Source organism: Paracoccus sanguinis, assembly GCF_012689545.1.
GTDB classification, from domain to species: domain Bacteria; phylum Pseudomonadota; class Alphaproteobacteria; order Rhodobacterales; family Rhodobacteraceae; genus Paracoccus; species Paracoccus panacisoli.
The window spans coordinates 2905880-2962670 of record NZ_CP051542.1 but is presented as its reverse complement, the minus strand read 5'-3'; the positions used below and the strand labels follow the sequence as shown (position 1 = coordinate 2962670).

Sequence of the window (56791 nt, the reverse complement as noted above, 5' to 3'; positions counted from 1 at the left end):
AGCGACGGGACCGTGGAATGCGCCCATTCGCTCGGCAGCTTCAAGATCGGCACCGACCCGACCTGGGCCTTCGACACCTCGCTGCCCTTCGGGCTCAACACCCGCCAGACCATCGCCTGGCTCTACTACGGCGGCGGGCGCGAGCTGGTGAACGAGTTCGTGGGCAAGTCGAACCTGCGCTCGATCCCGTCGGGCAACACCGGCGCCCAGATGGGCGGCTGGTACCGGAAAGAGATCACCTCGCTCGCCGACCTGCGCGGCCTCAAGCTGCGGATCGCGGGCCTGGGCGGCACCATCCTCCAGCGGCTCGGCGTCGTGCCGCAGCAGATCGCGGGCGGCGACATCTACCCGGCGCTCGAGCGCGGGACCATCGACGCGGCCGAGTTCTCGGGCCCGTTCGACGACGAGAAGCTGGGCTTCCAGAAGGTCGCGCAGCACTACTACTACCCCGGCTGGTGGGAGGGGACGGCGAACGTCGGCCTCTACGTCAACCTCGACAAGTGGAAGGCGCTGCCGGCGCATTACCAGGCCGCGCTCGAGGCGGCGTGCGCCGAGGCGATGACCCATTGCGTGGCCAAGTACGACAACGGCAACCCCGACGCGCTGATGCGGCTGATGGCGCAGGGTGCCCGGGTCCACGCCTTCCCCGACGACGTGCTGGCCGCGGCCTTCGCCGAGTCGCGCAAGCTCTATGACGAGTATGCCGCCTCGAACGAGAGCTTCCGCAAGATCTACGAGAACTGGTCGGCCTACTGGCTCAAGCAGCAGCAGTGGCTGCGTGTGGCCGAGCTGCCCTATGACTTCGTGACCTCGGCCCAGGCCGCCGCGCTGGCGCAGGCGTCGGCCGCGCAGCCGCCGGCCGAAGCGCCCGCTGCTCCCGGTGCGCCCGCCGCCCCGTCCGCGCCTGATGCCGCCGCGGCGCCCGCCGCGCCCGGCGCCCCGGCCAGCAACTGAGACCGTCGGCGGGGGCGTGCGCGTCCCCGCCGCGCCTTCCGGGGGGACCGCGCATGGACAGCGACGAGCAGGAGCGTATCGCCTTCGACCAGCCGGCATTCGCGCGGCTGCTGGGGTTCAAGCTGATCTCGGTCGCGCCCGACGAGGTGGTGGCCGAGATGGCGGTGACGCCCGAGCTCGCCAACCGCAACGGGGTCATGCACGGCGGCGCGATCATGGCGCTGGCCGACAACCTCGGCGGCACCGCGACGATGATCAACCTGCCACCCGGCAAGACCACCACCACGGTCGAGAGCAAGACCAACTTCCTGCGCCCGATCCGCATCGGTGACACCGCGACCGCGCGGGCCGTGCCGCTGCATAAAGGGCGCACGACGATGGTCTGGCAGACGACCATCACCCGACCGGACGGCAAGGCCGCGGCCGTGGTGACGCAGACCCAGCTCGTCATCGAATGGAACGGCTAGCCGGTCAGGCGAGCGGGATCGCGTTCCCCGCCTTGCCCGACTGATAGGCCGCCGAGAGCTCCGCATAGGCATCCGCGATCCGCTGCGCCCGCGCGCGCTGGGCGGGCTGGCGGGCCGGATCGGCGCCCGCGATCACCTCGGCCACCGAGCGGGCGCGCCAATAGGCGTTCTCGCGGCGATAGCCACCCGGGTCGAGCGTGAAGACCTCCTTGAGGATGCGCAGGTCGTGCGGGATGGCGAAGCTGTCGCGACTGTCCTCGTGGGTGAAGAAGTCGAAGAAATTGTCGAACCCCGCCCAGGTGATCGCCGACAGGCACATCGAGCAGGGCTCGTGCGTGGACAGGAAGATGAGCCCGCGCGGATCGGGCGGCTCGGGCAGTTCGTGCAGCGTCTTCAGCAGGTGGACCTCGCCGTGCCAGAGCGGGTTCTCGGTCTCGGCGTTGGTTTCGGCCAGCACCACCGCGCCGTCGGATTTCCGCAGCACCGCGGCACCGAAGATTTTGTTGCCGCGCGCCACGCCCTCGCGCGTCAGCGGCAGAATGTGGATCTCGAGTGCGTCGAGCAGCGCCTCGGCCAGCGCCGTGTCGTCGAGGGGGATGTCGCTGGCGGGCGGGGCGGCGGGCGGGGCGGCGGACGGGGCGCTGGGGGTCATCGGTCATCCCTCTCGTGTGGGTTCAGCCTCAGGGTCACACGGGAGGGTGCGTCGTGGCCACCGCAAAGGCCGGTCGTTCCGCAACGTGGAATGGCGGCGCGCGCCATAGCCGCGCGGTGACTGAACCGTTCCACAATGCGAAACGCGCGGCCGAGGGCCGCGCGTTTGCTCAGTCAAAGGGCTCAGCCGCTCAGCGGGCGCGAAGCTCGCCGGAGACCGGGTCGATCTTTTCCTCAACCTTGGCCCCGGCGGTGGTGTAGTACTCCACCTCCCAATAGCCGTCGTCGTCCCAGCTCACCTCGTCGATATAGGCGAGGTTGGCGCCGGCGCGGGTCTCGATGGCGGTGACGACCTCGGACAGGCGCTTGGCCCCGGCGGGGGGCGGGGTGTCGGCGGCGGCCGCAGCACCGGCGAGCGGCAGGGCGAGGGCGAGGGCCGCAAGGGCGGGCACAAAACGCATGGGACGTCCTTTCCTGGTTGCGCTACCGGAACGCCCTTGCCCGGGGCAAAGGTTCCGTCCCGACGCGCCGCGCCCCGCGTCAGCCCGCCCGGCGCCCCCCCCCCCTGCCGAGGCCCTTGCACGGCGCCCTGCTGCCGCCTATCTTGATCCTCGTTCGGGGCAACCCGGACTATGGACATAAACGCGCAGGTAATAAGCGGATCGGACCCGGGGGCGGTACCCGGCGGCTCCACCATCCATCCCTCGTTGGGGGCGAATGGGGCCGAAACAGGATCGACGAACGTCTAAAGCTGTTTGCTTTGTCTCGGTGAGGTACCACCGTTATCGGTCCGAAAAGTACAGTTGCCAACGACAACCGTGCTCCGGTGGCTCTGGCTGCGTAAGCAGTTCGAGTTATCGAAACCTAAGTCCTTGCGCTTAGCCGCGTAAGGCGGGGCCCCCAGGCGCCTGGCAACAGAAGCCTGGGACTTTCTCCCCCCCCATCGCCAGACCCGTCCGGGCTTCCGCTCGTCCCCCCGCTGTGGCACCAACGCGCCACATCGCAAGGCGGACCTTCATGCTGACCATCCATCACCTGAACGAAAGCCGCTCGCAGCGGGTCATCTGGCTCGCCGAGGAGCTGGGCCTGCCCTACGAGCTGGTCCGCCACCAGCGCGACCCCAAGACGATGCTGGCGCCCGCCTCGCTCAAGGCGCTGCACCCGCTGGGCAAGGCGCCGCTGGTGGTGCACCGCGACCGGGTGCTGGCCGAGACCGGGGCCATCGTCGTGGCGCTCGCCCGCGGCTCGGCGCTGCTGCCCGACGAGGGCACGGACGAGGGCGACGCGGTGCGCTATTGGCTGCATTATGCCGAGGGCTCGGCCATGCCGCCGCTGGTCATGCGGCTGGTGCTGGGCCGCATCCCCGCCTCGGTCCCGTGGCCGCTGCGCCCGGTGGCGCGGGCGATCACGGGCGGGGTCGAGACCGCCTATCTCGGCCCCGAGATGACCCGCCAGCTCGACTGGTGGGAGGCGAGCCTGACCGGCGACGGCTGGTTCGCCGCCGGCCGCTTCACCGCCGCCGACGTGACGATGAGCTTTCCGGTCGAGATGGCGGCCCTGCGCGGCGGGCTGGCAGACCGGCCGGCGACGCGCGGCTGGCTGGACCGCATCCACGCCCGCCCGGCCTATCAGCGCGCACTGGTGGCGGGCGGCCCCTACTCCGGCGCCGGCACCGGCGAGAGGACCGCATGATGACGACCGAGACGCTTGAAACCGGGACCGAGACCGCCGACGCCCTGATCGCCCGCATGGGCGCCGCCGCGCGCGAGGCCGCGGCCGAGCTGGCCGTGGCCAGCCCCGCGCAGAAGGCCGCCGCCCTGACCGGGGCCGCCGCGGCGATCATGGCCGCGCAGGACGACATCCTCGCCGCCAACGCCCACGACCTCGCCCATGCCGAGGACAAGGGCCTCGCGCCCGCCATGATCGACCGGCTGCGGCTCGACCCGGCCCGGATCGCCGCCATCGCTGAGGGGCTGCGTGCGGTCGCCGCCCAGCCCGATCCGGTGGGGCGGGTGCTCGCCGAATGGGACCGGCCCAACGGGCTGCACATCCAGCGCGTGGCGACGCCGCTGGGGGTGCTCGGGGTGATCTACGAAAGCCGCCCGAACGTCACCTCCGATGCGGGCGCGCTGGCGCTCAAGTCCGGCAACGCGGTGATCCTGCGCGGCGGGACGGATTCGCTGCATTCCTCGGCGGCGATCCTCGCGGCCATGGCCGAGGGGTTGCGCGCCGCGGGCCTGCCCGGGACGGCGATCCAGATGGTGCCGACCCGTGACCGCGCCGCGGTGACGGCGATGCTGCGCGCGCAGGGGCTGATCGACGTCATCATCCCGCGCGGCGGCAAGGCGCTGGTCAGCCTCGTGCAATCCGAGGCGCGGGTGCCGGTCTTCGCCCACCTCGAGGGCATCTGCCACGTCTACGCCGACGCCGACGCCGATCTCGACAAGGCGCGCCGGGTGGTGCTGAACGCCAAGACCCGCCGGACCGGCATCTGCGGCGCGGCCGAATGCCTGCTGATCGACCGCGGCTTCTTCGCCCGCCACGGCGACGTGCTGATCCGCGACCTGCTGGAGGCGGGCGTCGAGGTCCGCGCCGAGGGCGAGCTGGCGCAGATCCCCGGCACCACCCCGGCCGCGCCCGACGATTTCGGCCGCGAGTTCCTGGACATGATCATCGCCGCCCGGCTGGTCGACGGCGTCGAGGGCGCCATCGCCCATATCCGCCGGTACGGCAGCCAGCACACCGAGAGCATCCTGACCGAGAACGACGCGACCGCGCAGCGGTTCTTCCAGCGCCTCGACAGCGCGATCCTGATGCGCAACGCCTCGACCCAGTTCGCCGACGGGGGCGAGTTCGGCATGGGGGCCGAGATCGGCATCGCCACCGGCAAGATGCACGCCCGCGGCCCGGTGGGGGCCGAGCAGCTGACGAGCTTCAAGTATCTCGTGACCGGCGACGGGACGGTGCGGGGCTGATCGGGCGCGCCGGGGTCAGAAGCTGATCTCGGCGCCGGTCTCGTCCACCTCCCACGTGACGGGACGGGCGAGTTGCGCGGCCATCCGGCCGAGCAGCGGGAAATGCACCGCCGCCGCCGGGGGCATCGGCTGCATCGGCGCGGCGTCCCCGTCGAGCCAGCGCCACAGGTCGCGGTCGATGCGCATCCGCGTCGCCTCGCCCACCACCCGCCAGCCGGGCGCGGTGCGGCAGATCAGCACCCGCCCGCCCCAGGGCATGGCGCTGTCGAGGCAGAGAAACGACAGCAGCAGCATCCGCGCCTCGGGCCGGGAGAGATCCCCCTGCCCGTTCAGCTCGACCGTGAGCCGTGTGCCCTCGGTCACGTCGCCGAGCAGCTGGGCGATCTCGGGCAGCGCAACGCGCGCATCGGCGGGCGCATGGCCGAAGGCGCTGCGGAAGAACCGCAGCCGCGCCCGCGCTGCCCGCACGCTTTCGGTGATGAGGCTCAGCTCGGGCGAGCGGGCGAGCCCCGACTGGTCGCCCGACATCTCGAGCAGTTCCACCCCGTTGCCGATCGCGCCCAAGGGCGACACGAGGTCGTGGCAGAGCCGGGCGGCGACGAGGCTGGCGAGGTCGGCCTCGGGGACGGTGGCGGCGGTCGCCGCGTTGATGATTGTCGGCGCGGTCATCGTCCGCTAGCCTCTCGGCCCGACGACGAAGGAGCGCCGATGGTCAACGACATCCTCGAGCCCGGAATGCTGGTGCGCCATCCAGGCGCGCCCGAGTGGGGGGTGGGACAGGTCCAGTCGCGGATCGGCGATCGGGTGACGGTCAATTTTCCTGAGGCAGGCAAACAGGTTCTGGACGGTCGGCGGGTGGTGCTGGAATTGGTCATCATTTCAACAGTTACGGATCAATCACGTTAATGTGGACGTGCAACCCTAAGGTGTGTCAAGCGGAAATCCGCCGATCCCCGACGTTGGTCCGGCGGGTTGCCGCGCAACCACAACGGGCAGCTGCGGGGCGCGCGTGGTGACCCGGGCGCCGAATTGGCTTGAAACGCGGCTTGCCACCAGCGAGGCCGACCTGCGCGGGGCGCAGCGCCTGCGCTATCGCGTGTTCGTCGAGGAGCTGGGCGGCGACGGGCCGCTGGTCGATCACGCCGCGCGGCTCGAGCGGGATGACTTGGATCCGGTCGTCGATCACCTGATTCTCGTCGACACCCGCCGCGACCCGGCCGAGGGCGATCACGTCGTCGGCGTCTACCGCCTGCTGCGCGGCGAGGTGGCGGAGGGCTTCGGCCGCTTCTACTGCGACGAGGAATACGATCTCGCCCCGCTGCGCGCCTCGGGGCGGCGGCTGGTCGAGCTGGGGCGGTCCTGCGTGGCCGACGAGTTCCGCGGCGGGATCGGGATGTTCCTGCTGTGGAACGCGCTGGCCGACTATGTGCTCGGCCACGGGATCGAGATCCTGTTCGGCGTCGCGAGCTTTCACGGCACCGACGTCGAGGCGCTCGCCCCGGCGCTGGCGTGGCTGCATCACCACCACCTCGCCCCGCCCGAGCTGCGGGCCACGGCGCGGCCGCCGAATGCCACGCGCATGGACCTGATCCCCGCGGCCGGGCTGGACCGGAAGGCGGCGATGACGGCGATGCCGGCGCTGATCAAGGCCTATCTGCGGCTCGGCGGGGTGGTCGGCGAGGGCGCGTGGATCGACCATGCGTTCAACACCACCGACGTGTTCCTGCTGATGGACACCGCCGCCATGTCGGACCGGCACCGCAGCTTCTATCAGGACCGCCGGCGCGAGGAATGAGGTCGCCCGAGCGCGCCCCCTCCCCCGCCGGCACGGCCTCCCGCGCGCGCCCGGAGCGCGGCACCGATGCGACATGGCGCGGCGCAGCTCCACCGCCGCTGCCCCGGCCCGGGCCGCTCGGCTGGGCGCTGGCCGCGGTGCGGCTGGTCGCGGTGCTGCTGGTGCTGGGGCCGGGGGTCGTGCTGATCCTACCGCTGCGCGCGGTCGAGCGGTTGGTCGCCGGCCCGCGGCGGCCGGTCACCGGGCCGTGGGTGCAGGGCGTCTGCCGGCTGACGCTCTGGTGCCTCGGGATCGGCTGGCGGCGGGTCGGGGCGCCGATGCGCGGCCCCGGCGCAATGGTCGCGAACCACTCGAGCTGGCTCGACATCCTCGTGCTGAACGCCGCGGCGCCGCTGTTCTTCGTGTCCAAGGCCGAGGTCGCGGGCTGGCCCGGGATCAACATCCTGACCCGGGTGACGAACACCCATTTCGTCACCCGCGACCCCCGCCTCGCCCGCCAGCAGGCAGCCGAGTTCGCCGCCCGCACCCAGGCCGGGCACCGGCTGCTGTTCTTCCCCGAGGGCACCTCGACCGACGGGCGGCGGGTGCTGCCGTTCAAGCCGACGCTGTTCCAGGCCTTCCTCGATCCCGACCTGCCGGCGGGGCTGGCGATCCAGCCGGTCAGCGCCGCCTATGCGGCACCGCCGGGGCGCGACCCCGCGTTCTACGGCTGGTGGGGGGACATGGCGCTGGGGCCGCATCTGCTGGCCGTGCTGGCCCAGCCGCGGCAGGGGCACGTGACGGTGACGCTGCACCCGCCGATCCCGGTCGCGGGGCATGACCGCAAGAGCCTCGCCGCGGCCGCCGAGGCGGCGGTGCGCCGCGCGGCCCCGGCCGCCTAGAGCGGCCAGAGCAGCGGGATCATCAGGCAGGCCACCACGCCGGTCACGATGTCGAGCGGGATGCCGAGCCGCATGAAGTCGGTGAACTTGTAGCCCCCCGGCCCGTAAACCATCATGTGCGTCTGATAGCCGATCGGGGTCGCAAAGGCGACCGAGGCCGAGAACATCACCGCCACCACATAGGCCCGCGGATCGTGGTTGAGCTGCTGGGCCAGCTCGATGGCGATGGGGGTCAGGATCACCGCCACGGCGTTGTTCGAGAGCAGCTCTGTCAGGATCAGCCCGAGGAAATACACCGTCACCAGCGTCCAGAACGGCGAATGCCCCGCCAGCAGCGGCGAGATCTGGTCCACGATCAGCTTGACCGCGCCAGTCGAATCGAGCGCCTCGCCGATCGCTAGCATGGCGAAGATCATGGCGAGCAGCCGCGCCTCGACGAAGCCGAAGGCCTCGTCGGGATCGACGCAGCCGCTGATGAGAATGATCGAGGCGGCGAGGAACGACAGCGCCATGATCGGCGCCACGTCGAAGGCGGCCAGCACCACCACGCCCAGAAGGCAGGCGGTGGCGATGGGCGCGTGCTTGCGGCGGAACGGCTTGGTGGTCGGGTGGCTCACGTCCACGAGGTCCATGTCGGCGGCAAGGCGCGCGATGTCCTCGGGCGCGCCCTCGAGGATCAGCGTGTCGCCGACCCGCACCTCGAGGTCGTCGAGCTGGCGGCCGATGTTCTGGTTCCGGCGATGCGCGGCGATGGCGTAGACGCCGTAGCGGCGGCGCAGGCGCAGATCGCCCAGCCGGCGGCCGATCATCCGGGCGCCGGGCGAGATCAGCACCTCGACCGTCTCGGTCTGCACCGAACTCAGCTTGTCGAGCGCGCGCAGGTCCTTGTTCTGCTGCATCTCGAGCAGGTCGGCCATCTCGGACCGGATCACCACCCGGTCGCCGGGCTCGAGCACCACGTTGGCCATGTCGCGGCGCAGCGAGGCGTCGCCGCGCAGGACGTCGATCACCCGCACCGCCTCGCGCTTGAACATCTTCACCTCGTTGACGTTCATCCCGACGATGCCGCTGTCGGCGGGGATGGCGACCTCGGTGAAGTACTTCATCTGCGCCCGGTCGGTCAGGAACGACGCCATCGAGCCGCGGTCGGGCAGGAGCCGCCAGCCGACCAGCGCGATGAAGGCACCCCCGGCGAGGGTCACCGCCATGCCCACCGGGGCGATGTCGAAGATGCCGAACGGCTCCATCCCCTTCGAGCGCACGACCCCGTCCACGAGCAGGTTGGTCGAGGTGCCGATGAGGGTGATCATCCCCCCCATCACGGTGAAATAGCTCAGCGGCATCAACAGCTTCGAGGCCGAGATGCCGGCCCGCTTGGCGACCTGGATGACGATCGGGATCATCACCGCGACCACCGGCGTGTTGTTCATGATCGCCGAGGCGAGGGAGACGAAGACGAACATCGCCGCGATCGTGGCGATGGGCCGCTCTCCTGCCCGGGCCGCGACCATCCGGCTGACCTGGTCGAGCGCCCCGGTCCGAAGCAGGCCGCCCATGATGATAAACATGAAGGCGATGGTCCAGGGCGCGTTGTTCGACAGGACCTCCGTCGCGTCCTTGAGCGGCACCAGGCCCAGGACGAGCATCAGCGCGGCGGTGCCGAGCGCGATGACCTCGGGCGGCTTGTCCTCGCGGATGAAGAGCACGAACATCACGGCGACGATGACCAGCGTGGTGATCGCCGCGGTCTGCCCGCCGAGCGCTATCCCGAACATCGACGCCTCTTGACCTTGGCCCGCGCGCGGGCGGTTCGGCGCAGGGTTGCCTCATGTCGCCCCGGCCCGCAAGCGCGGGGCGCGTGCCCGCGACGCCGGGTCAGCGCGGCGCGTGGCCGCGGCGCCGCGCGGGTGGCAAGGCCGGGCCGCCTCCGGCGGGGATATTTGGGTCCAGCCCGAGGTGGGGGGTGGTGTGCTCAGGGGGGCGGGGGCGCCGCGCACGGTCTGGCGGTCGGCGGGTGCCCGCGGGGGCAGCCGTGCGCCGGACGGGGCGCCGCTCAGGCCGCGGGGGTGGGGCTCAGGCGTCCGCCCTCGCGCACCGGCTCGACCGACTGCGCGAGGCCGGTGCGGTCGTCGGTGACCACCAGCACGCCCGAGAGCGTGGCCTCGCCCTCGGCCGGGACGAAGCGGCCCTGCGCCATGCCGGTCAGGAAGCGCCGCATCGGCTCGTCCTTCTGCATCCCGATGATGCTGTCGTAGTCGCCGCACATACCGGCGTCGGACTGATAGGCCGTGCCGCGCCCGAGCACGGTCGTGTCGGCGGTCGGCACATGGGTGTGGGTGCCGACGACGAGGCTCGCCCGGCCGTCGCACCAGTGGCCCATCGCCATCTTCTCGCTGGTCGCTTCGGCGTGGAAATCCACCACCGCGGCCTGCACCCCGCCGCCGAGGACATGGGTGCGCAGCACCGCATCGACGGCGCTGAACGGGTCGTCGAAGGGCCGCTTCATGAACACCTGCCCGAGCGCCTGGGTCACCAGCACCTTGCGCCCGCGCCGGTCGGCATAGACCCGCGCCCCGCGGCCCGGCGCCTCGCGCGCGAAGTTGAGCGGCCGCAGGATGCGCGGCTCGCTGTCGATGAAGGCCATCATGTCCTTCTGGTCGAAGGCGTGGTCGCCCAGCGTCACCACGTCGGCCCCCGCCTCGAGCAGCAGTTTCGCGTGCGGCGCGGTCAGGCCCATCCCGCCCGAGGCGTTCTCGCCGTTCACGATGGTGAAGTCGGCCCTGAGCCGCGCCTTGAGCGGCTCGAGCCGCTCGGCGATGGCCCGCCGCCCGGCCCGGCCCATGACATCGCCGAGAAACAAGATCCGCATGGAGGCTCGCTAGCCGGTTCCGGCCCGCTTCTCAAGCCCGCGGGCCGCGGGCGGCGCGCGGTGCGTCATCCCCGATGGCGCCTGCCGACGCCGCGGGCTAGAGAGCGGCCATGCGCGCGCCCGACACCCAGACCGACTCGCCCCGGGGCCTGGCACTCGCCATTGCCACCTATCTCATCTGGGGGTTCCTGCCCCTCTACATGCGCGAGATGGCGCATATCCCGGCGACCGAGATCATCGCCCACCGGGTGCTCTGGTCGCTGCCCATCGCGGCGGCGGTGCTGGCGGTCAAGGGCGGGCTCGGGACGGTCGTCGGCACCCTGCGCCAGCCGCGGCTGGTGCGGATGGCGGCGCTGACGGCGGTGCTGATCTCGATCAACTGGCTGATCTACGTCTGGGCGGTGACCCATGACCGGGCGCTGCAGGCGGCGCTCGGCTATTACATCAACCCGCTGTTCTCGATCGCGCTCGGCGCCGCGCTTTTGGGCGAGCGGCTGACGCGGGCGCAGCTTGCGGCCATCTCGCTCGCGGTGATCGCGGTGCTGCTGCTCACGTTCTCGGCCGGCGGGCTGCCGCTGGTGGCGATCGGCCTGACGCTGAGCTGGGGGATCTACGCCTATTGCAAGCGCAGCCTGCCCCTGCCCGCCAACGAGGGGTTCACGGTCGAGGTGCTGATCCTGTCGCTGCCGGCGCTGGCCTATGTGCTGTGGCTCGCGGCGCGCGGCGAAGGGCATTTCGGCGCCAACTGGCACGACACGCTGATGCTGATCGGCAGCGGCGCGATCACCGCCGTGCCGCTGATGCTTTACGCCAACGCGGCCAAGCTGATCCGGCTGTCCACGATCGGGGTGCTGCAGTACATCGCGCCGACGATGGTGTTCCTGACGGCGGTGCTGGTCTTCCACGAGCCGTTCACCGGCGTCAGCCGCATCGCATTCCCGCTGATCTGGGCGGCGCTCGCCATCTACACCGCGACGCTGATCCGGCGCCGGCGGCGCAACGACGGGATGCGCTGACGGCTCAGCCCGGCGGGTCGATCAGGCGCAGCGCCCCGTCCGGCAGCGGGCGCTGCAGGTGGCGCGCCTCGGCCCAGTCGGCCCCCATCCAGGCCTGCCAGTCCGCGGGCGTGGTCAGGATCGCCGGCATCGCCTTGGGGTGCACGGCGGCGACCTCGGCGTTCGGGGCGGTGGTGAGGAAGGCGAAGAGGTCGTCCACCGTCTCGCCGTCCCGGACCTTGCGCAGCGAGCGCCAGCCGCGGGTCTCGATCCCGGCGAAGAACGCCGGCCGGTCGTCGGAGAGGGCGAACCACTGGTTGCCCCGGCCGGCGCCGGATGGCTCGGCAAAGGCGGTCAGCGGCACGAGGCAGCGATGCGCGGGGCCGAGCCATCGGCGCCAGTGGGGGGAGGCGGTGTTGCGGATGTTCGTGACGCCGGGATCGCGGGCGGTGCGCAGATACTGCGGCGGTGACGGCATCCCCCAGCGGGCGAGCGCCAGCGCCAGCCCCCATCCGCCGCGCGGCGAATGATCGGGGCGCGCTGGTCGGGGTAAAAATCCGCAGGGGCGAGGTTCACGCCGCGGTCGTCGAGCCCGGCAAAGAGCTGGCGCATCGCCTCTTGCGGGCGGCGGTGGGTGTAGAGGTTGCACATCCGGCGCGGCCTCCCTGGCCCGGTGCGGGGTGGCGGCATGGTGGGCGGTGAGGGGCTCGAACCCCCGACATCTTCGGTGTAAACGAAGCGCTCTACCAACTGAGCTAACCGCCCGCGCCGCCGCTTATGCGGCGCCAAGCTGGTGCGCGCAAGCGCGCAGGGCGGCGCCCGTTCGGCAAGGGCGATTGCCGGGCGTCGGGAAAGCCCTATGCTTGGCCCTCCAGCCGCCCCGGATGGTTCGCCGATGCCGCCCACGACCACCAGCTACCGCACCATCAAGGCCGACCTCCTGACCCGCATCCAGGCCGGCGAGTTCCCGCCCGGCCCTGCCCGACGAGATCGACCTGGCCGAGCGCTTCGGCGTCGCCCGCACCACCGTGGCCAGTGCGGCGAGGCGGTGTTGCGGATGTTCGTCACCCCGGGATCGCGGGCGGTGCGCAGATACTGCGTGGATGGGTCAAGCTTAGCTAGCGACGTTGAGCGGCAAATTCTGGTGTGCGGGCGCATACGCCGGACCGAAGGCCGTCTTCCAAGCTGAAAACTGCCGAGCGACTGGTATTGACGTCGCGGCGAATAGCCGAATTGCATAAGCGGCTTCGCGAGCGACCGGCCGTTCCTTGATCGATCCATGGCGATCCGCCCGTGAGTCGTGATCGCGAGCCGGAGAGTGTCCCTGACTGACGCCAACGGGGGCGGCCCTGCCCCGTTTTCGCCAGTTCGTTAGCCGAGAGAAATATGCCAGCGGGGGGCGGAACCGGCGTGCCGGCGAAATACTGACCTGCACGCTGTACTGCGGACGAGCCTCAGTGACCGCCGCAGGGTCGTGCAATTCTATCTCAGGACCAGCGGGCAGCCACCCGTTGAACTGACCCTCGCGAGTGACGCACGCGGACGCCGACACTCCAAAGCTGGTTTGATCAACGACCCTGGCAAGCTCACCACGCCAAGAACACCGGCCACGGACCGCTCTTAGCCCCCTTCAAGGATCAGCGTAGTCTCCCTCACCCAGCGCAGATTTGCTGCAACTGCACCCACTCTCCCCCGCTCATCAGCGGCTCTTGCGGCGCGGTGGTGCGGAAGGGGTCGGCCTCGATCAGGGTGAGGACCGTCTCGCCGCTCGGGTCCAGCGAGCGGGCGTAGGGCTGGCTGGAAACGCCGGCGGTCTCCAGCCGGGACAGCAGCGCCTCGTCATCGGGGCGAGGCGCGGGGGCGAGGAGGCGCGCTGCGCCCTGACCGGCGACCGCCGCCTCGGGCAGCGCGCCGGTGACCAGCATCTCGACGGCCGCGCGAAGCCCGGCGGCTTGGATAACCTCGCCGAGCGGATCGAACGCCGCCGCGGCGACGTCGGCGGCGAGGACGTGGCCGGCCGCCACCTCGGGCCCCGGGGCGCCGGCGATCATGTCGTCGCCGATCACCACTATCCGTCCCGGCAGTGCCCGGGCGCCGCGCAGGGTGGCGGGCAGAACGACGATCCGCCCGCCCGGCCCGAGCAGCCGCGCCGACAGACGGTCGAGCACGGCCGCGCCGGCCGCCCGGTCGCAGGGCTGACCGGCGGTCCGGCTCATGTCGGACAAAAGCTCCATCCCGACCGCGGTGCGTTGGGCGGGCGGCGCGATCCGGGCGGCGTGGGCCATGACGGCGCCGGGCAGCCAGATGACCGCCGCCAGCGCCAGTGCCCCGAGGGTGGACCAGATCAATGCGCCGCGCAGCCGTCCGGGGCGTGGGCGGCTGGCGAGGATCGCGGTGTGGACGCGCTCTATCGCTTCGACCATCAGACGGTCGTCGATCTCGACCACCTCGTCCTGCGCGGCGTCGCCGGGGGCGAAGATGGCGGGCATCTGGCCGGGGTTGAGGCGGGTGACGGCGGGCAGTGACCAGTGCGACAGCGGCTCTTCCGAGCGCGGATCGCGCAGGATCAGCGAGGCGTCGCCGAAGGAGACGACGATGTCGCGCAGCCGGGCGCCGGGCGCGGCCCTCCAGACACCCGGCGCCTCGAGCCGCTCGAACTGGGTCAGTGCGGTCACGTTGCGGGCACGCCCCTGCTGCAGATTGACTGAAACGATTGTGGCGATCCTGATCGTCGCGTCCAGTCCCCGCGCGAACGGGGGGCTGCGGCAGACAGCATCGGACGTGCGGCGAGCCCCGACCCCGCGTCTGGCTCACCGCCGCGCGTAGGCGTCGCGGAACCCGGCGCGGCGGACGCGGTCGAGCGCGCGCACCACGGCCTCGCGGCCGGTCAGCGGGCCGACCATGATGAGCTGCGTCTGTCCCTGCAGCGAACGGGCGACGGGGAGGCCGAGGTCGGAGACACGCCGCGCGGTGCGGGCTGCGTTCCCAGCGTCGCGGAAGGCGCCGATCTGGACGTAGCGCGCGCCGGGGGGAATCATCGGCTCGGCCCCATGCCGCACCGCGGTCGTCGTGCGTCGCTCGGTGGCCGCGCGGGGGGATGCCGTGGCCGGTTGGCGCGGCGCTTTCGGCGTGGCGGCGGACCGGGACGGTCTGGCGCCGCGCGCGGCCAGAGGGGGCGCAGAGGCGGCGGTGGCAACCCTCGCCCGGCTTGGTGCGGGCGTCCCGGGGCGGGCTTGTGGCGACAGGCTGACCGACGCAGGGCCGCAGAAGCCGAGCGCGGTGGCGCCGCCGATGCCGGGCTGCGGGGCGGCGGCGGCGCCGGTGAGGGCGCAAAGCCGTGCGTGGCGGCGCGATGGGTCCGGCGCGGTCACGACGCTCGCCTCGCGCACGAGGGCCGAGAGGCCGAGGGGGTCGGCGGGCTTGGCGGGGCCGGGGGAGGGCGCCACCACGGGGCCGCCGTTTTCGGGCGAGCCTTTCGGATCGGTCGCCACGGTGGCGGCCGGGGGTTGGTTGTCCACGGCCGCCACGCTCGGCGCATCGCCCGCCGCCGATGACGCCAGCGGGTGCGGCGCGGCGGGCGGGGTCACCAGTTCGCCCTCGATGAGGTTGGGGACGATGGTTTCCGTCAAGACGCGCTCGATCCGCTGGGCGCGGGGCTCCTCGGGTGGCGCGAAGAGCGTCGGAGGGCGGTCAGGATCGGTGCGGCGGGCCGAGAGCGTGGGCGGATAGCCGCAGATCGCCGAGCCGTCGCGGGCGATGCGCGCGGCCCAGCCCCCACCGGCCCGCACGAAGACGCAGCCTTGCGAATCAATGTATTGCGCCGCGGTGAAGCCGGGGGGCGGGACTTCGGCGGGGGCGCGGTCGGCGAGCTCCTCGGGCGGGATGTCGGGGCTGCGCAGCGGGCCTTCGGGCACGGTCACGACCCGCTCGGCCGCGGGTTCGGCGGCGGCGTGTTCGCCCGCGGCGGGCGCGGCGTCGTGGGCGCCGCCGGCTGCGTGGACGGGCGGGGGCAGCGCCAGCAGGGCCACTGCGGCGAGGACCGCCAGGGCGGAAAAACCGGTGATGCGCATCGCCACTCCCACAGCCGAATCGCCGTTCGGGCAGGATTACGCCCGGCGCGCTAAGGCCGGGTTAACGCAGCCCTATTTCGTGCCGAACATCCGGTCGCCGGCATCGCCCAGGCCCGGCACGATGTAGCCGTGATCGTCGAGCCGCTCGTCCAGCGCGGCAGTCACGATGGGCACGTCGGGATGCGCCTCGGCCATCCGCGCCACCCCTTCGGGAGAGGCCAGAAGGCACAGAAATCTAAGGTTTTTCGCGCCTTGCGCCTTGAGCAGGTCGATGGCGGCGACGGAGGAGTTACCGGTGGCCAGCATCGGGTCCACGACGATCACCATGCGCGCGTCGAGCGCGTTCGGCACCTTGGAATAATACTGCACCGGCTGCAGCGTCTCGGGGTCGCGGTAGAGGCCGATGAAGCCCACGCGGGCGGCGGGAATCAGCTCCAGAATCCCGTCCATCAGCCCGTTCCCGGCCCGCAGGATCGAGATCAGCGCCAGTTTTTTCCCTTCCAGAAGAGGGGCTTGCATGGTGCAGAGCGGGGTCTCGATGGTGGTCGTCGTCAGTTCCAGCTCGCGCGTCACCTCGTAGGCGAGCAGGAGCGAGATTTCGCGCAGCAGGCGGCGGAAGCTGGCGGTCGAGGTCGCCTTGTCGCGCATCAGGGTCAGCTTGTGCTGGACCAGCGGGTGGGTGACGACGGTGATATGTTGGGTGCTCATGGGGGCCTCGGCAGCGGTGTGAAAACGGTCTGATGTTCGTGCAAGGTTCATGCAGCGTTCATGCACAGTTCATGCGAACGATCGGGTCATGGCGCGGGAAGCCGCTGGCGCAGGCGGGCGCGGGTCGCCGCGTCGCAGAAGGCCGCGTCGAGGGCCCAGTGGTTCATCCGCGCGAACTCGGCCTCGCCCCAGCCGAAGGCCCCGGCGAGGCGGTCGTATTCGCGCGTGAGCGTGGTGTCGAAGAACGGCGGGTCGTCGGTCGAGACGGTGACCCGGCAGCCGGCGTCGGCGAGCCGGGCGATGGGGTGGGACGGCCAGTCGGGGTAGAGGCCGAGGGCGATGTTCGAGCCGGGGCAGACTTCGAGCGTGACCTCGCGCTCGGCGAGGTCGCGGACGAGGGCGGCGTCCTCGATGGCGCGGACGCCGTGGCCGAGGCGGGTGACGCCGAGGGAGAGGGCGTCACGCACCGACTGGGGGCCGCGCCACTCGCCGGCGTGGCAGGTGAGGCCGAGCCCGGCCTCGCGGGCGCAGTCGAAGCTCCAGGCGAAATCCTGCGGGTGGCCGACGGTCTCGGCGCCGGCGAGGCCGAAACCGGCGATCCAGCCCTGCCCGCCCTCGCCTGCCGTCTCGGCGGCGCAGCGGGCGGAGGCGCGGGCGCGGTCGGGGCCGAGGTGGCGGATGGGGGTGACGATGCCGCGGCTGGCGATGCCCTGGGCCTCCATCCCCGCGGCGACCTCGGACCAGGCGGCGACGTGCTCGCGCCAGGCGGTCAGGTCGCCGCCGCCGCAGAACGCGGGCGAGACGAAGAGCTCGGCGTAGATCGCGCCCTGCTCGGCGCAGTTTTCCAGCACCACGGCGAGCAGGCGGGCGTAGTCCTCGGGGCCGTCGAGGACGGCGGTGGCGGCCTCGTAGACGCGCAGGAAGTCGGCGAAGTCGGTCCAGCGGTAGCGGCCGTCGGGGGCGAAGATCGGGCCGAGATCGCGGCGTTTCTCGGCGGCGAGGCTGCGGATCAGCGCGGGGGGTGCGGCGCCCTCGAGGTGGAGGTGCAGTTCGATCTTGGGGATCATGGCAGCACGTTGCGGCCATGCGCGGGGGCGGGGATGCCGAGATGGGCCGCGACCGTGGCGCCCACGTCGGCATAGGCGATGAGGCCCGCGGCGTGGGGCGGCGTGCCCCAGCCGAGCACCGGGACGCGCTCGCGCGTGTGGTCGGTGCCGGCCCAGGTCGGGTCGTTGCCGTGGTCGGCGGTGAAGATCGCGAGGTCGCCCGGCCCCAGCGTGGCGAGGAAGCGCGCGGCCACGCCGTCGAACCATTCGAGCGCCGCGCCGTAGCCCGCCACGTCGCGGCGGTGGCCGTAGAGGCTGTCGAACTCGACGAAATTGGCGAAGGTCAGGCTGCCGGGTTCGGCCTCACGCCCGAGGCGGATCAAATGGTCGGCGAGGTCGGCGTCGGACTTGCCCTTGTGCAGCCGCGTGATGCCGCGGTGGCTGAAGATGTCGCCGATCTTGCCGATGGCGTGGGTGGTGCGGCCCGCGCCTTTGGCCAGGTCGAGGATCGTGTCGGCGGGGGGCGCGATGGCGAAATCGCGCCGGTTCGGGGTGCGGTGGAAGGCGCCTTCGGTCCCGGTGAAGGGGCGGGCGATGACCCGGCCCACGCGCATCGCGTGGACGCTGGGGGCGAGCGCCTCGCAGAGGGTGATGAGGCGGTCGAGGCCGAACGCCTCTTCATGCGCAGCGATCTGCACCACGCTGTCGACCGAGGTGTAGGCGATGGGCCAGCCGGTGCGAAGGTGCTCGGCCCCCAGCCGGTCGATGATCTCGGTCCCCGAGGCGTGGCAGTCGCCGAGGATGCCCTCGGTCCCCGCGAGCTGCGCGATGCGGGCCGAGAGCTCGGGGGGGAAGGCGGGGTGCGTGTCGGGGAAGCTGTGCCAGTCCCACGGCACCGGCACGCCGGCCAGTTCCCAGTGGCCCGAGGGGGTGTCCTTGCCCGAGGAGGTCTCGGTCGCCGCGGCCCAGAGGCCCTGCGGGGCGGGGCCGTCCCAGGGCTGGCCGTTGGCGAGCGCGAGGGCGGCGCGCAGGCCGAGCGCGTCGAGCGTCGGCGTGGCGAGGCCACGGTCGCGGAGGATGTGGCCCAGGGTGTTGGCGCCGGTGTCGGGGACGCCGCCCGAGGCGAAGCGGTCGGCGTCGGGGGCGCCGCCGATGCCGACGCTGTCGAGGACGATGAGGAAGGCGCGGGTCATGCGGGGTCTCGTGCGTCGGGTGGGGGGGCTTTGCCCCCGCCGGCCATGGGCCGCCCCCCCCAGGATATTTGGGTCAAGAAGAAGGCGGGGTCGTGCGGGGCCGGCGGCGCGCAGGGGGCGGTCATGTCAGGCGCTCGCGGATCAGCGGGCCGGGGTCGGTCGGGGGGCCGAGCCTGTAGGCCGTCTGGACGGCGGCGATGGCAGCCTCGGCGTCGGCCTCGGAGGCCGCGTGGACGCGGCCGAGGCGAGCGGCGGGCTCGCCCAGGCGGGCGAGGTCGGTCAGGCCCACGGCGGGGTCGATGGGGGCGCCGGCGCGGATGCGGCCGCCGCCCAGCGCGAGGACGGCGTGGCCGAGCGCGGTCGCGTCGATGCGGGCGACATGGGTGCCCTCGCCGCGCAGGCCGGGGATGTCGCGGATCACCGGGGCGGTGGGCAGCGGGGCGGTCAGCACGTCGGCCGGGCCGCCCTGCGCCGCGACCATGCGGGCGAAGCGCTCGGCCGCTTCGCCCGAGGCGAGGGCTTGGGCCACGCGGGCCTCGGCGTCGGGGATCCCGCCGACGCGCAGGCACTCGGCCGCGAGCGCCAGCGAGAGGTCGCGGAGCGGTTCCTCGCCGGGGTCGCCGCGCAGGACGGTGAGGGCGGCGGCGACCTCGACCGCGTTGCCGGCGGCGCGGGCGAGCGGCTGGTCCATGTCGGTGATGAGCGCCACCGTGGGGCAGCCGGCGTCCTTGGCGGTGTCGACCAGCGCGCGGGCCAGGTCGCGGGCGGCCTGCGGGTCGGTCAGGAAGGCGCCCGAGCCGGACTTGACGTCGAGCACCAGCCCGCCAAGCCCGGCCGCCAGTTTCTTCGACAGGATCGAGGGGGTGATGAGGTCGATGGTCTCGACCGCCGCGGCCTCGTCGCGGATGGCGTAGAGGCGGCGGTCGGCGGGGGCGAGGTCGGCCGAGGCCGCGACGATGGCGCAGCCGACGTCCGCGACAACGCGGCGGAAGGCGGCCTCGTCAAGGTCGGTGCGGAAGCCGGGGATCGCCTCGAGCTTGTCGAGCGTGCCGCCGGTGTGGCCGAGGCCGCGGCCCGAGATCATCGGGACATAGGCGCCGCAGGCGGCGACGAGGGGGGCCACGATCAGCGAGGTGACGTCGCCGATGCCGCCGGTCGAGTGCTTGTCGACCGCGGGGCCGGGCAGGTCCCACGCCAGCACTCGGCCGGAATCGCGCATCGCGCGGGTCAGCGCGGCCCGCCCCTCGGGCCCGAGGCCGCGGGTCAGAACCGCCATGGCGAAGGCGCCGGCCTGGGCGTCGCTGACGCTGCCGTCGGCGAGGCCGCGGGCGATGCGGGCCGCGCCCGCCGCGTCGAGGCCGCGCCCGTCGCGCACCGCGGCGATGATCGGGCGCGGGTCGAACATCAGGCGCGGTCCATGTGGCCGGCGGCGAACCGGCCGGGCAGCAGCTCGCCCACGGTGGTGGCCAGCGTCTCGCCGTCGAGCGTGGCAAGAAGCACCGGCGTGCCCTCGCGCGCGAACTCGGCCAGCTTCTGGCGGCAGCCGCCGCAGGGGGGCGTCGGGTGGGGGCTGTCGGCGATCACGCAGATCTCGGTGATCTCGGTCTCGCCCCCCGCCACCATCGCGGCGATGGCGCCGGCCTCGGCGCAGGTGCCCTCGGGGTAGGCGACGTTCTCGACGTTGCAGCCGGCGTAGATGCGACCCGAGGGGGCGCGCAGCGCGGCACCGACCTTGAAGCCGGAATAGGGGGCGTAGGCGGTCTCGCGCACCCGGCGGGCGGCGTCGATGAGGGACATGGGCGGGACTCCTTTGGCCGTGGGGGGCATCATCCCCCTGCCCTGCCCGAGGTGCAAGCGGCGGGTTTCGACTGGCGGAAAGCGCGGGACGGGCGGGTTGTGACGCCACGTCGGCGGGGATAGGACGGCGGAAAGGACCAACCGGGCGGGGATGCGATGGACGAGCGGCGGCAGGACACGGCACGGCAGGCGGCGCTGAACTATCACGAGCTGCCGAAGCCCGGAAAGCTCGAGATCCGGGCGACGAAGCCGCTGGCCAACGGCCGCGACCTGAGCCTTGCCTATTCGCCGGGCGTGGCCGAGGCCTGCCTCGAGATCAAGGCCGATCCCGCCACCGCGGCGCGCTATACGGCGCGAGCGAACCTGGTCGCGGTGGTCTCGAACGGGACGGCGGTGCTGGGGCTTGGCAACATCGGCGCGGCGGCCGCGAAGCCCGTGATGGAGGGCAAGGCGGTCCTCTTCAAGAAATTCGCCAACATCGACTGCTTCGACCTCGAGGTGAACGAGCCCGACCCCGAGAAGCTGGCCGCCATCGTCCGCGCGCTCGAGCCGACCTTCGGGGCGATCAACCTCGAGGACATCAAGGCGCCCGAGTGCTTCATCGTCGAGAAGCTGTGCCGCGAAACGATGAACATCCCGGTGTTTCACGACGACCAGCACGGCACCGCGATCGTCGTGGGCGCCGCCGCCACCAACGCGCTGCGGGTGACGGGGCGGCGGTTCGAGGACATCAAGGTCGTCTCGACCGGCGGCGGGGCGGCGGGGATCGCCTGCCTCAACATGCTGCTGAAGCTGGGGGTGCGGCGCGAGAACGTGTGGCTCGCCGACATCCACGGGGTGGTCTACGAGGGCCGCACCGAGGACATGACCCCGCAGAAGGCGGCCTATGCGCAGCCGACCGACCTGCGCACGCTGGGCGAGGTGATCGACGGCGCGGATCTGTTCCTCGGCCTCTCAGGACCGGGGGTGCTGAAGCCCGAGATGGTGGCGCGGATGGCACCGCGGCCGATCGTCTTCGCGCTGGCCAACCCCACGCCCGAGATCCTGCCCGACGAGGTGCGCGCGGTCTCGCCCGACGCGGTGATCGCCACCGGGCGCAGCGACTATCCCAACCAGGTCAACAACGTCCTGTGCTTTCCCTTCATCTTCCGCGGCGCGCTGGACGTGGGCGCGACCGAGATCAACGACGCGATGCAGCTCGCCTGCATCGAGGGGATCGCGGCGCTGGCGCGCGCCACCACCTCGGCGGAAGCCGCGGCCGCCTATCGCGGCGAGCGGCTGACCTTCGGCCCCGACTACCTGATCCCCAAGCCCTTCGACCCGCGGCTGATGGGCGTTGTCGCCACCGCCGTCGCCCGCGCGGCGATGGAGACCGGCGTCGCCACCCGTCCCCTGCCCGACATCCACGCCTACAAGCGCGCGCTCGACGGGTCGGTGTTCCGCTCGGCGATGATCATGCGGCCGGTGTTCGAGGCGTCGAAACAGGCCACCCGCCGCATCGTCTATGCCGAGGGCGAGGACGAGCGGGTGCTGCGCGCCGCCAACGCGATCCTCGAGGAGGGCGACGACGTGCCGATCCTGATCGGCCGCCCCGAGGTGATCGCGCGCCGCGCCGAACGCGCCGGCCTGCCGATCCGCCCCGAGGTCGATTTCGAGATCGTCAACCCCGAGAGCGACGCCCGCTACCGCGACTATTGGGAGACGTATCACGGACTGATGGCCCGGCGCGGCGTGACCCCCGACATCGCCCGCGCGATCATGCGCACCAACACCACCGCCATCGGCGGGATCATGGTCCACCGCGGCCAGGCCGACAGCCTGATCTGCGGCTGCTTCGGGCAGTATTCGTGGCATCTGAAATACGTCCGCGAGATCCTCGCCCGCGGCGGGCTGCACCCGGTCGGCGCGCTCTCGATGCTGATCCAGGACCAGGGGGCGCTGTTCGTGGCCGACACCCAGGTGCACCACGACCCGACGCCGGAAGAGGTCTACGAGACCGTCGTCGGCTGCGCCCGCCACGTCCGCCGCTTCGGCCTGACGCCGCGGATCGCGCTCTGCAGCCATTCGCAGTTCGGCAACCTCGACACCCCCTCGGGGCGCAAGATGCGCGACGCGATGGACCTGCTGGCCAGCCGCGAGGCGGATTTCAACTACGATGGCGAGATGCACGTGGATGCGGCGCTCGACCCCGCGGTGCGGGCGCGGCTGCTGCCCTCGTCGCGGCTGGGGGACGAGGCGGCGAACGTGCTGGTGTTTGCGGGCACCGACGCGGCCTCGGCGGTCAGGAACGTGCTGAAGACCCGCGCCGGCGGGCTCGAGGTCGGGCCGATCCTGATGGGGATGGGGAACAAGGCGCATATCGTGACGCCCTCGATCACCGCGCGTGGGCTGCTCAATATCTCGGCGCTGGCGGGGACTCCGGTGGCGCATTACGGGTGAGGCCGGGGGCGGGCGGGGATCGTCCCGCTTTCCGTTGCCGGCCAGCGTTCGTTGCCTTGCGGGGCTGGTCCCCGCGGCCCGCTGGGCGCTGACCGGATCGGCCGTTAGGCGAGCAGATCGCCTTCCGGTTCCGGCTTCGGCGGCGGCCTTTTCTCCGAAGTGCATCGGTGCGAGCCGACGAGATCGTGGCCCGGGCGGCGAGACACTCCCCCTACAGTAACGCCTGCCCCACCGCGCGCGACGCGCTCCTAGGGGCAGACGAGGGTCGCCGCCCGAGCCCTTCCAAGGCTCTTCCCACCGCCTGACGGCAACAGCCAGCGGGAGGCGCCCACCCTCGCACTCGCCCGCACACCCCCGGCACGAGGGCAGCGGCAATCCGCCGCCCTTGCGCTCGTCCCCAGAAATATTCTTGTTAGAATTCTGCCGCAGTTGGTCGCGGCACGAGACCGGGGGGAGCGAGTCATATGGGTTATCAGGACGTCTATTCTGCGTGGAAGAACGACCCCGAGGCGTTCTGGATGCAGGCCGCGCAGGGAATCGACTGGATCAAGCCGCCGTCGAAGGCGCTCTTCGATGACCGCGCGCCGCTTTACGAATGGTTCGCGGACGGGGTGCTGAACGCCTGCTGGAACGCGGTCGACCGCCACGTCGAGGCCGGGCGCGGCGATCAGCTTGCCATCATCCACGACAGCCCGATCACCCACTCCTACCGCGGCATCACCTACAAGGACCTGCAGACCCGCGTGGCGAGCCTCGCCGGGGCGCTGCGCGCCAAGGGGATCGAGAAGGGCGACCGGGTCATCATCTACATGCCGATGGTGCCCGAAGCGCTCGAGGCGATGCTGGCCTGCTCGCGCCTCGGCGCCACCCACTCGGTGGTGTTCGGGGGGTTTGCGGCGCACGAGCTGGCGGTCCGGATCGACGACTGCACCCCCAAGGCGATCATCGCGGCCTCCTGCGGGCTCGAGCCGGGGCGGGTGGTGCACTACAAGCCGCTGCTCGACCGGGCCATCGACGAGGCCACCCACAAGCCCGAGTTCTGCGTGATCTTCCAGCGCGAGCAGGAGGTGGCCGAGCTGATCGAGGGCCGCGACGTGGCCTGGCACAGCTTCCAGTTCGGGGTCGAGCCGGCCGAGTGCGTGCCGGTCGAGGGCAACCACCCGCACTACATCCTGTATACCTCGGGCACGACCGGCCAGCCCAAGGGGGTCGTGCGCCACACCGCGGGGCATTGCGTGGCGCTGAACTGGACGATGAAGAACATCTACGGGATCGACCCGGGCGAGGTGTTCTGGGCCGCATCCGACGTGGGCTGGGTCGTCGGTCACAGCTACATCTGCTACGGCCCGCTGCTGCGCGGGGCCACGACCATCGTGTTCGAGGGCAAGCCCGTGGGCACCCCCGATCCGGGGATCTTCGGGCGCATCATCCAGAACCACAAGGTCAAGACCTTCTTCACTGCCCCCACCGCGATCCGCGCCGTCAAGCGCGAGGACCCGGAGTGCACCTTTATCAAGGACTACAGCCTCAAGTCGCTCAAGGCGGTGTTCCTGGCCGGTGAGCGCGGCGACCCCGACACGGTGAAATGGGTCGAGGAGCATCTGGCCGTCCCGGTGATCGACCACTGGTGGCAGACCGAGACCGGCTGGGCGATCGCCGCGAACCCCTTCGGGATCGAGACGCTGCCGGTGAAGCACGGCAGCCCCTCGGTGCCGATGCCGGGCTACGAGGTGGCGATCCTCGACGAGGCCGGCCATCCCGTGGCCCCCGGCACGCTGGGCGCGGTGGCCGTCAAGCTGCCGCTGCCGCCCGGCACGCTGCCGACGCTGTGGAACGCCGAAGAGCGGTTCCGCAAATCCTACCTCACCACCTTCCCCGGTTATTACGAGACGGGCGATGCGGGGATGCTGGACGAGGACGGCTACCTCTACATCATGGCCCGCACCGATGACGTGATCAACGTGGCCGGGCACCGGCTCTCGACCGGCGCGATGGAGGAGGTGCTGTCCTCGCACCCCGCGGTTGCGGAATGCGCGGTGATCGGGGTGGCCGACAGCCTCAAGGGGCAGATGCCGCTCGGGTTCCTGGTGCTCAAGAAGGGCATGGAGGGCGAGGCCGACAAGGTCCGCAAGGACGTGGTCAAGATGGTCCGCGACCGGATCGGCCCGGTGGCCGCGTTCAAGGAATCGATCGTCGTGGACCGGCTGCCGAAGACCCGCTCGGGCAAGATCCTGCGCGCCACGATGGTCAAGATCGCCGACGGCGAGACGTTCAAGATGCCGGCGACGATCGAGGACCCTGCGGTGCTCGACGAGATCCGCTCGGCGCTCAAGGGCGCGGGTCTGGCGCAGGCCTGATCGGGGCCTGCGTCGCGGGCACGGGTGTCGGCGCGGCTTGATGGGCCGCGCCGGGGACATTGCTCGTCTTCCGGGCTGTGGCGAGCGTCGACGGGTATTTGAGCCAGAAAGAAGCTGGGCATGTCACCCGGCGCGGGATCGCGTTGGCCCCGGCTGACGTACGACCGCCGCTGAAGGGCGTCACTGCCCCCCTTGCCTGAACCCCACCCCGGCCCCGCCTTGCCACCCTGCCCCTACCGGCCTACCGAGGCGGGGAGCGGGCCGGGGAGAGGCGCCATGACCACACCGACATCATGGCGGTAGCCACCACCACCGCCGTCATCGCCGCGCTGGCGCCGGCCGGGCTGCTCATCGCGCTCGGCTGGGGGCTGCGGCGGCGGGGGCTGATGCCCGAGGGGTTCTGGGGCCCGGCGGAGTGGCTCAGCTACTACGTCCTGCTGCCCGCGCTCTTCGTCCACGGGCTCGCCACCGCGGACATGAGCGGGGTGCCGGTGGCGCGGATCTTCGCGGTGCTGGTCGGCGCGGTGGTGCTGACCGCGGCGCTGGTGGTCGCGGGCCGACGGCTCGTGGCGGTCGATGACCCGGGCTTCACCTCGGTCTTTCAGGGCGCCGTGCGCTTCAACAACTACGTCGGCGTGATGCTCGCCACCGGGCTTTACGGGGCCGAGGGCACCGCCCTCGCTGCGGTCGCCAACGCCGCCATCGTGCCGACCGTCAACGTGCTGTCGGTGCTGGTCTTCGCCCGCTACGGTGGCGCGCGACGGGGGCTGGGGCGGGGACTGGGTTTGGTGCTGCGGCAGGTGGCGACGAACCCGCTCGTCCTCGCCTGCGCGGTGGGCGGGGCGTTGCAGGCCACCGGGCTCGGGCTGCCGCCGGGGATCGACGGCACGCTGCGGGCGCTGGGACAGGCGGCGCTGCCCATGGGGCTCATGTGCGTCGGCGCGGCGCTGCAACTTGGCACGCTCAGCCGCGACCTCGCGCCGACGCTCGCGGCCTCGGCGGTGAAGTTCGTGCTGCTGCCGGCGATCACCGTCGCGGCCTGTCTCGCCGCCGGTCTGGGCGGTCCGGCGGCGCTGGTGGCGGTGCTGTTCCACAGCCTGCCCACGGCCTCCTCGAGCTATATCCTGTCGCGGCAACTGGGCGGGGACGCGCGGCTGATGGCCTCGATCATCGCGCTGCAGACGCTGCTGGCGGGGCTGGCGATCCCGCTTGCCGCGGCGCTGGCAGCGGCCGTGCTGCCCGTCTGAACAAAGGGCCGCCGCGGGCGATGGACGGCGCAGGGCGCGCGTGGCAGAGCTTGGACTACAGCTGCCCCCCTGCCCGTCCGATAGGCCGCCGATGTCCCTGATCCTGTCCTGCGTCGTCGATCGGGCCCCGAAGTTCCTGACCCAGGCGGTGACGCTTCTCACCTCGCTCAGGGCGGCAGGCTTCGTCGCGGATGCCGAGAACCGCATCCTCGTCCACGTGGTGGACCAGCCTGCCGACGACCCACGCTTCGACCCGCTGCGCCGGCTCGGGGCCGAGATCCACCCGGTCGCCGCCTTCGGCGAGGGGCCGGCGGCGTGGTCGAACAAGCTGCGCCAGCTCGAGACGCCCGAGATCCGCGCGGCCCGCCGGGTGATCCTCTGCGATGCCGACCTGCTGGTGCTGGCCGATCCGCGCGGGTTTTTCGACGAGGCCCCGGTGCGGGCCAAGATCGTGGACCGTGCGAACCCGCCCGCGCCGCTGCTCGCCCAGCTGTGGGCGGCCTCGGGCCGAGCTTTGCCGCCGCTCGTCGCCCCCGCCTTCAACGACGACGAGCGGACCCATCCGCTCAATTGCAACGGCGGGCTCTACCTCCTCCAGCACGGCGCGGCGGACGCGCTGGCCGAGGCGTGGCCACGCTGGACGCGCTGGTGCCTCGGGCAGGCCGGGCTGCTCGGCCGCTTCACCCTGCACGCCGACCAGCTCGGCTTCGCGCTGGCGATGGAGGAGCTGGGGCTCGGCTTCTCGCCGCTGGGGGTCGCGCACAACCTGACCACCAACCTGCCGGTGGAGTCCTATGCCGGGCGGGCTCCGGTCGCCCCGCAGATCATCCACTACCACGACCGCGTGGCTGAGGACGGGTTGCCGAGGGCGATCGGGGTGGACTGGATCGACGCCCCGCTGACGGCCGCCACGGCGCGGCTGCGGGCCGCGGGCGGGGGCACGGCGAACCCGCATGACATCGGCCCCGGCGCGCTGGCCTGGGGGCTGGCCGCGACGCCGACGCCAGAGCTGCTCACGGCGCTTGTGGCGCTAAGCCGCGACCGGCTGAGGTTCTTTCCCGCGACCGTGATCCGCACGCTGGAATACCCGTGGGTCGCGGCGCGGCTGCGCCATACCGGGGGGGCACGGGTGCTCGAGGTCGGGTCGGGCGTCTCGGTGCTGCCGCTGTGGCTGGCCGGGATCGGCGCCTCCGTGACCACCTGCGACCCGCATCCGCTGCACCGCAACCCCGCCGACCGCAGCCGCTGGACCGAGTGGGGGTTTCTCGACTACGGCGCGCTCGACCCCCGCATCATCTCGGTCAACGCGCCGGTCGAGGCGCTGGAGGGCGCCGCCCCCTTCGACGCCGCCTGCTCGGTGAGCGTGGTCGAGCATCTGCCGGCCGAGGTGCGGCGCGCGGCCATCGACCGGATCGCGGCGCTGCTGCGGCCCGGCGGGCTGCTGGTCCTGACCGTCGATCTGGTGCCGGGCAGCGACGCGCTGTGGCCGCTGTCCGAGGGGCGGGTGGTGGACCCCGACGCGCCGCACGGGACGCGCGGCGACCTTGAGGCCGAGCTGGTGGCGGCGGGGTTCGCGCTGCGCGAGGTCACGCTGCGGCGCGCCATCCCGGGCAGCCGCACCGACCTTGCGCTGATCGAGGCGGTGCGGGCCTGACCCCCGCGCCCCGGTTCAGCCGATGTCGGCGCCGAGCCGCCGCATCAGCGGCAGGAAGTCGGGGAAGCTGGTGGCGATCGGGCCGCCGTCATCGACGGTGATCGGCGCGTCGCTGACGAGGCCGAGGACGAGGAAGCTCATAGCGATGCGGTGGTCGAGGTGGGTGGCGACCGTCGCCCCGCCCGGCACCGCCGCGCTGCCGTGAACGGTCAGGCTGTCGGCGGTATCCTCGACCCGGACGCCGTTGGCGCGCAGGCCGTCGGCCATCGCGGCGATGCGGTCGCTTTCCTTGACCCGCAGCTCGGCCACGCCGTGCATGACCGTGGTACCCTCGGCCCGCGCGGCGAGCGCGGCGAGGATCGGGAACTCGTCGATCATGCTCGCCGCCCGCTCGGCCGGCACGGCGACGCCGCGCAAGGGGCCGTGGCGCACGGTCAGGTCGGCGACCGGCTCGCCCCCCTCGAGGCGGTCGTCGGACCAGGTCAGGTCGGCGCCCATCTCGGCCAGGGTGACGTAGAACCCGTCGCGGGTCGGGTTGCGGCTGACCCCCGGCACGGTGATCTCGGACCCCCGCACCAGAAGCGCGGCGGCGACGGGAAAGGCCGCCGAGGACGGGTCGCGCGGCACGGCGACGGGCTGGGCCTCAAGCTCGGGGCGGCCGGTCAGGGTGACGACCCGGCCCTCGTCCGTGACCTCGGTGGTGATCTGCGCGCCGAAGCCCGCCAGCATCCGCTCGGTGTGGTCGCGGGTCGGCTCGGCCTCGATCACCACGGTCTCGCCGGGGGCATTCAGCCCCGCGAGCAGCACCGCCGACTTGATCTGCGCGCTGGCGACGGGGGTGGCGTAGCGGACCGGCAGCGCCTCGGCTGCGCCGCGGATGGTGACCGGCAGCAGCCCGCCCTCACGCGTGGTGATCTGAGCCCCGAACAGGGCCAAGGGATCGGTGATGCGGCGCATCGGCCGGCGCGAGAGGCTCGCGTCGCCGGTGAAGGTGGCGGTGATCGGGGTGGTGGCCATGGCGCCCATGATGAGCCGGACCCCGGTCCCCGAGTTGCCGCAGTCGATCACGCCCGCCGGCTCGGCAAAGCCGCCGACGCCGACGCCGTGGACGAGCCACTCGCCCTCGCCCACGCGGGTCACATCGGCGCCGAAGGCGCGCATGGCGCTGGCGGTGTCGAGCACGTCCTGCCCCTCGAGCAGGCCGGTGATCCGCGTCTCGCCCACCGCCAGCGCGCCGAGGATCAGCGCCCGGTGGCTCACCGACTTGTCGCCGGGCACGAGCGCCGCGCCGGTCAGCGGGCCGCCGCGGCGGGCGGTGAGCGGGTGGGGTTCGGCGGAATGTGACATGAGCGGCCTCCTGACGTTGGCCGACAGCGTTACCGTGCCGGCGGGGGCAATGCCACGCCCCTTCTTTCTTGCCCAAATATCCCCGCCGGAGGCACGCCGCGGAAGCGGCGTTCCCTTGGGGCGTTCCCGTCAGCGGCGGAAGGTCGCGTAATGCGGCACCCGCCCCTCGCGCAGGGCCTTCTGCTCGTAGCGGGTGGAATGCCAGTCGTCCCACGCCACGGGGCCGTCCGAGACGAGGGTGAAGCCGGCCTTCGGCACCTCCTCGAGGGTCTGGCGCATGTAGTCGGGGATGTCGGTCGCCACGCGGAACTCGGCCCCCGGCGCCATGACGCGGTAGAGCGGGACCAGATGCTCGGGCGTCACGAAGCGGCGGCGGTGGTGGCGGGCCTTGGGCCACGGGTCGGGATAGTTGAGGAACGCCCGCGCCACGGACGCGTCGGGCAGCACGTCCATTAGGTCGCGCGCATCGCCCGGGTGGACCGAGACGTTGGAGACGCCCGCCGCGCGGATCTTGCCCAGCAGCATGGCGACGCCGTTGATGAACGGCTCGCAGCCGATGATCCCGATCTCGGGGTAGCGCGCGGCCATCGCCACCATGTGCTCGCCGCCGCCGAAGCCGACCTCGAGCCAGACCGGCCGGTCATCGCCGAAGATCGCGGCGGGGTCGATGGGGGTGCGGGCGGGGTTCTCGTCCAGCGTGATGCCGCGCGGGCGCAGGGTGCCGAGGTCGTCGGCGAGGTAGCCCTTCTGGCTCTGCCGCAGGGTCTTGCCGTGCCGGCGGCCGTAGAAGTTGCGGTGCGGGGGGGTGGGGTCGAAGTCGCTCATGGCCGGGTCCTTCATGGCCAGGTCGCGCGTGGCCGGATCGTTGGTCCGGGGCGATGCCGCGCCGCGGGCGCGAGGTCAAGCGCGATGCGGGCGGGGTCAGCGGTCGTGGTCGTGGGGGTGGTCGTGGTTGTGGTCGTGGGGGTCGGCCCCGGTCCCCGCCTCGGCGCAGCCGGTCTCGGCGGTCTCGGTCTCGATGGTGGCGTGGCGGACGCCGTGGGTGGCGAGCACCCGGCGGGCGGCGACCCGGGCGGCGAAGGGGTCGGTGTCGGGCGCGAGGACGAGGTGCATCTCGGCCGAGACGCGGCGCTCGTCGATCTGCCACAGGTGCAGGTGGTGCAGCCCCTCGACCCCCGGCAGCGCCAGGAGGCCGGCGCGCAGCGCCGCGTCGTCCACGCCGTCGGGCGCGCCCAGCAGCAGCATCCGCAGCACGCCGCCGATCTCGCCGCGGATGTGCCAGAGGATCACCACCGAAATGAGCAGCGTCAGGATCGGGTCGGCGAGCCGCCAGCCAAAGACGAGGATCAGCGCGCCGCCGACCAGCACCGCGACCGACACCGCCGCATCGGCGAGGTTGTGCAGCCAGGCGGCGCGGATGTTGACGCTTTCGCGCGCCAGCCGCGCGGTCAGCCAGGCAGTGCCCAGGTCCACGACCAGCGCCAGCCCTGCCAGCGCCATCACCACCCCGCCCGCGACCGGCGGCGGGTCGGCCAGGCGGCCCGCGGCCTCGACCATCAGCCAGACCGACACCGCGATCAGCGCGAGGTAGTTGACGAAGGCCGCGACGATCTCGGCCCGGCCCCAGCCGAAGGTCATCGACCGGCTCGCGGGCCGGGCGGCGAGGCGGCGGGCGCCGAAGGCCAGCACCAGCGCCAGCGCGTCCGAGAGATTGTGCACCCCGTCCGCCACCAGCGCGACCGAATCGGCGACGAGGCCGCCGCCGATCTGGGCCGCGGTGAGCACGAGGTTGATGACCACCGCCCAGAGGAGCGCGCGGTCCCCGAGGCCCTCGGCGCCGTGGGCGTGCGCGTGGGGGCCGTGCCCGTGGGAGCCGTGCCCTTGATGGGTGTGGTCATGCGGCATGGGGTCGGCCCTCGGGCGGCAGAACGCAGCGCGACCCGCGCGACGTCGGACGGAGCGCGCGGGGCGCCCTCGCGCCCGCCTCCGCCCTGCGCAGGGACGCCGCCCGGCTCAATGCGCCTCGGCCCAGGTCGCGCCGGCGCCGGCGTCCACCACCAGCGGCACGGTCAGGTGCACGGCGGGGGCGGCGGCGCCCTCCATCACCTCGCGCGCGACGGCGATGAGGGGCGCGACGGCGCCCTCGTCGGCCTCGAACACCAATTCGTCGTGGACCTGCAGCAGCATCCGGGCAGGCAGCCCCTCGATCGCGGCGGGCATGCGGATCATCGCCCGGCGGATGATGTCGGCGGCCGTCCCCTGGATCGGCGCGTTGATCGCCGCCCGCCGCGCGCCCGCCGCGGCCGGACCCGAGGAGGAGATGCCCGGCGTATGGATGCGCCGCCCGAAGAGCGTGCGCACGAAGCCCTGCGCCTTCGCCTGCCGGGTGGTCGCGTCCATGTAGGCGCGGATCTCGGGGAAGCGCTCGAAATAGGTGTCGATGAAGGCCTGCGCCTCGGCCCGCGGAATCCGCAGGTTGCGGGCGAGGCCGAAGCCCGAGATGCCGTAGATCACGCCGAAGTTGATCGCCTTGGCCTGGCGCCGGATCATCGGGTCCATACCCTCGACCGGGACGCCGAACATCTGGCTGGCGGTCATGGCGTGGATGTCGATGCCCTCGGCGAAGGCCTGTTTCAGCGCCGGGATGTCGGCGATATGGGCGAGGATGCGCAGCTCGATCTGGGAATAGTCGAGCGAGACCAGCCGCTTGCCCTCGGGCGCAAGGAACGCCTCGCGGATGCGGCGGCCCTCGTCGGTGCGCACGGGGATGTTCTGCAGGTTCGGATCGGTCGAGGCGAGCCGCCCGGTCGAGGCCCCGGCGATGGAATACGAGGTGTGGACCCGCCCCGTCTCGGGGTTCACATAGGTCGGCAGCGCGTCGGTATAGGTCGATTTCAGCTTCGAGAGCGCCCGCCAGTCGAGGATGCGGGCCGGCAGCTCGTGCCCCTCGGCCGCCATGTCCTCGAGCACGTCGGCCGAGGTCGAGAGCGCCCCGGACTTGCCCGCCTTGGTCCCGGTCAGCCCCATCTGGCCGAACAGGATCTCGCCCAGCTGCTTGGGCGAGCCGAGGTTGAACTTGCCGCCGGCGAGCCCGTAGGCCTCGTCCTCGAGCGCCGCCATCTTCTGCGCGAAGGCCCCCGACATCCGTCGCAGATGGGCGGCGTCGATCTCGACCCCCGCCATCTCCATCCCGGCCAGCACCTCGATCATCGGGCGTTCCAGCGTCTCATAGACCGTCGTCACCCCCGCCGCGGGCAGCTGCGGGCGGAAATGCTGCCAGAGGCGCCAGGTGATCTCGGCGTCCTCGGCGGCGTAGCGGGTGGCCGCGTCGATCGGCACCTGGGCAAAGCTGATCTGCGACTTGCCCGAGCCGATCAGCTCCTTGATCGGCTGGCAGCGGTGGCCGATGTAGGTGTCGGCCAGCTCGTCCATGCCGTGATTGTGCAGCGCGGCGTTGAGCGCATAGCTCATCAGCATCGTGTCATCGACGGGCGCCATGCGGATGCCGTGGCGGGCCAGGATCTTCCAGTCGTACTTGGCGTTGTGCAGGATCTTCAGCACCGCCTGATCCTCGAGCATCGGCTTGAGCATGGCCAGCGCCCGGTCCATCGGGATCTGCCCCGCGGCGCGGCTGCCGCCGCCAAAGAGGTCCGCGGCGCCCTCGACATGGCCGAGCGGCACATAGGCCGCGAGCCCCACGTCCGGGCAGAGCGAGATCCCCACCAGATCGGCCTGCATCTCGTCGAGGCTGGTCGTCTCGGTGTCGAGCGCCACCGCGCCCTTCTGCCGGATCGCGGCGATCCAGCGGGCCAGCGTCTCTTCGTCGGTGATGGTGACATAATCGGCGCAGTTGACCGGCGGGAACTCGGGCGCGGCGGGGGACGCCTGCTCGGGCGGCGGGGCGACCGGCTCGGGCGCCTCGGCCTTGAAGCGCTCGGCCACCCGGTTGGTCAGGGTGCGGAACTCCATCCGGTTGAGGAACTCCATCAGCGTCGCGGGGTCGGGGTCGGTGACCTCGAGCGTTGCCATGGCGAAGTCGATGGGGGTCTCGCAGTCGAGCTGCACGAGGCGCTTCGAGACCCTGATCTGCTCGGCATGGTCGATCAGCGTCTGGCGGCGCTTGGGCTGCTTGATCTCGTCCGCGCGGGCCAGCAGCGTCTCGAGGTCGCCATACTCGCCGATGAGCTGGGCGGCGGTCTTGATGCCGATGCCGGGGGCCCCGGGGACGTTGTCGATGCTGTCGCCGGCCAGCGCCTGCACGTCGACCACGCGCTCGGGATAGACGCCGAACTTGGCGAACACCTCGTCGCGGCCGATCCGCTGGTTCTTGATCGGGTCCAGCATCTCGACGCCGTCGCCGACGAGCTGCATCAGGTCCTTGTCCGAGGAGATGATCGTGACCCGACCGCCCAGCGCGCGCGCCTGGCAGGCGAGGGTGGCGATGATGTCGTCGGCCTCGAAATCCGCGATCTCGATGCAGGCGACGTTGAAGGCGCGGGTCGCCTCGCGCGTCAGCGGGAACTGCGGCTTCAGCTCGTCCGGCGGCTCGGGGCGGTTGGCCTTGTAGTCGCTGTAGATCTCGTTGCGGAAGGTCTTGGACGAGTGGTCGAAGATCACCGCCGCATGGGTGGGGGCGTCGGCGCCGCGAGCCTCCTCGATGTATTTCCACAGCATGTTCGAGAAGCCCGCCACCGCACCGATGGGCAGGCCGTCGGACTTGCGGGTCAGCGGCGGCAGCGCGTGGTAGGCGCGGAAGATGAAGGCCGAGCCGTCGATGAGATGCAGGTGGCTGCCCTTGCCGAAGCCCGCGTCGTTGGTACCGGAGGCGTCGTTCATCGCGGGGAGTCCTTGGGGGAGAGGGGAGAGCTGGTGTGGGGCCGTTCTGCCACGCGCCGGGCGGGGGCGCAAACGCCGCGGGGGGTGGGGCTCAGCCGCGGGCGGCGCGCCAGCCGGCGGCCTCGGCCTCGGCGGGTGAGCAGAACCAGCGCTCGCCGGCGGCCGGGTCGATGGCGGTCCGGTCGTACCAGCGCCCGCCCGGCAGATGGTAGATGCGCCCGCCGGTCGAGATGTTGCCCTTGATCGTGCAGTCGCCCGGCCCCTCGGCGGGCGGTGCGGCATGGGTCGTGCGGGCGAGGCGGTAGAGGGCGGGCTCCTCGGCCTCGCCGGCCCACTGGCCGCGGCGGGCGGCGCGGGCCGCGTTTTCGTCGGGCAGATAGTCGGTGGCGTAGCGCAGATAGGCGCGGGCCATGCCGGCGGCGACCATCGCCTGTCCCAGATCGCGGCCCCGCGCCGCGCAGCGCGCGACGATGCGCTCGTGCCGGTCCATGTCGAGCGGCTCGCACGTCACCCGCGCCCGCCCGACCAGCGCGCCCAGCGCCTCGGTCGCCCGCGCACCGCAGGGATAGGCGCGGCCTGCGGCGTCGGTGCAGCGCTGCGCCCGCTCCGGCGCGTCGATCCCGTGCAGGCGGATGATCGCCTCGCCCCCCGGCGTGGCGAGGCCCAGCGTGTCGCCGTCGATGATCCGGGCGGTGCCGGTCAGCGGACCGGCGAGGGCCGGGGTGGCAAGCAGAACGAGGAGCGAACAGACCCTTAACATTCCGTTAAGTTAAGGGTTCGTTTACCGTTTGTTCAAGGTGGGCGTGACGGGTGATCGCCGCGGCGCTCGAAGTGATTGCGAAGCGGTGACGGCCGGGTGTCGCGCAACTGTTACCAGTCCGTAGTGCAGAGCCGTACTTCCCAGCGGCGGCCGATCCCAAGGCAGGCTTCAATGTCTGCGCCACCACGCTATTCCTTGACGACCCCTGTCATCTGCCTGGTGTCCTCCGTGACCTGCTTGATTTTGGCCTGCAGTTGATATCCGTCGGGCTTTGCCGGATTTGGTAGGGCGCCCGGTTGGTCGAGGATGCCGCGAGCGGCAAGCTTCCGCTGCATGACGGTAAGCGTCCGGCCTGACCGCTACCCGTTCCATCGCCATGGGAGCAGATCGTCGACCTTTGTGATCTTGTAGTCGGGGATGCGGGCCAGGGTATCAGCGAGCCAGGCGAGTGGATCGACGGCGTTGAGCTTGGCTGTCCCGATGAGGGTGTAGGCGATGGCGGCGGCCTTTCCGCCTGCTTCCGAGCCGACGAAGAGGTAGTTCTTGCGGCCGAGGGCAACGGCGCGCATGCCGCGTTCGGCGGCGTTGTTGTCGAGTTCGAGAATGCCGTGGTCGAGGTAGGGGCGCAGACGCTGCATGCGGGTCAGGGCGTAGCGGATGGCGGCGGCTAGCGGGGATTTGCCTGAGATCGTGGTGAGTTGCATCGCCAGCCACGCCTCCAGCTCGTCGAAGACGGGGGCGGCATGGGCCTGTCGCAGTTCGGCACGGCGATCAGGCGGAGCGCCACGGGCCTCCTTCTCCACGGCATAGAGCCGGGCGATCCGAGTTATGGCCTCTTGGGCTATCGGAGAGCCCTGGGATCGGTGGATGTCGACGAACTTGCGCCGGACATGGGCCATGCAGGCGACCTCGCGGATGGCGCCTGAGCGGTAGAGGTCTTCAAACCCGGCATAGCCGTCGGCGTGCATCCAGCCGCGATAGCGGGCGAGGTGATCCTTGGGGTGCTGGCCTTTGCGGTCGCCCGAGAAGCGATACCAGGCAGCGGGCGGCGCGGAGCCGCCCCAAGGGCGTTCGTCACGGGCATAAGTCCAGAGCCGGGCGGTGCGGGTCTTGCCGGTGCCCGGGGCGAGCATGCTGACCGGCGTGTCGTCGGCGAAGATCGCCTCGGCCGACAGGACATGGCGACCGATGGCGTCAGCGAGGGGTTCAAGCAAGGCAGTGGATTTGCCGACCCAGTCGGCCAGCGTCGAGCGATCCAGATCGAGCCCCTCACGATCGAAGATCTGGCTCTGGCGATAGAGCGGCAAGTGATCTGCATACTTGCTGACCAGCACATGGGCCAGCAGACCCGGCCCCGGGCGGCCACGCTCGATGGGGCGAGAGGGCAGCGGGGCCTGGACGAACCGTTCGCAGCAGGTGCAGGTCAGGCGCGGCCGGACGATCCGGTTCACGATAAACCGGCTGGGAACATACTCCAACTCCTCGGTGACATCCTCCCCGATCCGGCGCAGACGGCCTCCGCAATCGGCGCAAGCCTCGGCACCGGGGCCGAGTTCGACCTCCATCCGTGGGATATGATCCGGGATCGGGCGGCGCTTGGGTTTGTCCTTCTCCTCGATGTCCGGCAGTCGCATCCGGGCGGTCATCGCGGCAGCAGCGATCTCGCTGCTCTCCAGCGCCAGTTGAAGCTGTTCTGCCGTCTCCGACGATGCCCCGAACCGGTGGGCGCGGTGCCCTGCCAACTGGTGCCGCAGCTTCTCGATCAGGATCGCCTGGGCCTTCACCTCGGCCAAGAGCCGCGCGGTGAAGCTGCGCAGCTCCTCTGGGTCTTCCGGCAGGGCCAGGGTCTGATCGAGCATGCGGGAAGTTTATCCCACGGGATTCCTTGTGGGAATCATTGATTACAGGTCCTGTGGACTATCCCGCCGCCAGAGGCCGCCACGTCCGTTCCGGGGCCCGCCAGTCAATCCCCTCCAGCAGCATCGACAACTGCGCAGGCGTCAGTGCCACCTTCCCCTCCTTGGCCGAGGGCCAGACGAACCGGCCCTTCTCCAGCCGCTTCATGAACATGCAGGCCCCTTGGCCGTCCCACCAGATGACCTTGACCAGATCACCCCGGCGGCCCCGGAAGACAAAAAGATGCCCGCCGAATGGGTTCTGCTTCAGCACAGCCTCGGCCTGCGCCGCCAAGGCTGCAAAGCCCTTGCGCATGTCCGTCACCCCGGCGGCCAACCAGACCCGCGTGTTCGCCGGAACCGGGATCATACCGTGAGCCCCCGGATCAGCCGCGCGAGCGCCCCAGGATCGTAGTTGCCACTGATGCGCATCCGATGCCCGCCCGCGAGCTCGATCTCGATGCAACTGTCGGCGGCAGGTCCTGCCGGGGCAGACCTGGGCTCCGCGACAATCTCTACCGGCAGAAAGCGCGCCTGTTCTGGAAGGGGCGGAGCCGAGGCGGGGTCCGGCGCATAACGGGGATCGCGCAGCCACTTGAAGATCAGGTTCGCGTTTACCGCGTAGCGCCGGGCAACCTGGGCCACGGAAACACCCGGCGCAGCCGTTGACCTGCCACTGAACTTTCATCCAACGGCGACCTGAGCCCGGTTTTTGTTTACGCCTGTTGGCGCGGGTTGAGCAATCGCCCGGCGCGCGGAGCTTTCATCTCGCGCAGCGGGGCGGGCGATTGCGGGGTTCAGGTTCGCGGCAAACCCTACAGGGGTCTGGTAGCCCAAGGCCGAGTGGGGCCTTTCGGTGTTGTAATCCGTGACCCAGGCAGCGATCAGGTCACGGGCATGGGCGATGTTGCGGAACAGGGCCTCGTTCAGAAGCTCGTCCCGCATCCTGCCGTTGAAGCTTTCGACGAACCCGTTCTGCATCGGCTTGCCCGGCGCAATGTAATGCCATTCGACCTTGTGCTCGGCGCACCACTTCAGGATCGCGTTCGATGTCAGCTCTGTCCCGTTATCGCTGACAATCATTCCAGGCCTGCCGCGGCGTTCGATCAGCGCCGTCAGTTCCCGAGCCACGCGGCGGCCCGAAATCGAGGTGTCCGGGATCGCCGCCAGACATTCGCGGGTGACGTCGTCAACCACGTTCAGCACCCGGAAGCGCCGCCCGCAGGCGAACTGGTCATGGACGAAGTCCAGCGACCACCGTGCATTGGCTCGTGTCTCGATCAGGATCGGTGCCCTCGTTCCGAGGGCCTTGCGGCGCGCTTTGCGTTTACGCACGGTTAAGCCCTCTTCTCGGTAAAGCCGATAGATGCGGTTGATCCCGGATGGCTCTCCCTCGCGCCTGAGCAGCACGAACAGCCGCCGGTAGCCGAACCTGCGCCGCTCGTTGGCCAGATCCCGCAACCGCCCGCGCAGCGCCGTGTCCGGCGCTCGCTGGGACTGGTAGCGCACCATCGTCCGGTCCGCCCCGGCAATCTGGCACGCCCGCCGCTCCGACAGCCCGAGATGGGCCTTCAGGTGCGCGACAGCCTCGCGCTTCACGGCGGGCGTTACCACTTTTTTGACAGCAGTTCTTTCATCGCAGCCATGTCGAGCATCTGGTCAGCCAGCAAGCGCTTCAGCCTGGCGTTCTCGTCCTCGAGTGCCTTCAGCCGCTTCGCCTCCGACACCGTCATCCCGCCATACTTCGCCTTCCAAGCGTAAAATGTGCCTTCCGACATGCCGTGCTTGCGGCACAGATCTGCGCACTTCGCGCCGGCATCATGCTCCTGAAGGATACCGATAATCTGTTCCTCGGTCCGTCGTGCCTTCTTCATCTTCGTCCGTCCTCTCGTTGGGCCGGACTCTAGTCACAGATGGAGGAAAAAGCCCGTGGCAGGTCACAGACGCTGTGGGTCAACACCTTCATGGACGGCACCACCCGGCTCTTCGACATCTCGGACCCGCACAAGCCGAAGATGGTCTACGAGAAGGTCATCGGGCCGCAGGTCAACATGGTCTCCCAAAGCTGGGACGGCAAACGCGTCTACTTCACCACCTCGCTGCTCGGGAACTGGGACAAGAAGGCGGGCGACGACGTGCAGTTCCTCAAGGCCTATACCTGGGACGGCAAGGAGCTGGTCGAGGATTTCGCCGTCGACTTCTACGCCGAGGGGATGGGGCGCGCGCACATGATGAACTTCGGCAGCGCCGAGCTGTTCTCGGCCTGAGATGCCGACGCTCGTACCTGGCGCGGCACTGGCCGTGGCGGCGGCGGCGGCGCTCGGGCTCTTCGGCCTCGGGGGCGGCGATCCGCCGCCGGGGTTCGCGGCGCGCTTCGCCACCGGTCCGCCGGCCTATCCGATCCCGCCCGCGGGCAGCTATGTCCTGCCGCCCGCGCGGCCCGCCCCGGACGGCGAACTGCTGGACGAGGCCGGCCGGTCCCACCGGCTGAAGGACCTGCTCGGGGGGCAGGTCACGTTGGTCTCGTTCGTCTATCTTCTCTGCGGCGACGTGAACGGCTGTCCGCTGGCGCTCTCGACGCTCTTCGACATCTGGCACGGGACGGGCGAGGTGCCGCAGCTCAAGGGCAAGGTGCAGCTGATGACGATCAGCTTCGACCCGACGCGTGACACGCCTGAGGCGCTGGCGTCCTTCGCCTACCCGATCCGCCACGACGGCGCGCGGGCGCGCAAGATCGACTGGCGGATCCTCACGGCGCGGGACGCCGGCACCATCGCGCCGATCCTGTCCGGGTTCGGGCAGGTCGTGGATCGGTCCGGCGACCCCGACCGGCTGAACCACCTGCTCAGGATGTTCCTCGTCGATGCCGAGGGGCGGGTGCGCAACATCTACGGGCTCGGCATGATCGACCCGCAGCTGATCATGACCGATGTCGAGACGCTGCTCGCCGAGGCCCGCGCGCGATGAGCGGGCCGCGCGTCCTCGCCACCGCACTCCTCCTCGCGGCCGAGATGGCGGGGGCCGGGATGGCAGGGGCCGAGCCGACGCGGCCGCTCGCCACCCCGACGGTCGTACCGCTGCCGGAACTCGGGTCGGCTGCGGCGCCCGCCGATCCCCCTGCAGCCCCTGCCCCGCCGGCCGATCCCGCCTGCGGCGGCGCGGGCTGGGCGGCGCTGGCCGAGGCCTGCGCAAGATCCGCGCCGCTGGGCCTGCCGCCGGTCCCCCACCCCGAGGGCGAGCCGCCCACCGCGGCGCGGATCGAACTGGGGCGGCAGCTCTTCTTCGACCGGCGGCTCTCGGCGAACGGCACCATGTCCTGCGCCATGTGCCACGTTCCCGAGCAGGGCTTCACGAGCCACGAATTGCGCACCGCCGTGGGGGTCGAGGGGCGCAGCGTCAAGCGCAACGCGCCGACGCTCATCAACGTGGGTTACGTCACCGAGCTGTTCCACGACGGCCGCGACCCGGCTCTCGAGACGCAGTACCTCGGGCCGCTGCTGGCGATGAACGAGATGGCCAACCCCTCGGCCGGGCAGGTCGTGGCCCGCATCGCCGGGATGGAGGAGTATCGGCGGGGCTTCACCGCGGCCTTCGGCGCCCCGCCCAGCATCGACCGGATCGGCGCGGCGCTCGCGGCCTATCAGCGCAGCCTCGTCGCCGGCGGGTCGGCCTTCGACCGGGCCCGCTATGGCGGCGAGGGGGCGGCGCTCGACCCGGCCGCCGCGCGGGGGCTGGCGCTCTTCACCGGCAAGGCGAGGTGCAGCGCCTGCCATGCGATCGGCGCGGACCATGCGCTGCTGAGCGACAACGCCTTCCATGACAACGGCTACGGCTTCATGCGCAAGGCCGAGCGCCAGACCCCCGCCCCCACCGCCCGGGTCGAGGTGATCCCCGGCGTGGTCTATGAGGTCGAGCGCAGCTACATCGCCTCGGTCGGCGGGGTGCGCGAGCCGGACCTCGGCCGCTACGAGGCCACCGGGCGGCCCGAGGACCGCTGGCGCTTCCGCACGCCCTCGCTGCGCAACGTCGCGCTCACCGCCCCCTATATGCACTACGGCGGGTTCGCGACGCTGGACGAGGTGGTGGCGTTCTACGATGGCGGCGGCTTTCCGCACCCTGAACAGGACCCCCGCATCCGCCCCCTCGGCCTGTCGGACGCGGAGCGGGCGGAGGTGGTGGCGTTCCTGCGGTCCCTCACCTCGCCCGCCGTGCCGTGCCTCTCGGGCGAGGCGCGGAGCGCGCGGCCGGGGAACTACTGATTTCGCCAATGTGCCCCCGCTCCCGGCCCCTTGTGCCGCTGAGCGCCCCGCGCATGATGGCGCAGCGCCGCCTGCCGCGGTGCCCGGAGGGGAGGCCTGCAATGGACTGGTTCGAACGGCTCACCGGGTTTCCCGAAACATCGTACGAGGCGACGCGCGCCCAGCTCGAGGTCAGCGACGGCCGGCTGCGGTCGCGCGTCAACGGGCGCAGCTACGGGATCGGCAGGCTCGAGCTGATCTCGCTCGACGCGCTGCGGGCGCACACGCGGGATGTCGCCGTGCCGGGCCGGCTGACGCTCGGGATTGCGCAGGGTGACGTGCGGCGGATGCACGCCGATCCCCGGAACGCGGGGGCGCTCTTCCAGGTCGCGTCGCAGTTCAACCTGCTCGAGATGATCGGCCCCGAGGTGACGCCCGAGGCCGGCGTCGGCCGCTACGAGGCCGACCCCACGCAGGGGCCGGCCTGCGCCGTGGCCGCGGGGGCGGGCACGATCTGGCGCAACTACTTCGTGCCGGTGGACGGTCAGCCGGGCCAGACGCGGGACCGCCAGCTGGACGCGCTGGCGGACCTCGGCGCTGCGCTGGCGCAGGGGCTTGGCCGGCCCGGCGAGCGCCTGTGGCAGATGCGGAACGGCTATGCTCTGCCGTCGCGCGAAAGCCTCGGCCAAATCGACGGTCACCTGCGCAGCCTGCCCGAGGCGGCGCGCGACGCGCTGCGCGGGCGCCTGCGGGTCGGTTGGCACCGTGATGTCGAGGTCACGGACGGTGCCCTGCCGGGACAGACGGTGAGCCAGATCTACTGCTCGGCCCTGCCCATCGCCTACGGCGCCGGGCCGGCCCCGGCGTGGGCCGCGTTCGCGCAGCTGGTGCTCGAGGCGGCCTATGAGGCGACGTTGCGGGCGGGGCTGGTGACGGCCGCGGAAGGCGGGTCGAACCGGGTGCTGCTGACCCGGCTCGGCGGCGGGGCGTTCGGCAACGACGACGCCTGGATCGACGCCGCGATCCTGCGCGCGCTGGCGCTGGTCCGCGATCAGGGGCTGGCGGTCGAGATCGTGAGCTACCGGGCGCCGTCGCCGTCCCTGCGGGCGTTGGTCGCGGCGTTCGACGGGCGCACCTGACACGCGCCGCTGCCAAGTTCCGCAGATTCGGGAAGTCCAGGGCGCAGGCTTTCAGCCGTCGCGGGCAGTCCAATCGTCCAGCAAAGGCGGCCACGACGTCGGCTTGTCGGCGGCGTCCACCGCGACTCAGCTTGACAGAATGGAACAAACGAAGAACATTTGAGACCCGGCGCCCGCCCGGCTCCGGCACTCTGCACCCCTGCCCCTCTGCCGGCCCGAGCAAGGAACCCCGCGTGTCCACCATCGCCCCCGCGCGCGCCGCCCGACCGCTCCGGGCGCCCCCCTCGCCGAGGGGGCCGGATGCCTGACAGCGACACCCCTGCCCCGCGCCGCCTGACCGGCGCGTTCGCCGCAAACCCCCGCGCGCCGTTCGTCGAGCTGGGCGTGACCACGGCCTTCAGCTTCCTGCGCGGCGCCTCGCACGCCGACGAGCTGGCCGCGGCGGCGAGCCTGCTCGGCTATGACGCGCTCGGGGTCGCGGACCTCAACAGCCTTGCCGGCGTGGTGCGGCTGCACGCCGCCGCCCGCACCGCCCGGCTGCGCCCGGTGATCGGGGCGCGGATCGTGCTGGCGGACGGGACCGGGTTTCTCGCCTATCCGACCGACCGGGCGGCCTATGGGCGGCTCTCGGCGCTGATCTCGAAGGGGCGGCGGCACGATCTGGAGGGGGCGTGGCAGGCCAAGGGGGTGTGCGACCTGTCGCTCGACGATCTGGCCGCCCATGCCGAGGGCGTGCAGCTCATCTGGCGGCCCGACCCCGAGCGGCCCGAGGACCTGTCCGTGCTGCCCGCGCTCGCCGCGCGCCTGCCGAGCCTGCGCCACGTCGCGGCAAGCTGGCGCTACAGCGGCGACGACGTGGCGCGGATCAACCGGCTGGACCGGGCGGCGCGGGCGGCGGGGCTGTCGATCCTCGCCACCAACGACGTCCATTACCACGTCCCGGACCGCAGGCCGCTGCAGGACGTGATGACCTGCATCCGCACCGGCACGACCATCGACCAGGCCGGGCTGATCCTCTCGCCCAACGCCGAGCGGCATCTCAAGCCCCCGGCCGAGATGGCGCGCCTCTTCTCACGCTGGCCCCACGCCATCCGCGCCACGCGCGAGGTCGCCGACGCCTGCCGCTTTGCCCTGACCGACCTCAGCTACGACTATCCGCGCCGGACCGCGCCACCGGGCCGCGCGCCGCAGGAATACCTCGAAGAGATCACCTGGGCGGGCGCCGCCGCGCGCTATCCCGCGGGCGTCCCCGAGAAGGTGCGGGCCTCGCTCGACAAGGAACTGCGGGTGATCGCCGGCAAGGACATCGCGCGCTATTTCCTGACCATCCGCGACATCGTGGATTACGCCCGCAGCCGCGGCATCCTGTGCCAGGGCCGCGGCTCGGCGGCCAACAGCGCGGTCTGCTTCGTGCTCGGGATCACCCCCGTCGATCCGGCCCATCACGAGCTGCTGTTCGAGCGCTTCATCAACGCAAAGCGCGACGAGCCCCCCGACATCGACGTCGATTTCGAGCATGAGCGCCGCGAGGAGGTGATCCAGCACATCTACGAGACCTACGGCCGCGACCACGCGGCGCTCTGCGCGACCGTCATCCACTATCGCCCCCGCAGCGCCATCCGCGAGGTCGGCAAGGCGATGGGCCTCTCCGAGGACGTGACGGCGGCCCTCGCCAACACCGTCTGGGGATCGTGGGGCGAGGACCTGGGCCACGCGGGCGAGACCGGGCTCGACCTTACCGACCGGCGGCTGGCGATGACGATCCGGCTGGCCGAGCAGATGATCGGGATGCCGCGCCATCTCAGCCAGCACGTCGGCGGCTTCATCCTGACCGAGGGGTTGCTGACCGAGACCGTCCCGATCGGCAACGGCGCCATGCCCGAGCGCAGCTTCATCGAGTGGGACAAGGACGACATCGACGAGCTGCGCATCCTCAAGGTGGATGTGCTGGCGCTGGGGATGCTGACCTGCATCCGCAAGTGCTTCGACCTGATCGCCGCCCATCACGGCCGGCCGCTCACGCTCGCCACCATCCCGGCGGAAGACCCCGCCGTCTATGCGATGCTGTCGGCCGGCGACAGCGTCGGCGTGTTCCAGGTGGAAAGCCGGGCACAGATGAACATGCTGCCGCGGCTCAAGCCCAAAACCTTCTACGACCTGGTGATCGAGGTCGCCATCGTCCGCCCCGGCCCGATCCAGGGCGACATGGTCCACCCCTACCTGCGCCGCCGCAACGGGCAGGAGCCGGTCGAGTACCCCGCCCCCGCCGGCGGCGACCCGGACGAGCTGCGCAACATCCTCGGCCGTACGCTGGGGGTGCCGATCTTTCAGGAACAGGCGATGAAGATCGCCATGGTCGCGGCCGAGTTCGACCCCGTCGAGGCCGAAGAGCTGCGCAAGGCGATGGCCACCTTCCGCTCGCGCGGAACCATCGAGCAGTTGCAGGACAAGATGATCGGCCGGATGGTCGGGCGCGGCTATGACGAGGCCTTTGCCCGGCGCTGCTTCGACCAGATCAAGGGCTTCGGCGAATACGGCTTCCCGGAAAGCCACGCGGCGGCCTTTGCCCATCTGGTCTATGTGTCGGCGTGGCTCAAGCACCACTACCCCGACGCCTTTGCCGCGGCGCTGCTGAACAGCCAGCCGATGGGGTTCTATGCGCCCGCCCAGATCGTCCGCGACGCGCGCGAACACGGGGTCGAGCTGCGGGCGGCGGATGTGAACTTCTCGGACTGGGACAACACGCTCGAGCCCGCGTCGGGCACCGTGCCGCCCCCGGCCGGGCGCTCCGGTCCGCCCGGGCACGTGGGGGCGAGCGGACAGGCGTTCGCGCTGCGCCTCGGGCTCAGGCAGATCGACGGGCTGGGCCAGGCCGCGGTGCGCCGGCTCACGGCGGCGCGCGACACGCCCTTTGCCGGCGTCGAGGATCTGCGCCGGCGCAGCGGCGTCGATGCCCGCACCCTGCGCCAGCTGGCCGCCGGGGATGCGTTCCGTTCGGCCGGGCTCGACCGCCGCGCGGCTCTGTGGGAGGCGCGGGCGATCAAGGATGCGCCCGACCTGCCGCTCTTTGCCGTGGACGAGGGCGCCGAGCCGCCCGTCACCCTGCCCGAGATGCCGGCGGCCGAGCAGGTGGTGGCCGATTACCAGACCCTGCGGCTGTCCCTGAAGGCGCATCCGCTGCGCTTCCTGCGCCGCAGCCTGGCCGCGCAGGGGCACGTGACCGCCGCGGGGCTCTCCGCCCGCCCGGCCGGCGCGCGGGTCAGGATGGCAGGGCTGGTGCTGATCCGGCAGCGCCCCGGCTCGGCCAAGGGCGTGTGCTTCATCACCCTCGAGGACGAGACGGGCAGCGCGAACCTCGTGCTCTGGCCCAAGGTCTTCGAGCGGTTCCGGCGGGCGGCGATGACTGCGCGGGTGATGGTCGTCGAGGGGCGCCTGCAGCGCAGCGACGGCGTGACCCACATCGTCGCCGAGCATCTGGCCGATCGCAGCGACGTGCTGGCCCGGCTGGCGCGGGTCGAGCGGATCACGCCGCCTGCGGCGCAGGCCCCGGCCCATCCGCGCAACATCCGCGTGCTGCCGGCGTCGCGGGATTTCCACTGAGCGGCATGCTCAGGCGAACACCCCGTGCAGGAACCACCGCGGCGCGCCGCCGCGGCCGTCACCCGCCATCCCCTCGCGGAAGATCCAGAGCCGGCGGCCGTGCTCGTCCTCGATGCGGAAATAGTCGCGCAGCCGCACCCCCGGCCGGTCGCGCCACCACTCGGGCGCGATGCGCTCGGGCCCGGCAAAGCGGGCCGCGCGCAGGATCTGGCGGCGCCAGACGAACTGCGCGGGCGGGCCGTCCGGGACGGCGTAGAGGACGCGGATCTCCTCGGGCGGGTCGAAGAGGCGGATGGGACGCGGCGAGAGGAGCGGCGGGGCGGAGAGGGGCGGAGAGGCCGCCGCCGGGGTGAGGGGGGGAGCGACGGCCGCGAGCGTGGGGGCCGGGCGCACGGGGGACGGGGCGCGGGTGACAGAGCGCAAGGGTGAGACGGGATCGGCCGCCGGGTTCAGCGACCTGCCCGCTGGCAGGCCCGGTTCGGGGCTGGGGTTGCCCTCCGCTCGGGAGGCGGGGCACGGGTCGACCGGGGGAGCGTGGGAAACCGCGTCGGGAGAGGACGCCTGTCGGGGGCCGGTCTGACACGTAGTGTTCTTGCAGGCAGGTGACGGCACCGCGACGGGTTCGACCTTCGGCCGGGGGACCGAACGCAGGCCGCTCGGGCGGGCGAGGGAAGAAACCAAAAAACGTTCCGAACGGGCGTCTGAAGCGTGAACCACCCTGACATCCGTGTTCCCGCTAGCCACGATCATGGGCGAGGAGCCGTCTCGGAAAGCCTTGTTTGCTTCTTCCCCCTTCGCCGGGCTTTCTGCCTCTGGCGCCGTATCGGATGACACCTTCTGTGCCTTGCCGGGAAAGGGTTGAACCACCCCTACGGTGCCCCCCTGAGCCGCCGGCCCTTGCAACAACCGGACTTCGGCCTGCCCATCGTGCGCGATCACCTGAAAGGAGGAGTTTCGGACGGCCTTACAGCCTTCCTCGCCCTTTGCCTGACTTTCTGACTGTCGCACCGCATCGGACGACACCTGCACCTTGCTGGTAAAGGGTTGAACCGCCCCTACAGTTACCCCCTGCGCCGCCGGCCCTAGTGCCAACCGGTCTTCGGCCTGCCCGCCGCGCGCCATGACCTGAAAAGGGAAGCTCCGAACGGCCTCACAGCCTTCCTCGCCCTTCGCCTGACTTTCTGCCTGTCGCGCCGCATCGGATGACACCTGCGCCTTGCCGGGCACGGGTTTAGCAGCCCTGAAGGATACCTCCTGAACCGCAAGCCACCTTGCGATCCTGACTTCAGCCTGACCACCGCGCACCATGGCCCGAGAGGCGCCATCACGGATTGGCTCACAGCCTTCCACGGGTTTCGCCTGTCCCGCTGTCTCTCGCGTCGTGTCGGATGACACCGGCTGGGCCCCGCTTGGTACCACGCGCCGAGCCGCCTCGATGCCCCCCTGCGCCGTCGGCCCTAGGCCGAACCCGGCTTCAGCCTGCCCGCCGCGAACGATCATCAGCGAGGGGCCGCCTCTAGGCACCTCGCAGCCTTCCTCGCGCTTCGCCCTCCCCCTTGTCTCTTGCGCAGTATCGGACGGAGCCTTCTCCACGCCGCCACCCGTCACGGCTTGAGCCTCCCCAACCCGACCGTTCTGCGCCACCAGCCGTGGTGCTCCATCACCGCCCCTCGGCGCGAGCGCCACACTCCCCGCCTTCCTCCCCTTCCCCTCTCCCGCCCCCCCACCAACATCCAGCGCCCCCCCGGGCCCCTCGGCGCGCTCGGGGATGTGGCTTTCGCGGGCGACGGGGCAACTGATCGGGCCGGGGCCGAAGCGCGCCGTCAGCCGGTCCACCAGCCGCGCCAGCTCCAGCGCGTGGTCCGGGCCCTCGGCGTCCAGCCGGGGCTGGGCCGGCTCGAGCGGTTCCGTCGCCAGCGCCGTCAGGGTGATGAGGTCGAAGCCGTAGCCCGGGTCCAGCCGGTCCAGCCGGTCGCCCCAGAGGCGCAACAGATGCGCCGCCTCGCGCGAGGGGGCGGCGCAGCGGGCCACCACGTCGCGGCGTTCGCCGTCCACGCGGAACACCGACAGGCGCAGCCGCCGGCAGCCCTGGTCGCGGGCCGCCATTGCCGCACAGACCTCGGCGGTCAGGCCCGGCAGCCAGTCGCGCGGGTCCATCACCGGTTCGGCCAGCCGGGCCACGGCCTGAAACAGCGGCGGCGGCTCGGGCGCGCCCACCGGCTCGGCCAGCGCGCCGCGCAGCTGGTCCAGCCGGATCAGCGGGTTGTCCTCGCGCGGGGCGCGGTTGAAGCGCCGCATCAGCGACAGCCGCGGGATCGCCGCCAGCGCCGCCACGGTCTTGAGCCCCAGCCGGCCGAGCAGCAGGCAGGTCTCGGCCGAGAGCCGCAGCGCCTCGACCGGCAACGGGTCGAGATCGGCAAGATCGTGGCAGACCGCCCGTTCGGGTCCGAACCGCGCCAGCGCCCAGGCCGCCCCCCAGCAGGGGCCCACCGCCACCCGCGCGGTCAGCCCGGCCGAGGCGAAACGGCCCTGGATGTCGGCCAGCATCGCCGCCTCGCCGCCGAAGAGATGCGCGACGCCGGTGGTGTCGATCACCATCCCCGCGGCGCCGTCGGGGGCCGAAAGCGGGCCCCAGCGCCGTGCCCAGTGGACCAGCCGCGCCAGCGCCGCGGCATCCTCGGCCGGGCGGGCCTCGTCGATCCGCAGCCCGGGGCAGAGCGCCGTGCTGGCCGTCACCAGCGCCCCGCGCCGCACCCCGCCCTGGGCCGCGGCGCGGTTGGCGTCGTGGATCACCTGCCCCTTCGGACCCGGCGCCGAGAGCGCCACGGGCAGGTCAGCGGGCCAGTCGGGATGGGCCCTCTGCCAGCGCTCCATCGCCAGCGAGGGCAGAAAAATCGAGACGATCCGCCGCCCGGTCATGGCGCACCACCCAGGTACCCGGCTGCCCGTCGCGGCAGCGGAAGAGCTCGGCCCGCCAGCGCGGGTCGCCGGGCGCAAAGGGGTCGTCGGGATCGGGCGCCGAGGGCAGGCTGGTGATCCGCCAGCGCTGCCGCGCGGCGCTCGGCTGGGCTGAGGCACGGTGCCGGATCAGCCAGCACACCCGCCCCGCCCGCTCGGCCCTGAGCGCCAGCCGCCGGGTGGCGGTGAAGCTCAGCGCCGGAGGGTCGCCGTGGATCTCGCCCACCACGGCGGCGAGGGGGGCGGAGAGCCCGTCCTCCATCGCCGCCAGCACGTCCACCGGGCGCGAGAGGTCCAACCGCAGCAGCCGCCGCCCCATCCCGGCGAGGCAGGGCACCCCATGCTCGCGCCGCGCCATGCGGTCCTGCGCCCAGAGCACCAGCCCCGGCGGCAGCGCGGCCAGCGCAAAGCCGATCGCCCCGGCATCGACGGGATGGGCCGAGAACGCCTCGGACAGCGTCGGCAGGGTGAGCGCCGGGGCGTGCGGCTGCGTCTGGCCGGAGGCCAGGGCCTCGCCGGTCGGCAGAGCCGGCGGGGACGGAAGCAGCGGCCGCGGCCCGGCCTGCGGGGGAAAGGTGATCGGGATCATGCATGGCAACGGGAACAGATGTTCTTTCTTTGTTCTCGTCCTTGCGGGTCGATTCGTCAACCTTTGCGTGGGAGGGCGGATGAAATTGGAGGGGCGGGCTCAGCGGAAGAAGATCAGCAGCCTGAGCGGCCGGGCCGAGGGAGGGCCCCAGACAGAGGCTTGAACGGAGAAGCTCAGGGCACGCCCACCGTGACGGTCGAGGGCATAGGGAGAGGTGCAAGCGGAGCCGCGGGCGATGCCAGCGGTGAAGTCATGGAGAACGCTAGGAAAGGACGAAAGGCCCGCTGCAAGGCCAAGCGCGCCTTGGCTCCCGCGCGCCCGAAGCTTCTCACCTTCGGGGGCGCCTCCCCCCCGTCTCCCTCACCACAGCGCCGCCACCCCCTTCGCCTGCGCGAGCAACACCCCCGCCTCCTGCGGCAGGATCATCAGCGCCGTCGCCCAGGCATCGGCGCGGGCGCAGCTGTGGGCCAGCACGGTCACCGCGGACACGCCCTGCGCCGGCAACCCGCTGCGCGGGTTCATCGTGTGCGATACCCGCCGCCCGCCGACCTCGACGAAATGCCGATAATCCCCCGACGAGGCGAGCGCGGTGCCCGCGATCTCGATCATCCCGCGGGCGGCGCGGCGGCCGGGCTCGGGGTGCTCGACCGCGACCCCCCAGGGGCGGCCGTCGGGGCGGGTGCCCAGAGCCACCAACTCGCCGTCGAGCCCGAGCAGCGCCTGCCCAACGCCCATCGCCCGCGCCACCTCGGCCATCGCATCGACCGCGTGCCCCTTGGCGATCCCGTCGAGCGTCAGCGTCAGGTCGGCGTGCTTGCGCGCCCGGCCGCGGGCGGGGTCCAGCTCCAGCGCCTGCGCGGTGGCATCCGCCGCGCGCGGCGGGGCCGACATCGCCGCGGGCCGGACCGCGCCGCGGGCGGCGCCGAACCCCCAGGCCGCCGCCAGCCCGCCCATGCCGATGTCGAAGAGCCCGCCCGTCTCGCGCCCCATCTCGAGCGACAGCGCCAGCAGCGACAGCAGCCCCTCCGGCAGCGCCACCCATGCCCCGACCCGGGCGGCGTTGAGGCGGCAGAGGTCGCTGTCCGGGCGCCACAGGCTCGCCTCGGCCTCGACCCGCTCGACCGCGGCGGCGAGCGCGGCGCCGAGGCCGGGGGGCGGGTCGGCCAGCCGCGCGGTCCAGCGGCTGCCCATCGCCGGGCCGGAGAGGGTGACGAGATCAGTAGGTGTCCTCGACATAGCGCCCCTCTGCCTTGAGCGCGGCGACCGACAGCCCCGCGGGCCTCAGCGCCGCGTCGAGTTCGGCCGCCACCGACTGGCCCATCGCCACGCTGCCGCAGACCAGCACCCGCGCGCCGCGGCCGATCTGGTCGCGCAGTCGCGCGGCGTCCTCGCGCAGCCGATGCTGGACGTGGCCGCGCTCGGCGCCCCGGGCGGCGCGGCTGACGGCGGTCCTGAGGCGGGTCAGCCGCCCCTCGGCCTGCCAGCGCCCCAGCTCCTCGGCGTAAAGGAAGTCGGACGCCGGATCGCGCAGCCCGAAGTAGAGCACCCGCTCGGCCCCCGGCGCGGCGCGGCGCAGCAGCCCGGCCATCGGCCCGATGCCGCAGCCGGCCGAGATCATCACCAGCGGCGCAGGCGCGGCGCGGAAGGCGGGGTTGGCGCGGGTGAAGCCGCGCAGGCGGTCGCCCGGCTGCAACCCGTGCAGGAAGGTCGAGCAGACCCCGCCCGGCACCTTGCGCACGCAGATCTCGACAAAGCCGTCGCGGGCCGACGAGGCGAGCGAGTAGAAGCGCGGCGCGCTCGCCCCCGGGGCCATGACCGCCAGCAGGTCGCCGGCCTCGAACCGCGGCCCGCCGAGCCAGCGCGGGCGCACGGCGAAGCGCAGGATCGCGGTCGGGGCCTGCACCGCCTCGCCATAGTCGCGGCGCGAGATCAGCCGCAGCCCGTGCAGCCGCGGCAGCGCCGGGCGATGCTCGGGCGCGATGGGCAGTGCCAGCGCGCGCCCCAGCGCCCGCCCCCAGGCGGCAAAGGCCGCCGGCGACTGCCCGTCGATCCGGTCGAGCGGCAGCAGCGCCGGCCAGCCGCGCGCCTCGAGCGCCGCCGCGACCGTCTCGGCATAGGCGCAGAAGCGGGGGAAGGCGCGGTCGCCGAAGCCCAGGACCGCGACCGGCAGCGGCTTGAGCCCGTCAAGCCGGTCGAGGAACCGCCGCGCCGAGGCCGGCGCTACCCCGTCGCCGTAGGTTGCGGCCATCACGATCAGCGCCCGGGCCCGCGGCATCGGCCCCACGGCGTCCATGTCGCCCACGTGCACCCGCGCCCCCGTCGCGGTCAGCGCCCGGTGCAGGCTCGCGGCGAAGCCCCGGGTCGAGCCGCCCTCGCTGCCGACGAGGATCACCAGCTCGGCCTCGGTCATCGGCGCGTTGCCCGGCACCCGCACCGCGCTGCGGCGGCGCGCAAGCCAGATCGCCGCGCCGGTCCCGGCCAGCACCGGCACCGCCAGCGCCGCGGTCCCGAGGATCAGCCCCAGCGCCCAGAGCCCGTGGCCGGTGTGCAGGCGATAGGCCCACTCCCACACCCGCCCGCCCCAGGTCACCGGGGCGAAGGCCGCGCCCGCGCCCGTCGCGGGCTCGACCAGCGCCACCCCCGCACCGGTCTCGAGCCGCAGCATCTCGCCCGGCCGCGCGGGCAGCGTCAGGCTGCGCAGCTCGGCCAGCGGGCGGTCGAGCGCCGGCATCCGCGCCAGCGCCAGGGGCGCCCCGGCCGCCGCGGTGGCGCGGGGCAGCACCGCGGCGCTGCCGTCCGGGGCAAGGCCGAAGGTCGCGGCCGAAAGCCACGCCCCGGTCAGCGCCGACACCCCGAGCCCGACGAGCGCCACGCGGCCGATGCGCGCGTGCCACCCCTTGGCGCCCCGCGCATGGACCGGGGCCGCCGCCCGCCGCCAGCCGCCGAGCGCGCGCAGCATCAGCCACAGGCCCGACCCCAGCACCAGCGCCATCGCCCCCGCCATGACCCCCACCGCGGCCCGCCCGCCGTCGCCGAGCAGCAGCGAGCGGTGGAACGACTTGACGGCGCGCATGACCGGCCCCTCGGCCATCTCGGGCAGGGTCGCGCCGCTCGCCGGATCGACGGTCAGGACGCGGCGGCCCGCGGTGTCGCGGACCTGCGCGGTCACGACGCCGTTGGCGCTGCGGGTGATCGCCTGGGTGCCGGGCGCGGCGGCGGTGATCGCGGCGGCGGTCTCGGCGATGGTCAGGGACTGGGGGGGCGCGGCGGCGCGCTCGATCGCGGGCTGGACCGAGAGCACGGCGCCCGAGCCCGCGATCAGCGCGAGCAGCAGGCCGAGCACGAGGCCCGGCAGGGAGTGGATGCGGCGAAGCATGGGGGTGTCCTCGAAGGCAGGGCCGTGCGACTGGGACGGCACGGGCAGCGGGGCGGCGGCAACGTAGCCGCCGCCCGCCCGGTTCAGCGGTAGGTCAGGGACTGGACGTAGCCGTTGCCCGGCACGGGCTTGCCGGCGCCGGCCGAGGTCAGCTCGGCCACCACGTCGGCGGGGGCGTCGCCCATGTCCTCGACCGAGCTGTCGATGCGGATCTGGTAGCCCGCGTCAAAGAGCGCGTCGGCCAGATCGACCGTCACGTCGAGCGTGCGGCCGGCCCCGACCGAGGCGCCGGTCACGCCGTCCGGCACCGCGCCGCCGGTCGCCCGGTGCCAGTCGGCCAGGTGCGGCCACCATTTCGACTTGCCGCCGGCGAGCCACAGCGTGCCCTGATAGGCCCCCGCCGCATCGGTGACGTAGATGGCGAGATAGGCGCCCTCGCCGCCATAGTTGGTGAGGGTGGTGGACAGGCTCACCTCGCGCGCGCCGGCGGCGGCAGGGGCGAGGGTGGCGGGGATCAGCGCGGCGAGGCTGAGCGCCAGGGCGGTGGAGTGCTGCATCGTCGGTCTCCTTACTTCACGACGGCGCGGGGGGCGCCGATCAGCGGGTTCTGCGCGGGCGCCGGGCCTGCGGGACGGGCGGGCGCGCCGCAGCGGCCGGCCGCGTCGTCGTCGCAGTCGTCGTCATCATCATCGTCATCGTCGTCGTCATCATCGTCGCCGCGCTCGTCGTCATCGTCGTCGTCCTCGCGGTGGCGGCCGCGCCCGCGGCGGCGGTCGTCATCGGCCAGCCGCAGCCACGCCGGGTCATCGCCCGTGGGCTCGGCGGCGCGCCCCTCGCGGGCTGCAAAGGCCGCCCCTGCGGCGGCGGGAACGGCAAGCCCCGCGACGGCGGCCATCAGCAGCAGGCGGCGGCGGGACAGGGTGGGGTCGGGCATCTGGGCCTCCGGGTCTTCGGGTGGATCGATGCCCCCCGTCTCGCGTCCGGCGCTGACAGCGGCCTGAACGCCCCGGCCCGCGGCGTTCAGGCGGATGTCAGCCGCGGCAGCGCGTGATAAGGCCGGAACGGGACCACGGGGGGCCAGCGATGCGCATCCTTCTCATCGAAGACGACAGCGGCCTCGGCTCGGCGGTGCGCGACCAGCTCGAGGCCGAGGGCCACAGCCCGGACTGGGTGCAGACGCTGGCCGACGCGGGCGACGCGGCGCGGGTGGTGCCCTATGACCTGATCCTGCTCGACCTGATGCTGCCCGACGTATCGGGGCTGACGCTGCTGCGGCGGCTCAGGGCCGAGGGCTCGGCCACCCCGGTCATCATCCTGACCGCCCGCGACCGCATCACCGAGCGGATCGACGGGCTGAACGCGGGGGCCGACGACTATATCGTGAAGCCCTTCGACCTCGCGGAGCTCTCGGCCCGGATCGGCGCGGTGGCGCGGCGCTACAGCGGCAACCCCAACCCGCTGGTCGAGCTGGGGGCGCTGTCGATCGACGTCGCCGCGCGCTCGATCATCGGGCCGGGCGGGCGCATCGACCTTTCGGGCCGTGAATGGGCGATCTTCGAGGCGCTGCTCGCCCGCCCCGGCGCGATCCTGTCAAAGGCGCAGATAGAGGAGCGGCTCTACAGCTTCGACACCGAGGTCGAGAGCAACACCATCGAGGTCTACGTCAGCCGGCTGCGCAAGAAGCTCGGCCCCGCGGCGGTCGAGACGGTGCGCGGCGTCGGCTATCGGCTCGGCCAGCCGTGAGCGCCCTGCCCCCCCGGCCCGTGTCCCGCCGCCCGGCCAGCCTGCGCCGCGATCTCGCGCTGCGGCTGTCGCTGGGGCTGGTTCTGGCGTGGCTCGCCGCGGTGGGGGGCGCGGGGCTGGCGCTCAAGGCGCGCACCGACCGCATCTTCGACAGCGCGCTGCAGGAGACCGCCGAGCGCATCCTGCCGCTCGCCATCCTCGAGATCGAGGCCGACCGCTATCGCCGCGACCACGACCGCGAGGACCGGCGCGCGCGGCGCAGCGACGGCGGGTCCGACCACGACGACGAAGAGGACGAGGACGACGAGGACGACGACCACCGCCCCCGCGTGGTGCCGCGCACCGCGCAGGCGGCGCCGCATGACGAATACCTGACCTACCTGCTGCGCGACCGGGCCGGCGCGGTGCTGGTCCTGTCGCACGACGCCGATCCCGAAGTGTTCCCGCCCGACGCGCCCGAGGGGTTCAGCGCGGCCCGCGACCACCGGCTCTACACCCGCAGCGCCGAGGGCGGGCGCTACACGATCCAGGCCGCCGAGCCACTCGCCGTGCGGCGCAGCGCGATGTTCGCCACGCTGGGGCTGATGCTGCTGCCGCTCGCGGCGCTGATCCCGATCGCGCTGCTGGGGATCTCGTGGCTGGTGCGGCGGGGTCTCGGGCCGCTCGACGGGCTGTCGGCGGCGCTGGGGCGGCGCGGGGCGCAGGACCTGTCGCCTGTCCCCGACACGGGGCTGCCGGCGGAGCTCGAACCGATCCGCGGGCAGGCCAACCGGCTGATGGCGCGGATGGGCGATGCGCTGGCGGCCGAGCGCGACTTCGCCTCGAACGCGGCGCATGAGCTGCGCACGCCCATCGCCGCGACGCTCGCCCACACCCAGCGGCTGGTGGCCGAGGCGCCCGCGGGGCCGCTGCGCGAGCGGGCGATGCGGGTCGAGGGCGAGCTGAAGCGCATGGCGCGGCTGTCCGAGAAGCTCCTGCAGCTCGCCCGCGCCGAGGGCGGCGGCGTGGTCCGCGCGGCGCCCGGCGACGTGGTGCCGATTCTCGCGGCGCTGGCCGACGACATTGCGCGCGACCTGCCCGAGGGGCGGGTGGCGGTGACGCTGCCCGAGGGGGCGGTCGCCTCGCGCCTCGACCCCGACGCCTTCGCGGTGCTGGCGCGCAACCTGATCGAGAATGCCCTGCGGCACGGGGCGCCGGGCACGCCGGTCGCGGTCACGCTGACCCCCGCGGGTGTGCTGCGGGTCGAGAACGACGCCCCTCCGGTCGCGGCCGAGGCGCTCGCCCGCCTCACCCAACGGTTCGAGCGCGGCGGCAGCCGGGCCGACGGCTCGGGGCTGGGGCTGACCATCGCCGCCTCGATCGCGGCGGCCATCGGGTCCGATCTGCGCCTCGCCTCGCCCATTCCGGGCAGCGACCGGGGCTTCCGGGCCGAGGTCGCCGTCGCCGCCGCCTGAATGCCGCCTAGATCGTGCAGGCGACGGCGCGCTGCCAGCGGTCGTGGCGGGCGGCGCGCTCATCCTCGGGCATCAGGGGGCTGAAGCGGCGGTCGAGGGTCCAGACCTTCTGGAACTCGGCGGGCTCGGGGCAGAGCCCCGCGCCGAGCCCGGCCAGATAGGCCGCGCCGAGCGCCGTCGTCTCGGTGATCCGCGGCCGGTCCACCGGCACGCCGAGGATGTCGGCCAGGAACTGCATCGTCCAGTCGCTGCGGGTCATGCCGCCATCGACCCGCAACACCGCGCTTTCGACCGTGGCGCCGTCGGCACGCATTGCCTCGATCAGGTCGCGGGTCTGGTGGCCGACGCTCTGCAGCGCCGCGCGGGCAAGCTCCGCCGGCCCGGTCGAGCGGGTGAGGCCGAAGATCGCGCCGCGCGCGTCGGGCCGCCAGTGCGGCGCGCCGAGGCCGGTGAAGGCGGGGACCAGCACCAGATCCTGCGCGGGGTCGGCGCGCTCGGCCAGCGCCTGCGTCTCGTCGGCGCTGGTGATCACGCCCAGCCCGTCGCGCAGCCACTGGACCACGGCACCGGCGACGAAGATCGACCCCTCAAGCGCATAGGTCGGCCGCCCGTTCAGGCGATAGGCGATGGTGGTGAGCAGCCGGTTCTGCGACCACACCGGCCGGTCGCCGGTGTTGAGCAGCGCAAAGCAGCCGGTGCCATAGGTGGCCTTGGTCATGCCCGGATCGAAGCACGCCTGCCCCACGGTCGCGGCCTGC

Annotated in this window: 48 protein-coding genes, 1 tRNA gene and 1 other RNA gene (2 of these 50 cut by a window edge); 20 read left to right on the top strand and 30 right to left on the bottom strand. The window is 72.3% G+C overall.

The annotated features are described in order from the left end of the window. On the top strand, positions 1–954 hold the 3' portion of the coding sequence (locus HGN31_RS14180; protein ID WP_168783623.1) for a TRAP transporter substrate-binding protein. The gene continues 255 nt to the left of window position 1, outside the view; only the last 954 of its 1209 coding nucleotides appear in the window; its start codon lies off the left edge, out of view; its stop codon occupies positions 952–954. Positions 955–1007: 53 nt separating this feature from the next. Further along, positions 1008–1421: a PaaI family thioesterase gene (locus tag HGN31_RS14175; protein WP_168783622.1), complete on the top strand. Its 414-nt coding sequence runs from the start codon at positions 1008–1010 to the stop codon at positions 1419–1421. 4 nt (positions 1422–1425) lie between these two features. Here the strand turns inward: HGN31_RS14175 and HGN31_RS14170 are convergent, their stop codons facing one another. Beyond that, positions 1426–2073 carry a tRNA-specific adenosine deaminase gene (locus tag HGN31_RS14170; RefSeq protein ID WP_168783621.1) on the bottom strand — a complete coding sequence of 216 codons (648 nt, stop codon included), beginning with the start codon at positions 2071–2073 and terminating at the stop codon, positions 1426–1428. A 190-nt stretch (positions 2074–2263) separates the two neighbouring features. Beyond that, positions 2264–2533: a PepSY domain-containing protein gene (locus tag HGN31_RS14165; protein ID WP_036702569.1), complete on the bottom strand. Its 270-nt coding sequence runs from the start codon at positions 2531–2533 to the stop codon at positions 2264–2266. A 112-nt stretch (positions 2534–2645) separates the two neighbouring features. Between HGN31_RS14165 and ssrA the strand changes: the two genes are divergently transcribed. The 3 genes from ssrA (at position 2646) to HGN31_RS14150 (ending at position 5047) form a co-directional block, all read left to right on the top strand. Then, positions 2646–3002: a transfer-messenger RNA gene (gene ssrA / locus HGN31_RS14160) on the top strand. Between the two features lie 87 nt (positions 3003–3089). Beyond that, positions 3090–3764: a glutathione S-transferase gene (locus tag HGN31_RS14155; protein WP_168783620.1), complete on the top strand. Its 675-nt coding sequence runs from the start codon at positions 3090–3092 to the stop codon at positions 3762–3764. Further along, complete coding sequence (locus tag HGN31_RS14150; protein WP_168783619.1) at positions 3764–5047, top strand: glutamate-5-semialdehyde dehydrogenase; 1284 nt, start codon at positions 3764–3766, stop codon at positions 5045–5047. Before HGN31_RS14155 ends, HGN31_RS14150 begins: the two co-directional genes overlap by 1 nt. 15 nt (positions 5048–5062) lie before the next feature. Here the strand turns inward: HGN31_RS14150 and HGN31_RS14145 are convergent, their stop codons facing one another. Further along, positions 5063–5716: a histidine phosphotransferase family protein gene (locus HGN31_RS14145; RefSeq protein ID WP_168783618.1), complete on the bottom strand. Its 654-nt coding sequence runs from the start codon at positions 5714–5716 to the stop codon at positions 5063–5065. A gap of 39 nt (positions 5717–5755) precedes the next feature. Here HGN31_RS14145 and HGN31_RS14140 point away from each other — a divergent pair, with 39 nt between their 5' ends. The 3 genes from HGN31_RS14140 (at position 5756) to olsA (ending at position 7723) form a co-directional block, all read left to right on the top strand. Next, entirely contained in the window at positions 5756–5953 is a 198-nt protein-coding gene (locus tag HGN31_RS14140; protein ID WP_036702566.1) for a DUF3553 domain-containing protein, read from the top strand. A gap of 106 nt (positions 5954–6059) precedes the next feature. Further along, positions 6060–6842, top strand: a complete 783-nt coding sequence (gene olsB, locus HGN31_RS14135) for an L-ornithine N(alpha)-acyltransferase (protein WP_168783617.1) — start codon at positions 6060–6062, stop codon at positions 6840–6842. After that, positions 6839–7723, top strand: a complete 885-nt coding sequence (gene olsA / locus HGN31_RS14130) for a lyso-ornithine lipid O-acyltransferase (protein ID WP_168783616.1) — start codon at positions 6839–6841, stop codon at positions 7721–7723. The genes olsB and olsA overlap by 4 nt, the downstream gene beginning before the upstream one ends. Here olsA and HGN31_RS14125 read toward each other — a convergent pair. Both HGN31_RS14125 and HGN31_RS14120 read right to left on the bottom strand, forming a co-directional pair. Continuing rightward, on the bottom strand, positions 7720–9498 hold the full coding sequence (locus tag HGN31_RS14125) for an SLC13 family permease (RefSeq protein ID WP_168783615.1): 1779 nt from the start codon (positions 9496–9498) through the stop codon (positions 7720–7722). The genes olsA and HGN31_RS14125 overlap by 4 nt on opposite strands. A 278-nt stretch (positions 9499–9776) precedes the next feature. Beyond that, entirely contained in the window at positions 9777–10592 is an 816-nt protein-coding gene (locus HGN31_RS14120; RefSeq protein ID WP_168783614.1) for a TIGR00282 family metallophosphoesterase, read from the bottom strand. Positions 10593–10702: 110 nt separating this feature from the next. Between HGN31_RS14120 and rarD the strand changes: the two genes are divergently transcribed. Next, complete coding sequence (gene rarD / locus HGN31_RS14115) at positions 10703–11608, top strand: EamA family transporter RarD (protein WP_036702563.1); 906 nt, start codon at positions 10703–10705, stop codon at positions 11606–11608. Between the two features lie 4 nt (positions 11609–11612). Here the strand turns inward: rarD and HGN31_RS14110 are convergent, their stop codons facing one another. The 9 genes from HGN31_RS14110 to HGN31_RS14070 form a co-directional block, all read right to left on the bottom strand. Further along, on the bottom strand, positions 11613–12065 hold the full coding sequence (locus HGN31_RS14110; protein WP_168783613.1) for an SOS response-associated peptidase family protein: 453 nt from the start codon (positions 12063–12065) through the stop codon (positions 11613–11615). 211 nt (positions 12066–12276) lie between these two features. Beyond that, positions 12277–12352, bottom strand: a tRNA-Val gene (locus tag HGN31_RS14105). Between the two features lie 887 nt (positions 12353–13239). Beyond that, entirely contained in the window at positions 13240–14262 is a 1023-nt protein-coding gene (locus HGN31_RS14100; RefSeq protein ID WP_168783612.1) for a hypothetical protein, read from the bottom strand. Between the two features lie 135 nt (positions 14263–14397). Then, positions 14398–15657 carry an SPOR domain-containing protein gene (locus HGN31_RS14095; RefSeq protein WP_168783611.1) on the bottom strand — a complete coding sequence of 420 codons (1260 nt, stop codon included), beginning with the start codon at positions 15655–15657 and terminating at the stop codon, positions 14398–14400. A 72-nt stretch (positions 15658–15729) separates the two neighbouring features. Beyond that, complete coding sequence (gene upp, locus HGN31_RS14090; RefSeq protein WP_168783610.1) at positions 15730–16365, bottom strand: uracil phosphoribosyltransferase; 636 nt, start codon at positions 16363–16365, stop codon at positions 15730–15732. An 86-nt stretch (positions 16366–16451) separates the two neighbouring features. Beyond that, complete coding sequence (locus HGN31_RS14085) at positions 16452–17432, bottom strand: adenosine deaminase (RefSeq protein WP_168783609.1); 981 nt, start codon at positions 17430–17432, stop codon at positions 16452–16454. Continuing rightward, entirely contained in the window at positions 17429–18604 is a 1176-nt protein-coding gene (locus HGN31_RS14080) for a phosphopentomutase (RefSeq protein WP_168783608.1), read from the bottom strand. The genes HGN31_RS14085 and HGN31_RS14080 overlap by 4 nt, the downstream gene beginning before the upstream one ends. A gap of 121 nt (positions 18605–18725) precedes the next feature. Further along, positions 18726–20009 carry a thymidine phosphorylase gene (locus HGN31_RS14075; protein ID WP_043133788.1) on the bottom strand — a complete coding sequence of 428 codons (1284 nt, stop codon included), beginning with the start codon at positions 20007–20009 and terminating at the stop codon, positions 18726–18728. Continuing rightward, positions 20009–20401, bottom strand: a complete 393-nt coding sequence (locus HGN31_RS14070) for a cytidine deaminase (RefSeq protein WP_036705514.1) — start codon at positions 20399–20401, stop codon at positions 20009–20011. The genes HGN31_RS14075 and HGN31_RS14070 overlap by 1 nt, the downstream gene beginning before the upstream one ends. Positions 20402–20557: 156 nt before the next feature. On the opposite strand from HGN31_RS14070, the gene HGN31_RS14065 reads away from it, so the two are divergent. The 4 genes from HGN31_RS14065 (at position 20558) to HGN31_RS14050 (ending at position 28098) form a co-directional block, all read left to right on the top strand. Next, entirely contained in the window at positions 20558–22840 is a 2283-nt protein-coding gene (locus tag HGN31_RS14065) for an NADP-dependent malic enzyme (protein WP_043133787.1), read from the top strand. A gap of 464 nt (positions 22841–23304) precedes the next feature. Continuing rightward, positions 23305–25197 carry a propionyl-CoA synthetase gene (locus HGN31_RS14060; protein ID WP_168783607.1) on the top strand — a complete coding sequence of 631 codons (1893 nt, stop codon included), beginning with the start codon at positions 23305–23307 and terminating at the stop codon, positions 25195–25197. A 293-nt stretch (positions 25198–25490) separates the two neighbouring features. Next, on the top strand, positions 25491–26444 hold the full coding sequence (locus HGN31_RS14055) for an AEC family transporter (protein ID WP_168783606.1): 954 nt from the start codon (positions 25491–25493) through the stop codon (positions 26442–26444). A gap of 91 nt (positions 26445–26535) precedes the next feature. Continuing rightward, positions 26536–28098: an SAM-dependent methyltransferase gene (locus HGN31_RS14050; RefSeq protein WP_168783605.1), complete on the top strand. Its 1563-nt coding sequence runs from the start codon at positions 26536–26538 to the stop codon at positions 28096–28098. Positions 28099–28113: 15 nt separating this feature from the next. Here the strand turns inward: HGN31_RS14050 and aroA are convergent, their stop codons facing one another. The 9 genes from aroA to HGN31_RS14005 all read right to left on the bottom strand — a co-directional run bounded on the left by aroA (position 28114) and on the right by HGN31_RS14005 (position 38810). Further along, positions 28114–29445, bottom strand: a complete 1332-nt coding sequence (gene aroA / locus HGN31_RS14045; protein WP_168783604.1) for a 3-phosphoshikimate 1-carboxyvinyltransferase — start codon at positions 29443–29445, stop codon at positions 28114–28116. Between the two features lie 129 nt (positions 29446–29574). Beyond that, entirely contained in the window at positions 29575–30270 is a 696-nt protein-coding gene (gene trmB / locus HGN31_RS14040) for a tRNA (guanine(46)-N(7))-methyltransferase TrmB (RefSeq protein WP_168783603.1), read from the bottom strand. A 96-nt stretch (positions 30271–30366) separates the two neighbouring features. Then, positions 30367–31350 carry a cation diffusion facilitator family transporter gene (locus HGN31_RS14035; RefSeq protein ID WP_168783602.1) on the bottom strand — a complete coding sequence of 328 codons (984 nt, stop codon included), beginning with the start codon at positions 31348–31350 and terminating at the stop codon, positions 30367–30369. Positions 31351–31458: 108 nt separating this feature from the next. Continuing rightward, on the bottom strand, positions 31459–34281 hold the full coding sequence (gene polA, locus HGN31_RS14030; protein ID WP_168783601.1) for a DNA polymerase I: 2823 nt from the start codon (positions 34279–34281) through the stop codon (positions 31459–31461). A 91-nt stretch (positions 34282–34372) separates the two neighbouring features. Further along, positions 34373–35041, bottom strand: a complete 669-nt coding sequence (locus HGN31_RS14025) for a thermonuclease family protein (protein ID WP_168783600.1) — start codon at positions 35039–35041, stop codon at positions 34373–34375. A 359-nt stretch (positions 35042–35400) separates the two neighbouring features. Continuing rightward, on the bottom strand, positions 35401–36900 hold the full coding sequence (tnpC, locus tag HGN31_RS14020) for an IS66 family transposase (RefSeq protein WP_168781947.1): 1500 nt from the start codon (positions 36898–36900) through the stop codon (positions 35401–35403). Positions 36901–36958: 58 nt separating this feature from the next. Further along, on the bottom strand, positions 36959–37306 hold the full coding sequence (gene tnpB / locus HGN31_RS14015) for an IS66 family insertion sequence element accessory protein TnpB (RefSeq protein WP_168782219.1): 348 nt from the start codon (positions 37304–37306) through the stop codon (positions 36959–36961). Then, the gene (locus tag HGN31_RS14010; RefSeq protein WP_168783599.1) at positions 37303–37581 is read right to left on the bottom strand and encodes an IS66 family insertion sequence element accessory protein TnpB; all 279 of its coding nucleotides are present in this window, start codon (positions 37579–37581) and stop codon (positions 37303–37305) included. The genes tnpB and HGN31_RS14010 overlap by 4 nt, the downstream gene beginning before the upstream one ends. Before the next feature lie 39 nt (positions 37582–37620). Further along, positions 37621–38810, bottom strand: a protein-coding gene (locus tag HGN31_RS14005; RefSeq protein ID WP_168781936.1) for an IS3 family transposase whose coding sequence is annotated in 2 segments (ribosomal slippage) — positions 37621–38558 and positions 38558–38810 — 1191 coding nt in all. Because the reading frame shifts where the segments join, the coding sequence is not laid out codon by codon here. 90 nt (positions 38811–38900) lie between these two features. Here HGN31_RS14005 and HGN31_RS14000 point away from each other — a divergent pair. From HGN31_RS14000 to HGN31_RS13980, 5 genes are all read left to right on the top strand, one after another. Further along, positions 38901–39203 carry a selenium-binding protein SBP56-related protein gene (locus HGN31_RS14000; RefSeq protein WP_280529899.1) on the top strand — a complete coding sequence of 101 codons (303 nt, stop codon included), beginning with the start codon at positions 38901–38903 and terminating at the stop codon, positions 39201–39203. Between the two features lies 1 nt (position 39204). After that, on the top strand, positions 39205–39903 hold the full coding sequence (locus HGN31_RS13995) for an SCO family protein (protein WP_168783597.1): 699 nt from the start codon (positions 39205–39207) through the stop codon (positions 39901–39903). Then, the gene (locus HGN31_RS13990) at positions 39900–41195 is read left to right on the top strand and encodes a cytochrome-c peroxidase (protein ID WP_244961047.1); all 1296 of its coding nucleotides are present in this window, start codon (positions 39900–39902) and stop codon (positions 41193–41195) included. Before HGN31_RS13995 ends, HGN31_RS13990 begins: the two co-directional genes overlap by 4 nt. A 101-nt stretch (positions 41196–41296) precedes the next feature. Beyond that, positions 41297–42313 carry a hypothetical protein gene (locus HGN31_RS13985; protein WP_168783596.1) on the top strand — a complete coding sequence of 339 codons (1017 nt, stop codon included), beginning with the start codon at positions 41297–41299 and terminating at the stop codon, positions 42311–42313. 300 nt (positions 42314–42613) lie between these two features. Beyond that, a complete protein-coding gene (locus tag HGN31_RS13980; RefSeq protein ID WP_168783595.1) occupies positions 42614–45913 on the top strand; it encodes an error-prone DNA polymerase in 3300 nt (1099 codons plus the stop codon). Between the two features lie 9 nt (positions 45914–45922). Here HGN31_RS13980 and HGN31_RS16570 read toward each other — a convergent pair whose 3' ends face one another. From HGN31_RS16570 to HGN31_RS13950, 6 genes are all read right to left on the bottom strand, one after another. Beyond that, positions 45923–48832, bottom strand: a complete 2910-nt coding sequence (locus HGN31_RS16570) for a Y-family DNA polymerase (RefSeq protein WP_244961045.1) — start codon at positions 48830–48832, stop codon at positions 45923–45925. Continuing rightward, positions 48747–49460 carry a hypothetical protein gene (locus tag HGN31_RS13970; RefSeq protein ID WP_244961043.1) on the bottom strand — a complete coding sequence of 238 codons (714 nt, stop codon included), beginning with the start codon at positions 49458–49460 and terminating at the stop codon, positions 48747–48749. The genes HGN31_RS16570 and HGN31_RS13970 overlap by 86 nt, the downstream gene beginning before the upstream one ends. A 360-nt stretch (positions 49461–49820) precedes the next feature. Then, complete coding sequence (locus HGN31_RS13965) at positions 49821–50696, bottom strand: FAD:protein FMN transferase (RefSeq protein WP_168783594.1); 876 nt, start codon at positions 50694–50696, stop codon at positions 49821–49823. Continuing rightward, complete coding sequence (locus tag HGN31_RS13960) at positions 50677–52836, bottom strand: PepSY domain-containing protein (RefSeq protein WP_168783593.1); 2160 nt, start codon at positions 52834–52836, stop codon at positions 50677–50679. The genes HGN31_RS13965 and HGN31_RS13960 overlap by 20 nt, the downstream gene beginning before the upstream one ends. Before the next feature lie 83 nt (positions 52837–52919). Continuing rightward, the gene (locus tag HGN31_RS13955; RefSeq protein WP_168783592.1) at positions 52920–53393 is read right to left on the bottom strand and encodes a DUF2271 domain-containing protein; all 474 of its coding nucleotides are present in this window, start codon (positions 53391–53393) and stop codon (positions 52920–52922) included. A gap of 11 nt (positions 53394–53404) precedes the next feature. Continuing rightward, positions 53405–53770, bottom strand: coding sequence for a hypothetical protein (locus HGN31_RS13950; RefSeq protein WP_052176446.1), 366 nt, complete (start codon positions 53768–53770; stop codon positions 53405–53407). 149 nt (positions 53771–53919) lie between these two features. On the opposite strand from HGN31_RS13950, the gene HGN31_RS13945 reads away from it, so the two are divergent. Both HGN31_RS13945 and HGN31_RS13940 read left to right on the top strand, forming a co-directional pair. Beyond that, entirely contained in the window at positions 53920–54579 is a 660-nt protein-coding gene (locus HGN31_RS13945) for a response regulator transcription factor (protein WP_168783591.1), read from the top strand. Next, complete coding sequence (locus HGN31_RS13940; RefSeq protein WP_168783590.1) at positions 54576–56033, top strand: ATP-binding protein; 1458 nt, start codon at positions 54576–54578, stop codon at positions 56031–56033. Before HGN31_RS13945 ends, HGN31_RS13940 begins: the two co-directional genes overlap by 4 nt. A gap of 7 nt (positions 56034–56040) precedes the next feature. On the opposite strand, the gene glpK is transcribed toward HGN31_RS13940, so the two are convergent. After that, positions 56041–56791 carry the 3' portion of a glycerol kinase GlpK gene (gene glpK / locus HGN31_RS13935; protein ID WP_168783589.1) on the bottom strand. 719 nt of this gene lie beyond the right edge of the window, so 751 of the gene's 1470 nt are visible here — the last part of the coding sequence; the start codon falls outside the window, past its right edge; the stop codon is at positions 56041–56043.

Excerpts from the sequence above, each read along its gene's own strand:
- HGN31_RS14120 (WP_168783614.1), bottom strand. The coding sequence starts at position 10,592 with ATGCGGATCTTGTTTCTCGGCGATGTCATGGGCCGGGCCGGGCGGCGG.
- HGN31_RS14070 (WP_036705514.1), bottom strand. The coding sequence starts at position 20,401 with ATGTCCCTCATCGACGCCGCCCGCCGGGTGCGCGAGACCGCCTACGCC.
- HGN31_RS14155 (WP_168783620.1), top strand. The coding sequence starts at position 3,090 with ATGCTGACCATCCATCACCTGAACGAAAGCCGCTCGCAGCGGGTCATC.
- HGN31_RS14055 (WP_168783606.1), top strand. The coding sequence starts at position 25,491 with ATGGCGGTAGCCACCACCACCGCCGTCATCGCCGCGCTGGCGCCGGCC.
- HGN31_RS13980 (WP_168783595.1), top strand. The coding sequence starts at position 42,614 with ATGCCTGACAGCGACACCCCTGCCCCGCGCCGCCTGACCGGCGCGTTC.
- HGN31_RS14025 (WP_168783600.1), bottom strand. The coding sequence starts at position 35,041 with ATGTTAAGGGTCTGTTCGCTCCTCGTTCTGCTTGCCACCCCGGCCCTC.
- HGN31_RS13970 (WP_244961043.1), bottom strand. The coding sequence starts at position 49,460 with ATGATCCCGATCACCTTTCCCCCGCAGGCCGGGCCGCGGCCGCTGCTT.
- HGN31_RS13990 (WP_244961047.1), top strand. The coding sequence starts at position 39,900 with ATGAGCGGGCCGCGCGTCCTCGCCACCGCACTCCTCCTCGCGGCCGAG.
- HGN31_RS14060 (WP_168783607.1), top strand. The coding sequence starts at position 23,305 with ATGGGTTATCAGGACGTCTATTCTGCGTGGAAGAACGACCCCGAGGCG.
- tnpC (WP_168781947.1), bottom strand. The coding sequence starts at position 36,900 with ATGCTCGATCAGACCCTGGCCCTGCCGGAAGACCCAGAGGAGCTGCGC.
- HGN31_RS14035 (WP_168783602.1), bottom strand. The coding sequence starts at position 31,350 with ATGCCGCATGACCACACCCATCAAGGGCACGGCTCCCACGGGCACGGC.
- HGN31_RS14145 (WP_168783618.1), bottom strand. The coding sequence starts at position 5,716 with ATGACCGCGCCGACAATCATCAACGCGGCGACCGCCGCCACCGTCCCC.
- HGN31_RS14080 (WP_168783608.1), bottom strand. The coding sequence starts at position 18,604 with ATGACCCGCGCCTTCCTCATCGTCCTCGACAGCGTCGGCATCGGCGGC.
- trmB (WP_168783603.1), bottom strand. The coding sequence starts at position 30,270 with ATGAGCGACTTCGACCCCACCCCCCCGCACCGCAACTTCTACGGCCGC.
- HGN31_RS14170 (WP_168783621.1), bottom strand. The coding sequence starts at position 2,073 with ATGACCCCCAGCGCCCCGTCCGCCGCCCCGCCCGCCGCCCCGCCCGCC.
- HGN31_RS13945 (WP_168783591.1), top strand. The coding sequence starts at position 53,920 with ATGCGCATCCTTCTCATCGAAGACGACAGCGGCCTCGGCTCGGCGGTG.
- polA (WP_168783601.1), bottom strand. The coding sequence starts at position 34,281 with ATGAACGACGCCTCCGGTACCAACGACGCGGGCTTCGGCAAGGGCAGC.
- HGN31_RS13960 (WP_168783593.1), bottom strand. The coding sequence starts at position 52,836 with ATGCTTCGCCGCATCCACTCCCTGCCGGGCCTCGTGCTCGGCCTGCTG.
- HGN31_RS14110 (WP_168783613.1), bottom strand. The coding sequence starts at position 12,065 with ATGCCGTCACCGCCGCAGTATCTGCGCACCGCCCGCGATCCCGGCGTC.
- HGN31_RS14125 (WP_168783615.1), bottom strand. The coding sequence starts at position 9,498 with ATGTTCGGGATAGCGCTCGGCGGGCAGACCGCGGCGATCACCACGCTG.
- HGN31_RS14085 (WP_168783609.1), bottom strand. The coding sequence starts at position 17,432 with ATGATCCCCAAGATCGAACTGCACCTCCACCTCGAGGGCGCCGCACCC.
- HGN31_RS14050 (WP_168783605.1), top strand. The coding sequence starts at position 26,536 with ATGTCCCTGATCCTGTCCTGCGTCGTCGATCGGGCCCCGAAGTTCCTG.
- rarD (WP_036702563.1), top strand. The coding sequence starts at position 10,703 with ATGCGCGCGCCCGACACCCAGACCGACTCGCCCCGGGGCCTGGCACTC.
- HGN31_RS13950 (WP_052176446.1), bottom strand. The coding sequence starts at position 53,770 with ATGCCCGACCCCACCCTGTCCCGCCGCCGCCTGCTGCTGATGGCCGCC.
- aroA (WP_168783604.1), bottom strand. The coding sequence starts at position 29,445 with ATGTCACATTCCGCCGAACCCCACCCGCTCACCGCCCGCCGCGGCGGC.
- HGN31_RS14095 (WP_168783611.1), bottom strand. The coding sequence starts at position 15,657 with ATGCGCATCACCGGTTTTTCCGCCCTGGCGGTCCTCGCCGCAGTGGCC.
- tnpB (WP_168782219.1), bottom strand. The coding sequence starts at position 37,306 with ATGATCCCGGTTCCGGCGAACACGCGGGTCTGGTTGGCCGCCGGGGTG.
- HGN31_RS13985 (WP_168783596.1), top strand. The coding sequence starts at position 41,297 with ATGGACTGGTTCGAACGGCTCACCGGGTTTCCCGAAACATCGTACGAG.
- HGN31_RS13955 (WP_168783592.1), bottom strand. The coding sequence starts at position 53,393 with ATGCAGCACTCCACCGCCCTGGCGCTCAGCCTCGCCGCGCTGATCCCC.
- olsA (WP_168783616.1), top strand. The coding sequence starts at position 6,839 with ATGAGGTCGCCCGAGCGCGCCCCCTCCCCCGCCGGCACGGCCTCCCGC.
- upp (WP_168783610.1), bottom strand. The coding sequence starts at position 16,365 with ATGAGCACCCAACATATCACCGTCGTCACCCACCCGCTGGTCCAGCAC.
- HGN31_RS14165 (WP_036702569.1), bottom strand. The coding sequence starts at position 2,533 with ATGCGTTTTGTGCCCGCCCTTGCGGCCCTCGCCCTCGCCCTGCCGCTC.
- HGN31_RS14065 (WP_043133787.1), top strand. The coding sequence starts at position 20,558 with ATGGACGAGCGGCGGCAGGACACGGCACGGCAGGCGGCGCTGAACTAT.
- HGN31_RS14075 (WP_043133788.1), bottom strand. The coding sequence starts at position 20,009 with ATGTTCGACCCGCGCCCGATCATCGCCGCGGTGCGCGACGGGCGCGGC.
- HGN31_RS14140 (WP_036702566.1), top strand. The coding sequence starts at position 5,756 with ATGGTCAACGACATCCTCGAGCCCGGAATGCTGGTGCGCCATCCAGGC.
- HGN31_RS13965 (WP_168783594.1), bottom strand. The coding sequence starts at position 50,696 with ATGTCGAGGACACCTACTGATCTCGTCACCCTCTCCGGCCCGGCGATG.
- HGN31_RS14150 (WP_168783619.1), top strand. The coding sequence starts at position 3,764 with ATGACGACCGAGACGCTTGAAACCGGGACCGAGACCGCCGACGCCCTG.
- HGN31_RS13995 (WP_168783597.1), top strand. The coding sequence starts at position 39,205 with ATGCCGACGCTCGTACCTGGCGCGGCACTGGCCGTGGCGGCGGCGGCG.
- HGN31_RS16570 (WP_244961045.1), bottom strand. The coding sequence starts at position 48,832 with ATGACCGGGCGGCGGATCGTCTCGATTTTTCTGCCCTCGCTGGCGATG.
- HGN31_RS14000 (WP_280529899.1), top strand. The coding sequence starts at position 38,901 with ATGGACGGCACCACCCGGCTCTTCGACATCTCGGACCCGCACAAGCCG.
- HGN31_RS14175 (WP_168783622.1), top strand. The coding sequence starts at position 1,008 with ATGGACAGCGACGAGCAGGAGCGTATCGCCTTCGACCAGCCGGCATTC.